The sequence below is a fragment of the Dickeya dadantii NCPPB 898 genome (assembly GCF_000406145.1).
Taxonomy (GTDB): domain Bacteria; phylum Pseudomonadota; class Gammaproteobacteria; order Enterobacterales; family Enterobacteriaceae; genus Dickeya; species Dickeya dadantii.
This window is the reverse complement of the sequence record NZ_CM001976.1, coordinates 2,884,350-2,942,020: the sequence shown is the minus strand read 5'-3', so window position 1 is coordinate 2,942,020 and position 57,671 is coordinate 2,884,350. Positions and strand designations below refer to the sequence as shown.

The following is a 57,671-nucleotide window of genomic DNA, read 5'->3' as shown; positions in this document are numbered from 1 at the left end:
TAAATCACATCCGGCCGGGTCTGGCTGTTTTTCTGTGCCTGAACGAGCTGCTGCCTGATATGTTCCAGCGGCTGGGTAATGGCCTCTTCCAACTGATTCGCGCTGACGCGGGTTGCCAGGTCGGGCGAGATGAACGACAGATGCGCCTGCGTGCTTTCCGCCTGCGACAGGGCGATTTTCTGTTCTTCCGCCAGCCGCACCAGACGGTAGCTGAGCCGCTGACGCCACACGGTCAGCAGGCGCTCCACCCGGTCGGGTTCGCGCGCATCGCGGATCAAATCGCGCAGCAGCTTACCGCAGGCGTTGCTGTAGAATTCCGCCTGTGCCGGCACGTCGTTGATGGCGACGGCGTTCCACCACGGTAGCACCGGCAGGGCGGTGCCTTTTTCGGTGATGCCGTTCATCCCCAGCAATGGGCAGAACTGCCGAAACGCCAGCATGATGTCCAGATCGTTGCCGCCTACCCGGCAGCCGCTGTGGCCCAGCAGGCTTTCCGCGCGTTCGCGACGGTTGCGCCAGTCCGGCCCCATGAGCAACATCGAGCAGTCGGTGGTGCCGCCGCCGATATCCACCACCAGCACCCGTTGTTCTTGTTGCAGCGTGGCTTCGAAATCAAGGCCGGCGGCCACCGGTTCAAACTGGAACGCCACCTGCCGGAACCCGGCGCGTCGGGCAGCCCGTTCCAGAATGCCCTGTGCCTGACGATTGGACTCTTCGCCGCCCATGCCCTGAAAGTTGATTGGCCGGCCAATCACCGCCTGTTCGATCGGCTGGTCGAGCTGTTGCTCGGCCTGCTGGCGAATGTGCAGCATCATGGTACACACCAGATCCTCAAACAGCGCCATTTGCTGTGGTTTCAGCCCGGTGGCGCCGAGAAACGACTTGGGTGATTTCACGAACCAGACGTCTTCCGGGTCATCCATGTAATGGGCCAGCGCCGCCAGCCCGAACCTGACGCTGTCCGGCTGAACCCGGATATCTTCCTCGCGGTTGTGGTTGATGGCGCGTTGCAGCAGCTGGGCGTTGTCGCCTTCCGCGGTGACCTGATGATGCCGCCACAGCCATTCGCTGACCGCTTCGCGGCTGGGCGCGCACAGCATCGACTGCAAATAGGGCGACTGTTGCTCCAGCCGCAGCAAACGTGGCGCCCCGTGTTCCATGACGGCCAGCGAGCAGTTGGCCGTACCATAATCAAAGCCGACAAACATTGTTTTTTTATCCCCATGCCAGTAGAGAAGGGGCGGGAATTTACCGCTTGTCTCCGGGCTTGTAAAGACTAAGGGGCGGATAAAACGCGTTTATCGTCAGTGCGTCGGCTACACGATACGCCGGCTCAGCGTTTGCTGAGCCAGGTTTGCGCCAGTTCGTCAAACGGCAGCGGTCGGGAGAAGAAATACCCCTGCATGAAATTGATCTGCTTGCGGGACAAAAACGCGGCCTGATATTCGGTTTCCACCCCTTCGGCGACGGTCATCAGGTTCATCTGCTGCGCCAGGTCGATAACGCAGTTCACCAGCGTGCTGGATTGCGGATCGTTCTCGTCAATCATGCTGACAAACGACTGGTCGATCTTGATGACATTCACGTGCAGTTTTCTGAGATAGTCGAAATTGGAATAGCCGGTGCCGAAATCGTCCAGCGCGATCAGCACGCCGGCGTTGCTTAGCTTTTTGAAGAAGGCGATGGTTTCCGGCGTAATGTCGATTTTTTCCCGCTCGGTAATTTCAATCATCAGGTGCACTTTTTTCTCGCCAAAGGCGGCGATGAAGTTCTGGCAGTCGGTAATAAAATCGTCGGACTGACAGTGCAATGCGCTGATATTGATGCCGATGTGCAAATGGTCCGGCAGGGTGTCCAAACGGGATGCAAAATCGCGCACCACGCTGCTCATTAACGAGCGGGTCATCGGGATAATCAGGCCGCTTTGTTCACACAACGGAATAAAAATATCGGGAGAAATAAAACCGCTCTTCGGGTGATGCCAGCGCGCCAGCACTTCCACACCATAAATTTCCTGTGATTCGGTGGAGATAACCGGCTGGTAATAAGGCAGCACTTCCTGATTTTCGATGGCGCGACGAATGCCGTCATAAGGCGAATTAAGGCGCGTCGAATATTTATAAGCCAGAAAGCCGGAGCCGAGAGCAATCAGGAAAACCACCAGCAACGTCATTTTTTCCTGATCCCAAAAGTCGACAAGAGAATATTTGTCGTCGAGAGGAAACAGGATGGAAAAATGGTAGTGGTTGGAAGGGGTAATAACAAAATGACGCAGATCTTCAGGGTTAAATGCCGACACCTTATTATCGCGGGATATCCAGGTATTGCCGACCAGCAAAAAAAGATTCCGTCGCTTGCTGAGCAGGTCCAGAACGTTGGTCAAATGCTGACCATGTATGGCGACGCCGACACTGCCGTCCGATGTGGTGCCAAGATACATAATCAGGGTTCTGTCCGGCGTGACGGAGTTGCCGGCCAGCAGCGCCAGTTCCCGCATATGAAAGCGGCCCAGCGCGGCGGGGCGATTATCCACGCCGTACAGCGACGAGCAGTACACCACATCATTTTTGATCAGGCTGACGGTGCGCAGATGGCTGGCGATCGCCGCCGTCATATTCAGTTGTCGGATGACGTCAGACGTGCAGGGTTGGGCCAGCAGCGGTTTACTCTCTTCCACCGCATCTCTGGCCTCATTGAGAATATCTTCGATATTTTTGACTGCCCTTTCCGCGTTGGCATAAGCGCCCTGACGATCAGTACGGTAGTCCTGATAGTAAATTGCCCATAAGCCCATGGCGAACATTGCTAAAAAGGTCAAAAAAGCGATCAGTTTATTCATTTGTGTATGGCCCTTGAACTGACCTTATAGTTTTTTATACCCGGCATCCTTCAAGTTGCAGGTACGCTGGTTTTATTACCCGGCCCCTCCATAGGCCTCGCCCTTTTGGTCCACGGCAAGCCGCGTTCAACACGGCTCCCGGCAGTGTTGTCGTTCCCCCGTCGCCGATTTATGCCGGTTCCGGGGGATTCACTCGGTTGCCGCCTTTATGCAACTCGAATTATTTGGGATATATATCGGCGGTTATTCTTTTGATTTTAGTCGGGCCATCACAATTTAGGGCAGAAAAATGATCAGGCGGCACACGTATGCTGCGCCATCTCCTCCAGCAGGTGGGTGATAAACGTCAGCCGTTGCGGATATCCGCTCAGATCATTGATGAATTTCAGCCGACTGGGGCCATCCAGACGATAAACTTTAGGATCGCGCTGCAGCAGGCCGATCAGATGCGTGGGATCGACGCGATTATGCTGGCTGAATTCGACAAACCCCCCTTTGTCGTTGCCTTCGATACGCTTGATGCCCAGCAGTTGCGCCTGCTGACGCAAGCCGGCCACCTGCAGCAGATGACGGGCCGCGTCCGGCAGTTTGCCGAAACGGTCGATCAGTTCCGCTTTCAGGTCATCCAGCTCGCTGTCGTTTTTAGCGCTGGCGATACGCTTGTAAAACGACAGGCGGGTATTGACGTCCGGAATGAAGTCGTCCGGCAACAGAGCCGGTAAACGCAGCTCCACGTCGGTCTGGCTGCTGATCAAGTCTTCCAGCGACGGCTCTCGTCCGGCTTTGAGCGACTCCACCGCGCTTTCCAGCAGGTCCATGTACAGTGAAAAACCGACGCTTTCCATCTGGCCGCTCTGGTCTTCGCCCAGCAGCTCGCCTGCGCCGCGAATTTCCAGATCGTGGGTGGCGAGGGCGAAACCCGCCCCGAGATCTTCCAGCGAGGCGATGGCCTCCAGCCGTTTGTGGGCGTCGCTGCTCATCGCCTTGGGATTGGGCGTCAGCAGATAGGCGTAAGCCTGATGGTGCGAGCGCCCGACGCGGCCGCGCAACTGATGCAACTGCGCCAGGCCGAAGTGGTCGGCGCGTTCGATGATGATGGTATTGGCGCTCGGAATATCGATACCCGTCTCGATGATGGTAGTGCACACCAGCACATTGAAACGCTGGTGATGGAAGTCGTTCATCACCCGCTCCAGATCGCGCTCGCGCATCTGGCCGTGGCCGATGGCAATACGCGCTTCCGGTACCAGCTCGTTCAGGCGCTGGGCGGCTTTCTCGATGTTTTCTACGTCATTGTAGAGGTAGTACACCTGCCCGCCGCGCAGGATTTCACGCAGGATGGCCTCACGCACCACCAGACTGTCGTACTCGCGCACAAAGGTTTTCACCGCCAGACGGCGGGCCGGCGGCGTGGCGATGATCGACAGATCGCGGATGCCGCTCATCGCCATGTTCAGGGTGCGCGGAATCGGCGTCGCGGTGAGCGTCAGGATATCGACGTTGGCGCGCATCGCTTTGATTCGCTCCTTGTGGCGCACGCCGAAGCGGTGTTCTTCATCGACGATCAGCAAACCCAAATCCCGCCAGCGTACGTCGCTTTGCAGTAATTTGTGGGTGCCGATCAGAATATCCACCTTGCCTTCCTGCGTCTGTTCCAGCACCTGGGTCTGCTCTTTCTGGCTACGGAAGCGGGACAGCATTTCAATGCGCACCGGCCAGTTGGCGAAACGGTCGCGGAAATTGTCGAAGTGCTGCTGAGCCAGCAGGGTGGTCGGCACCAGCACCGCGACCTGCTTGTGGTTTTCCACTGCCAGAAACGCGGCGCGCATCGCCACTTCGGTTTTGCCGAAGCCGACGTCGCCGCACACCAGCCGGTCCATCGCCAGCGGGCGGCACATGTCGCTCAGCACGGCGTTGATGGCTTGCGCCTGATCCGGCGTGGTATCAAACGGGAAACCCTGACAGAACAGCTGGTACTGCTCCCGGTCGTGTTTGAAGGCGAAACCGGTGTGGGCGGCGCGCTGGGCGTAAACATCCAGCAGTTCGGCGGCCACGTCACGCACTTTCTCCGCCGCTTTCTGCCGCGCCCGCGTCCAGGCGTCTCCGCCCAGCTTGTGCAACGGCGCGCTTTCCTCGGCGCCGCCGGCATAGCGGCTGATCAAATGCAACGACGACACCGGCACATACAGTTTGTCTTCGCCGGCGTAATGCAGAATCAGGTATTCCGCCTTGATGCCGCCGGCTTCCAGCGTGGTCAGCCCGGAGTAACGGCCGACGCCGTGTTCGAGATGCACCACCGGCTGGCCCGGGCGTAATTCCGCCAGATTGCGGATCAGAGTATCGGTGTTGATGGTTCGACGGCTGTCCTGACGGCGACGGCTGACGCGCTCGCCCAGCAGGTCGCTTTCGCAGATCAGCGTGCGCTGGCGCAGGGTATCAATAAAACCGTGCTCGCTGGCGCCGATCATCAGGTAGCAACCCGGCGACGCCGTCTGCTCCAGGCTTTTCACCGGCGTGGGGGAGAGCTTGATACGGGACAGCAACTCCTGCAACGTTTCCCGGCGCCCCTCGCTTTCCACCGAAAATACAATTTGCCCGCCGAACTGCTCCACAAAACGGCGCAACGCATCCAACGGCGATTTGTTCTGGTGCTGGACCGCCAGGTCTGGCAATGGTTGATAACCCAGATTGATATTGGCGGCTTTATCCGGCAGCGTGTCGCTGCGCAACTGTACGCGCGGCCATTGTTTGAGTTCGGCAAACAGCGTATCAACCGGCAGCCACAGCGTATCCGGCGGCAACAGCGGGCGCATCGGGTCAACCCGGCGGCTGTCGTGGCGCTGCTGGATATCCTGCCAGAAACGCTCGGCGCCTTGCTGGATGTCGCCGGTATTGACCAGCAGCGTGCCGGTTGGCAGATAGCTGAACAGCGCCGGCAGCGGCTGGCTGAAGAACAGCGGTTGCCAGTACTCGATCCCGGCGGGCAGGGTGCCTTTGCTCACCTGCTGGTAGACGTGTTCGGCGTCGCGCCGGACCTCGAATTGTTCGCGCCACTGGCTGCGAAACAGCTCGATGGCGGTCTTGTCGGTGGGAAACTCCCGCGCCGGCAACAGATGAATCTGTTCGACTTCATTCAGCGTGCGTTGGGTATCGGCGTCAAACAGCCGCAGGCTGTCGATTTCATCGTCGAAGAAATCGATACGGAACGGCTCTTCGCTGCCCATAGGGAACAGGTCGAGCAGCGCGCCGCGGGTGGCGAATTCGCCATGCTCCATCACCTGATCGACGCTGCGGTAGCCGGCCTGTTCCAACTGGTTGCGCAGCTTATCGCGCGACAGGCGCTGACCTTTTTTCAGCATCAACGCATGGCCGTGCAGGAACGCGTGCGGACACACTTTCTGCATCAGGGTATTGACCGGCAGGATCAACACGCCGCGCGTCAGCGAGGATAACTGGTACAGCGTGGATAACCGGGCGGAGATAATTTCCTGGTGGGGGGAAAAACTGTCGTACGGCAGGGTTTCCCAATCCGGCAGCGTCATTACCGGCTGAGCGGTAAACTGCTGAATTTCGTCGCGCAACCGTAGAGCATTCTGCATGTCAGGGGTAATCAGTACCACCAGTCCGGCGTGGTGTTCAACGATCTCTGCGCATTCGACGGCGCAGGCTGCGCCGGTAAGCTGGCCCAGCAGGCGTTGTTCACCCGCTTTGCCAGGCAAGGTATAGCGATATTGTTCAGGCATCATCCGATTATCAGGTCTCGATATCCACTAAGAAAAAGTCGGGAAGAGAGAGGGTTAGGGTTCCATAAAGTAGTACTACCCTTTATTATCCTTGTTCACTTTGCTTTAGCAACCTCATCCAGACGGATTTCATGTATCAACCTGTCGCACTTTTCATCGGCCTGCGCTACATGCGAGGGCGGGCCGCGGACCGCTTCGGGCGGTTTGTTTCCTGGTTGTCCGCTATTGGTATCACCCTCGGGGTGATGGCGTTGGTCACCGTGCTGTCGGTGATGAACGGCTTTGAGCGGGAGCTGGAAAACAGCATTCTGGGGCTGATGCCCCAGGCCATCATCACCACGCCGCAAGGCTCCCTTAACCCGCAGACGTTGCCGTCTTCTTCGCTGTCCAGCCTGAAAGGCATCAGCCGTATCGCGCCGCTGACCACCGGCGATGTGGTGCTGCAAAGCGCCCGCAGCGTGGCGGTGGGGGTGATGCTCGGCGTTAACCCCGACGAGCAGGAGCCGCTGGCTAACTATCTGGTCAATACCCACTTGCAGCAGTTGCAGCCGGGGCAGTATCAGGTGATTCTCGGCGAGCAGTTGGCCAGCCAGCTTGGCGTTAAACCGGGCGACCAACTGCGGCTGATGGTCACCAGCGCCAGCCAGTTGACGCCGATGGGGCGGGTTCCCAGTCAGCGGTTGTTTACCGTAGCCGGCACCTTTTCCGCCCGCAGCGAAGTGGATGGCTATCAGCTGTTGGTTAACCAGCAGGACGCCTCGCGCCTGATGCGCTACCCGCTCGGCAATATCACCGGCTGGCGGCTGTGGCTCAATCAGCCGCTGACGGTGGACACGCTCAGCCAGCAGGCATTGCCGCCGGGGACAGCGTGGAAAGACTGGCGCGAACGCAAAGGCGAGCTGTTCCAGGCGGTGAGGATGGAGAAAAACATGATGGGGCTGCTGCTAAGCCTGATTGTGGCCGTCGCCGCGTTTAATATCATTACTTCGCTGGGTTTGCTGGTGATGGAAAAACAGGGCGAGGTCGCTATTCTGCAAACGCAGGGGTTGACCCGACGCCAGATTATGGCGGTATTCATGGTTCAGGGCGGCGGCGCCGGTGTGATGGGGGCGGCTGGTCGGGGCGATACTGGGTATGGTGCTGGCCAGTCAGCTCAATACCCTGATGCCGATGCTCGGACTGCTGATCGACGGCGGCGCGCTGCCGGTGCAGATCCAGCCGGCGCAGGTCATCGCCATCGCGCTGGTGGCGATGCTGCTGGCGCTGCTTTCCACGCTTTATCCTTCCTGGCGCGCGGCCGCCACCCATCCCGCAGAGGCTTTACGTTATGAGTAATTCACCGTTATTGCAGTGCCGTCAGCTATGCAAACGCTATCAGGAAGGCAACCTGTCCACCGATGTGCTGCGTGATGTGTCATTCGATATGCAACAGGGGGAAATGATGGCGATTGTCGGCAGCTCCGGCTCCGGCAAGAGTACGCTGTTGCATTTGCTGGGCGGGCTGGATTCGCCGACCTCCGGCGACGTGGTATTTCAGGGCAAGACGCTGAATCAGTTGTCGGCCGCCGCTAAAGCGGCGCTACGCAACCGCGAGCTGGGTTTCATCTATCAGTTCCACCACCTGCTGCCGGATTTCACCGCGCTGGAAAACGTGGCGATGCCGCTGTTGATAGGCAACGTGGCGCCGAAAGAGGCGCAAGAGAAGGCGCAGACCATGCTAGCCGCCGTTGGCCTGGCGCAGCGCAGTCAGCACCGTTCTTCGGAACTGTCCGGCGGCGAACGTCAGCGCGTGGCGATTGCGCGCGCGCTGGTCAATAGCCCGTCGCTGGTGCTGGCGGACGAACCGACCGGCAACCTCGATCAACGTACTACCGACGCCATTTTCGAACTGCTGGGTGAACTGAATGTGCGCCAGGGCACCGCCTTTCTGGTGGTGACCCATGACCTGCATTTAGCCAGCCGCCTTGGCCGCCAGCTGGAAATGCGCGACGGTCAGTTGCAGCAGGAGTTGACCCTGATGGGGGCGTCGCAATGACCTTTCCTCCGCTTTCGCTGCTGATCGGGCTACGTTTCAGCCGCGGGCGCCGCCGCAGCGGCATGGTGTCGCTGATTTCGGTGATTTCCACCCTTGGTATTGCGCTCGGCGTGGCGGTGCTGATCGTCGGTCTGAGCGCGATGAATGGTTTCGAGCGCGAGCTAAACAACCGCATTCTGGCCGTGGTACCGCATGGTGAAATCGAAGCGGCCAACCAGCCGTTCCGGGACTGGCAACCGCTGTTGCCGAAGATTGAACGCGTTCCCGGCGTCGCCGCCGCGGCGCCTTACGTCAGTTTTACCGGGTTGCTGGAAAACGGCGCCAGCCTGAAGGCGATCCAGTTCAAAGGCGTGGATCCCCAACAGGAACTGAAACTTAGCGCGCTGCCGCAGTTCGTGCAGGATAACGCCTGGTCGCGTTTTCATGCCGGCGCACAGCAGGTCATTATCGGTAAGGGTGTGGCGGATGCGCTGGGCGTGAAAAACGGCGACTGGGTTACCGTGATGATCCCCAATAGCGACCCGCAGATGAAACTGCTGCAGCCGAAGCGCATTCGGTTACAGGTGGCGGGCATTTTGCAATTGAGCGGTCAGTTGGATCACAGCCTGGCGCTGGTGCCGCTGGCCGATGCCCAGCAGTATCTGGAACTGGGTGACGGCATCACCGGTATCGCCATCAAGGCACAGGATGTGTTTGCCGCCCAGAAGCTGGTGCATGACGCGGGCGAGGCGACCAATGTCTATGTTTATATTCGCAGCTGGGTCGGTACTTACGGCTATATGTACCGCGATATCCAGATGATCCGTACCATCATGTACCTTGCTATGGTGCTGGTCATCGGCGTGGCCTGCTTCAACATCGTTTCCACGCTGGTGATGGCGGTGAAGGACAAGAGCAGCGATATCGCTGTGTTAAGGACGCTGGGCGCGGGCGACGGCCTGATCCGCGCCATTTTTGTCTGGTACGGTTTGCTGGCCGGGCTGCTCGGCAGCGTGGTGGGTACCGTGGCGGGTATTGTGGTCACGCTACAGCTGACGCCGCTGATTCGCGGCCTTGAAACGCTGACCGGCCACCGTTTTCTGTCCGGCGATATTTATTTCATCGATTTTCTGCCGTCGGAACTGCATATGCTGGATGTGATTATCGTGCTGGTCACCTCGCTGGTGCTGAGCCTGATTGCCAGTTGGTATCCGGCCCGCCGCGCCAGCCGTATCGATCCGGCCCGGGTATTGAGCGGCCAGTAAACCCGCGCCGCCGTTGCGTAAGCGCTGCGGCGGCGTCATTTTGTCTGAAGCTGGGGGAGCGTCCATGTATTACGGTTTTGACATCGGAGGCACCAAGATCGAGCTGGCGGTGTTTGACGCCGATCTACAGCGCATCTGGCAAAAGCGAATTCCCACTCCCCGGGACGATTATGATCGTCTGCTGCGCGCCTTGCTAACCCTGACCGAAGAAGCCGACGCGCTGATCGGCGGGCGCGGGTGGGTCGGCGTCGGGGTGCCCGGTATGGAGAATACCGACGACGGTACTTTGTTCGCCGCGAATCTGCCCGCCGCCATGGGGCGACCGTTGCGCGCCGATCTCAGCCGGTTGCTGCAACGCGAGGTTCGGCTCAGCAACGACGCCAACTGTTTTGCGCTCTCGGAAGCCTGGAACGAGGCGTTTCGCTCCTATCCGGTGGTACTGGGGATTATTCTCGGCACCGGCATGGGCGGCGGTCTGGTGGTCAATGGGCAGGTGGTGGACGGGAAGAATGGCATCGCCGGTGAATTCGGTCATTTTCGTTTGCCGATTGACGCGCTGGATATTCTTGGCGAGACGATTCCACGCGTAAAATGTGGCTGCGGCCGTGTCGGTTGTGTGGAAAACTACCTCTCCGGGCGCGGATTTGAATGGTTGTACGCGCATTTCAGCCGGCGCACGCTGTCGGCACCGGAGATTATTGCGGCGTTCTACGCCGGCGATCCACAGGCGCAGGCGCATGTGGATCGCTATCTGGCGTTGCTGGCGGTGTGTCTCGGCAATCTGCTGACGCTGGTCGACCCGCATCTAGTGGTGCTGGGAGGCGGCTTGTCGAATTTTGACGAGATTTATCGCCAACTGCCGCATCGATTGCCGGGCAGTCTGTTGCCGGTGGCCCGCGTACCGCGTATTGAGAAAGCCCATTATGGCGATGCGGGCGGCGTACGCGGCGCGGCATTGCTACACTTGATGGGTCAGACGGCGCCGCGCCAATCTCTATGAGCGGCACCGCTGACAATCCCGCTGTCAGGGCGGACGCAGAGCGTATCCGTCGATGCGCTCTAAAGACAATCTAAGGAGCAGACATGCACTCGCGTCAGCGATTACACCGTTTTCGGCAGCGAAAGCGTCTCCGTCATCAGCGTTTGTGTGCCCGCATTTTTCATCTTGATTATCTGGTGGTCAAAAACGTGAATAAACCACGTGTTGTTGTCCTTACCGGAGCAGGGATTTCTGCCGAATCCGGTATTCGCACGTTTCGTGCCTCGGATGGACTGTGGGAAGAGCATCGGGTGGAGGATGTCGCCACTCCGGAAGGGTTTCATCGCGATCCGCAAACGGTGCAGAATTTTTATAACCAGCGTCGCCGCCAGCTACAACAGCCGGAGATTATGCCCAACGCCGCACATCTGGCGCTGGCGGAACTGGAGGCGGCGCTCGGCGATCATTTCCTGCTGGTCACCCAGAACATTGACAATCTGCATGAACGCGCCGGTGGTAAGCGCATCATCCACATGCATGGCGAACTGTTGAAAGTGCGTTGCAGCCAGAGCGGGCAGGTTTTTGAGTGGACGGGCGATGTTTCGGCGGACGAGCGTTGCCACTGCTGCCAGTTTCCGGCGCCGTTGCGCCCGCACGTGGTGTGGTTTGGCGAAATGCCGCTGGAGATGGAACACATTTATCATGCGCTGTCGGAAGCCGACCTGTTTGTTGCCATCGGCACCTCGGGCCATGTCTATCCGGCTGCCGGCTTTGTGCACGAAGCGCGAGTGCACGGCGCACATACGGTGGAACTGAACCTGGAACCCAGCCAGGTGCAGAGCCAGTTCGACGAACACATCTATGGCCCTGCCAGCAAGGTGGTGGTGGAGTTCGTTCGCACCTGGCTGGCGCGGCACTCGCTGGCGTCATCAGCCTGAGCCTGATGACTTCCCCGCCCAGCGCGGGCGTATGGCGCTGGGCATGGGCTCGGTCAGCGGAGGATGTTCCCGCATCAGCGCATCGCGGCGGGCGCGCAGGCACTCTTCAATCTGGTCGAATGGCAGGTTGGCTTCGTGGTTATAGAAACTGTATTCGCATTCGACGCAGTTGTTGGATGGTTCGCTCTGCCGACTGTCGTTTTTTCGCCGGGCGCGATACAGCGTGCGCAGAAGGGATATCAGCATAATTTACCCCGCAGGATGACTGGTTGATGATGATCTAATAGGCGTGTTGATAATCACCTATAGCTATAAAGGTAGCCGAGATTGCGGCGATTAAAAAACAATCAATCTGGATAAGATAATCACATCTCATACAATGCAGCAGGGGAATGGGGCGCAGGCTCCTTTAGCGCCATACGTTATCCCTTGCGTCATACTTTGCGAGCCACTTTCCATTCCCTGGCGAAAATTTCCGGCATCAGCTTGATATCACTGCGGATATGCGCATCATGATCGCCATTGTCCGATTTTTCATTGCAGGCGGCCCATGCAGTCAACCCCGGTGCGTTATACCCAATTGAAACAGCAACAGCGCAGGCGAGATCGTCAGCGGTTGTTGGGGTTATGGCTGTTGCTGGTGGTCGGCGTGGCGATGAGCCTGTGCGCCGGCGAGCGCTGGATTGGGCCGACGCACTGGCTGGACTCGGACGCATCGTTATTCATCTGGCAGCTCAGGTTGCCGCGCACGCTGGCGGTGATGCTGGTCGGGGCGGGGCTGGCGATGGGCGGCGCGGTAATGCAGGCGGTGTTCGATAATCCGCTGGCGGAGGCGGGGCTGCTCGGCGTATCCAGCGGCGCCGGCGTGGCGCTGGTGCTGGCGGTGTTGATCGGGCAAGGTTTGCTGCCGGTCTGGAGCCTTAGCCTGTGCGCCATCGCGGGCGCGCTGTTGGTCACACTGATGCTGCTGCGTTTTTCCCGCTCCGGGGTATCCAACGCGCGTCTGCTGCTGATCGGGGTGGCGCTGAGCATTATCTGTAATGCGCTGATGACCTGGGCGGTCTATTTCAGCACCAGCCTTGATTTGCGCCAACTGATGTACTGGATGATGGGGAGCTTCAGCGGGGTCGACTGGCGCTACGGCGGATTGATGTTACTGATGCTGCCGCTGCTGGTCTGGCTGGCGCGCTGCGGCGGGGTGCTCAATCAACTGGCGCTGGGCGAGATGGCTGCCCGGCAACTGGGGGTCGCGGTGTTTTACTGGCGTAATGTGCTGGTGCTGGCGATGGGCGTTCTGGTGGGCGTCAGCGTGGCGCTGGCTGGTGTGATCGGCTTTGTCGGGTTGGTCATCCCGCATATTTTGCGCTTGTGCGGGCTGACCGATCAGCGCTATCTATTAACCGGGTGTGGACTGGCCGGCGCCGTTGTGCTGATGTTGGCGGATACGCTGGCGCGCACGTTGCTGGCGACCGCGGAACTGCCGGTTGGCGTAGTTACCGCCACGCTGGGGGCGCCCTGGTTTATCTGGCTGCTGCTGCGCCATCAGGCGTAATTCCCGCAATGCATAATTCCCGCAATGATGAACAGGCCGGCGGACAAGCCGGTTTGACGAAAAAGGAACAGACAATGAGCAATACGCTATACGCAATTCCCCTGCAAACCATCGATGGCCGTCAGGCATCACTGGAAAACTGGCGCAATAATGTGCTGCTGGTAGTCAACGTCGCCTCGCAGTGCGGGCTGACCAAGCAGTATGAAGCGCTGGAGAATCTGTACGAAACCTATCGTGACCGCGGATTCGCGGTACTGGGCTTCCCTTCCAACGAATTCGCCGGGCAGGAACCGGGCAGCAACGAAGAGATCAACGCGTTTTGTCGCGGGACCTTCGGCGTACAGTTCCCGATGTTCGGCAAAATTAACGTCAACGGGAGCGGGCGTCACCCGTTGTATCAGGCGCTGATTCAGGCACAGCCGGAGGCGCTGCGACCACAAGGTAGCGAATTCTACGAGCGCCGCGTTAGCAAAGGGCAGGCACCGGCTCATCCGGGCGATATCCTGTGGAACTTCGAGAAATTTCTGGTTAACCGCCGTGGCGAGGTGATAGCACGTTTCTCTCCGGATATGACGCCGGATGACGGCGCGATTATCAAAGCGATTGAGCAGGCGCTGGCGCAATAACGGTGTCTGCCCAGCCGTTGCTGTACCTGCACAACGTTAGCGTCGCCGGGCGTTTGTCGTCGGTGACGTTACGCTGTCGCCCCGGCGAACTGGTGCATATTATTGGTCCCAATGGTGCGGGTAAAAGCACGCTGCTGGCGCTAATGGCTGGATTGCAGCCGGGGGACGGCGAGGCGCTGCTGTTGGGGCAGACGATCGCCGCCTGGTCGGCGCGCGATCTGGCAAGGGTACGCGCCTACCTACCGCAACAGCATAGCGCGCTGGCCTTGATGCCGGTGTTCCAGTACTTGCAATTGCACCAGCCATCGCACAGCGATGCCGAAAGCGTGGATGCTGTGGTGCAACAGTTAGCCGAGCGATTGTCGCTGGCGGATAAACTGCGTCGTCCGCTGACCCAGCTTTCCGGCGGCGAATGGCAGCGGGTCAGATTAGCGGCGGTGCTGCTGCAAGTCTGGCCGACGCTGAATCCTTCGGCCCGGCTATTGTTGCTGGATGAACCCGCCGCCAGTCTGGATATCGCCCAACGTGTGGCGCTGGATGCATTGCTGGCCGAGTTATGCCGGGCTGGGGTTGCGGTCATCGCGTCGGGTCACGACCTGAACCATACCTTGCACCATGCCGACCGGGTATGGCTGATGTCGCGTGGTGAGCTGATGGTGCAAGGGGCAACGGCCGATGTTATGCAGCCGGAAGCGCTGTCGCCGGTGTTTGGGGTGGCGTTTACACGCTATGCGCTGGACGGTCGCCACTGGATGCTGGCGCAGCAGGAATGACGGCGTCGGGACACGTCGGTATGGTTTCCGGCTGGTTATGGTGTGACGCCGGGCAAAATGTGCTGCGTAACGCGCTGTCACAACAGAAAAATTCTCTGTTTTCGGCCGATTAATGTCCGGACACGAATGATAATATGACGTAATTCGGTTTTTGTGGGGGCTCCCCGTTAACAGCGAGCATGATGCATGAAGTTCTGGAGATTCTGGCTAATACTGGTGGCGCTGTTTCTTGCTGGATGCAGCAGCCACGTTCCGCAGAGTACCCGTTTGGGCGATGCCAGCGAGGTGCGATCGCAGTTGCACGCCCAACTGGCGAAGTGGCGTGGCACGCCCTATCGCTATGGCGGGCTGGATCAGAACGGTATCGATTGCTCCGGTTTCGTTTATCTGACGTTTCGTGATCGGTTCGGCCTGACGCTGCCGCGTTCTACCGAGGAACAAACTGAAGTCGGCACTCGCGTCGACCGCGACGCGCTACTGCCGGGCGACCTAGTCTTTTTCCGTACCGGTAGCGGCGAGAATGGGCTGCATGTCGGTATTTACGACAATAATGACCAGTTTATTCATGCCTCCACCAGCCGCGGCGTTATGCGATCGTCGTTGAACAACGTTTACTGGAAACGGGCCTATTGGCAGGCCCGCCGCATCTGATTTTCCGGCCGCCCAACGGCGGTCTGCTGCTATTCGGAGTTTCGTCATGCCTGCACTGCGTTTGCTGATTTCCGATTCTGTCGACCCCTGGTTTAATCTGGCGGTGGAAGAGTGCATTTTCCGCCAAATGCCGACCACGCAGCGGGTGCTGTTTTTGTGGCGCAATGCTGAAACCGTGGTGATCGGTCGGGCGCAGAACCCGTGGAAAGAGTGTAATACCCGGCGCATGGAGCAGGACGGCATCAAACTGGCGCGGCGCAGTAGCGGCGGCGGGGCGGTATTCCATGATCTCGGCAATACCTGTTTTACCTTCATGGCGGGCAAACCCGGCTATGACAAGAGCGTTTCCACCGGCATTATCCTGCGGGCGTTGACGACGTGCGGGGTGACGGCGCAGGCATCGGGGCGCAACGATCTGGTGGTCGAAACCGCGGATGGCGTCAGAAAGATTTCCGGTTCCGCCTATCGGGAAAGCGCCGATCGCGGTTTTCATCATGGTACGTTGCTGCTGGCGGCCAATCTGTCCCGTCTGGCGGATTACCTCAATCCGGATGTTAAGAAACTGCAAGCCAAAGGTATTGCATCTGTACGCTCGCGGGTGGCTAATCTGGTGGAGCTGTTACCGGAGATTAGCCATGAGACGGTTTGCGATGCCATTACGCAGGCATTTTTCGAACATTATCAAACCCGGTGCCAGCCGGAAATTATCTCACCTGACGTTTTGCCGGATCTGCCGGGATTCGCTGAATTGTTCGCGCGCCAGAGCAGCTGGGCGTGGAATTTTGGTCAGGCGCCGGAATTTAGCCATATGCTGGATACCCGTTTTGACTGGGGCGGTGTAGAACTGCACTTCGATGTGGAGCGTGGCGTCATCAGCCGCTGTCAGCTTTTTACCGATAGCCTCAATCCCACACCGCTGGAAGCGCTGGCTGAGCGGCTGGAAGGGGTGTCATACCGCCCGGATGCGTTGCTGGTGGTCGGCGAGCGTCTGGCGGTAGATTTTCCTCAACAACATAACGAAATAAACGCGTTGATTGTCTGGTTATCGGAAGGTATTCGTTAATAATTTGAAATGGGTATTAGGGCTTTGTCTGAAAAATGAAAAACGGATTGTTTTTCGACACCGCCGAATTATAGATTAGTATCGGTTTCGTTAGTAACCAAATGGTATTCGCGTGAAAAGAATTGGGGTTATTTATTATATATTCTTACGGGTGTTTAGGCGCACGTTGTTGAATCAGCATAATATTATGCGCCCCGTCTGAATATTATTGTTAATAATCCTTAATGTTTCTGAAGTGGTAGCGGCGAATAGGACTAGGTCAGACATGTGTTGTTTGACTGCCCGTTACGGCGGGTTCAACCTTTTAATCTGGCTATAACACTATGCGTATCCAGCTTGAAGTTGACTATGTCAGTCAGTATCTTTTCTCTCCGATTTATCATCTGGACTCACGGTTGCTGGCGCTAGAGATGATCGGGCGTTTCCAGAGCGCGGCAGGAAATTTGTCCATGCCACAGGAAATCTTACTGGGCATGCTGAGCCGCCGGCAGAAGCAGACGTTGCTGAGAGAGCAACTGGCAATTCTGAAAGATAAATCAGCCTGGTTTATCAATAACCGGGTGACCGTTCTGCTGAAGATCGATCATACATTGACGGAGTTTCTGATTAACGATGAGTCACTGGGGCGTGAGTTTCGTGCGCTGCCTTTTTTGCAACTTGAAATTAATGAGAATTTCCCTGATATATCCCGTGGGCGAGATAACGCCCAATTAACTAAATTAAGCCAGTCTTTTGATTTGTGGCTGGATAATTTTGGTTCCGGGAAAATGAATCTGAAACCATTTTATGATGGCATGGTTTCCAGTGTGAAAATGGACGCCGCGTTTATCAATAAATTATTAATTCGACCCGCGTCTGTTTCTATTATTAATCCGATGTTGCAGGTGATGAAAAAACATTGTCCCTCGCTGCAAGTCGTGGCGAAAGGGATTGATAATATAGCCAGTTTTGAAAAAATCTGTGAGCTTGACGTCAACGCTGTACAGGGGCAATTATGGCCGTCCTTGTCGCCGGAAGCGCTGGATAATGCGCTGATGCCGGTAGCCTGTTACGGATGAGTGAATGCGGGCGTTCTTCGTCTGTGGTCGACGCCCGCTACTTGTTTGCCATCCGCCAGCTATCTTATTTGCACTATTAATTTTTCCATACGGCGAATATCCCTATATTTACTCCGTGTTAATTCTCCTGTCGCAGTTCTACACTGACGAGAAAAGGGGGAATTATGCCGCATCGCCTTCTATTCAATAACCATTATCACCAGCAACTTCCGGGGTTTTACACCGAGCTGACACCCACGCCATTGCAGGGCGCGCGTTTGCTATATCATAACGCCACGCTTGCTCAGGAACTGGGGTTATCGGAAGACTGGTTTGACGGTGACAACAGCCGCATCTGGGCCGGAGAACAGCTGTTACCGGGCATGGCGCCGCTGGCTCAGGTATACAGTGGTCATCAGTTCGGAGTCTGGGCCGGGCAGTTGGGTGACGGGCGCGGTATCCTGCTCGGACAACAGCAACTGGCGGATGGACGTACACAAGACTGGCATCTCAAAGGCGCGGGCTTGACCCCCTATTCACGCATGGGAGACGGCCGGGCGGTATTGCGCTCCGTAGTGCGCGAATTTCTGGCGTCGGAAGCGTTACACCATCTCGGCATCCCCACCACGCGAGCCTTGACCATCGTCAGCAGCGACCATCCGGTACGGCGCGAGCAGGAAGAACGGGGGGCGATGCTATTGCGGGTGGCGGATAGCCATGTCCGTTTCGGTCACTTCGAACATTTCTACTACCGCCGCGAACCGGAAAAAGTGCGCCAACTGGCGGAGTATGTCATCGCATGCCACTGGCCGCAGTGGCAGCAGGAAACCGATCGCTATTACCTGTGGTTCTGCGATGTCGTGGAACGCACCGCGCGGTTGATTGCTCACTGGCAGGCCGTTGGGTTTGCCCACGGTGTGATGAATACCGACAATATGTCCATTCTTGGTCTTACCATCGACTACGGCCCGTACGGTTTTATGGACGATTATCAGCCCGGCTACATCTGTAATCATTCGGATCATCAGGGGCGTTACGCATTTGATAATCAGCCGGCGGTGGCGTTGTGGAATCTGCACCGCCTGGCGCAGTCGCTATCGGGGCTGATGTCCAGCGATATCCTGCAACGGGCGCTGGACCGCTATGAACCCGCGTTGATGCAGCGTTTCGGCGAGCTGATGCGCGCTAAACTCGGCTTTGATACGCCGCAGGCGCAGGATAATAGGTTGCTGGTGGAGTTGTTGAAGCTGATGCAGCGTGAGCTGGCGGACTATACCCATATTTTTCGACTCTTGTCGGAAACAGAACGGCACAGCAGCCACTCACCTTTACAGGACGTGTTTATCGATCGTCCGGCATTTGACGGTTGGTTCAGTGCGTACCGTCAGCGGCTGGCGTTGGAAAGCGTGGAGGATGCTGAGCGCCAGCGTCGCATGAGGCAGTCCAACCCGCGTTATGTGTTACGTAATTATCTTGCTCAGCAGGCTATCGAACAGGCGGAACGAGAGGATGTCGGCTTGCTCGGGCGTTTGCATCAGGCATTACGTCAACCGTATGCGGATCAGCCGGACATGGCCGATCTGGCCGCGTTGCCTCCGACATGGGGTAAACATCTGGAGATTTCCTGTTCCAGTTAAATTTCCTGATCCAGCTAAAATGTGCGGCCCCGGTAGGCGAAGCCGGTGGGGAAAGATAAGATAACCGACTGTATGATGGTCAGAATTAGGGGAGTAACTGGCTTATTATTTCCCATGCCGCGCCGTAAAATCAGTATAAACTAGGGAGTACCCCGCCATTATTCGTGACGCGGGTTTGCCCGTCAGGGCGAACTATTCCGATGCGGTTATATTCCGATGCGCCACGGCGGTTTGTTGCAACGGATATATCGGTTGCGAAAAATAATTGGCTAACAGAAACGGCCGGTTGCGAAAAACGCGGTGTGATAAAAGCAGTGTCATTTTATGTACAGGGGATAAATGGATGTTGTTAGTCGAACGAAATACGCAAAGACTGCTTCTGGGGGTAGCCGGCTCGATTTGGCTGGGTAGTCTGTTGACTTCGTTTTCCGCTCAGGCGGTTCCGCCGACTGCATCGGGCAGTGCGGTACCATCGGTCGTGTCAAAAAGTCATACCTCTGTTACCGCTGGTTTGCCTGCCGGTATTTCACCGCATTATCTTAGCGAGTTGACCGCGCTTTATACGCGCCAGCACATGCAGCCGATGTGGATCGACAGCAGCGTCGTTAAAGCGTTTCAACAGCAGTTGGCGGAAGTCGCGCTTTCCGGTATTCAACCTCAATTCACCACCTGGGTCACCTGGTTGACCGATCCGAAATTAAACGGCTTTGCCCGCGATGTGGTGCTGTCGGATGCCATGCTGGGGTACATGCAGTTTGTTGCCGGGGTGGAGAAAAACGGCAACAGTTGGTTGTACAGCAGCGTTCCCTATAAGTTGTCCATGCCATCGGCGGCGATGATTGAACAGTGGCAGCAGGCGGTTGCATCGGGCAACGGGCTGGCGTTTATGGCGTCGTTGGCGCCGCGTCATTCCCAGTACGCAAAAATGCACGATGCGTTGAAAACCATGCTGACGGACAACCGCCCCTGGCCGAAACTGGTACTGGCGGACTCACTGCGCCCCGGCGATGAAAGCAGCGCTTTACCGGTGCTAAAAGAGATTCTGCTGCGAACCGGCATGCTGAATCAGGATGGTGCCGCGATGCCGCTGTTTAATGAGGCGTCGTCAGGTAATGTATCGCCGCTGCGTTATGAAGGAGAGGTTGTGGAGGCGGTGAAACGCTTCCAGCATTCGCAAGGGCTGCAGGATGACGGTGTGATCGGTAAACGCACCCGCGACTGGCTCAATGTCTCTTCGCAGATGCGCGCGACGCTGCTGGCGTTGAATATCCAGCGCCTGCGACTGGTGCCGGACAAAGTCAGCAGCGGCATCGTGGTCAACATTCCCAACTACTCGCTCAGTTACTACCAGAATGGCGCGGAGATTTTGTCGTCCAGGGTGATTGTCGGTCAGCCGAAACGCAAGACGCCGCTGATGAACAGCTCATTGAGCAATGTGGTGATGAACCCGCCGTGGAACGTGCCCACCACACTTACCCGCCAGGACATCATTCCTAAAGTCATTCAGGATCCGGGGTATCTGCAGCGCCACGGTTACACGGTATTGTCGGACTGGACCGAAAGCGCCCAGCCAATTGATCCTTCGATGATCGACTGGCCGATGGTTTCGGCCGGCAACTTCCCGTATCGCCTGCGTCAGGCGCCGGGAGACAGCAATTCGCTGGGGCGTTACAAGTTCAATATGCCGAATACGGACGCCATCTACCTGCACGACACGCCTAACCACAATTTGTTTCAGAAAGATATCCGGGCGTTAAGTTCGGGATGCGTGCGCGTCAACAAGGCGTCGGAGCTGGCGGCGTTGCTGTTGCAGGACGCTGGCTGGAACAATGCCCGTATTTCGTCAACGCTTGAACAGGGCAACACCACCTACGTGGCGGTGCGCCAAAGGGTGCCGGTGAATTTCTACTACCTTACCGCCTGGGTGGCTGACGATGGTAAGCCGCAGTTCCGCACAGATATTTACAATTATGACGATACGGTGAAAACCGGCGCGCTGGCTTTGTCCAGGGTCGGATTATTATTACAGTAAGTATCCGTAATGCTGGCAATTCTCGGGTTGCATCGACGGGCGTTGTCAGGCGAAAAGGGATGGGAGACCGCGCCGGGGTTGGCGTAAAGCCGGTTGACGGGTCTGCCGCAGGCAGTTAAGGTGCAAAGCGGTGCATTATAAGCACCGCTTCACCCGTTGTTCTTCGCTTCGCTTTTTTAGCCCAGGGTACTCAAGCTTTATGGAACACATTGATAATCATCGACGCAAATGGCTGGCGCTCGGCGGGGCGGCGTTAGGGATAGCGCTCCTACCGGGTCAATCGCTGGCTTCGTTATCCACTGCTCGTCCGCGCATTCTTACGCTGAACAATATCAATACCGGTGAGCGTCTCAAAGTCGAATTCTTCGATGGTCGTCGTTATAACAAAGACGAGTTATCCCGGCTGAACCATTTCTTCCGCGATTATCGGGCGAATAAGGTTAAAACTATCGACCCGGCGCTGTTTGATCAGCTATACCGGCTGCAAGTTATGTTGGGTTCTACCAAGCCGGTACAGCTGATCTCGGGTTATCGTTCTTACAGCACCAATGAAGATTTGCGGTCGCACAGTAAGGGCGTGGCAAAACAGAGCTACCATACCCAGGGAAAAGCCATGGATTTCCATATCGAAGGCGTCCAACTGGCTAATATCCGAAAAGCCGCGATGAAAATGCGTGCCGGCGGCGTTGGCTATTACCCGCAGAGCAATTTTGTGCACATCGATACCGGTGCGATTCGCACCTGGTAACCTGAGTCGCTGAGTGGGTGAAATCGGCCTGTCCCTTGAACAAGGATTGAAGTAAAACGGAGCGGTATGAAGTACCAGATTATTCCTGTCACAGCTTTTAGCCAGAATTGCACACTGTTATGGTGTGAAAAAACGTTGCAGGCCGCCATTGTGGATCCCGGCGGCGAAGCAGACAAAATCAAGCAGGTGGTGGCGCAGACCGGTGTGACGGTAACCCAGATCCTGTTGACGCATGGTCATTTGGATCATGTGGGCGCTGCTGCTGCGCTGGCCGAATATTTTCAGGTGCCGATTGTCGGCCCGCAACAGGCGGATGCCTTCTGGCTTGACGGGTTACCTGCCCAGAGCCGGATGTTCGGTTTAGATGATTGTCCGCCGCTGGTACCGACCCGTTGGCTGGAAGAAGGCGACACCGTCGCCATTGGTGAATCGGTATTATCCGTTCTGCACTGCCCGGGGCACACGCCGGGTCACGTGGTGTTCATTGATGAGCAGGCGCGTTTCGCACAGGTTGGCGATGTGATTTTTCGTGGCGGAGTGGGGCGTAGCGATTTCCCGCAGGGTAACCATCAGGCGCTGGTGGATTCTATCCGCAACAAGCTGTTCCCGCTGGGCGATGATATTGTCTTCATTCCGGGCCACGGGCCAACGTCCACGCTTGGCGAAGAGCGTAGAACTAACCCGTTTGTGCGCGATACCAACTGATTCCTGTTTTATCCGCGCAAAAAAGCCAGCAAGTATGCTGGCTTTTTTGTTTCTATTCGCCCTTTGGGAAGGGCGATGACTGTTATGCATTACATCACGGCAACGATGGCTTCGCACAGCGGCGCCATGTTTTCCGGCGTCATGCCTGCCACGTTGATTCGGCCGGAGTTCACCGCGTAAATACCAAATTCGTTGCGCAGACGCAGCACCTGATCCTTGTTCAGTCCGCTGAAAGAGAACATGCCATTCTGATTGATGATAAAGGAGAAATCCTGATTGGCACCTTTTTCCTGCAGTGTACTGACGAACAGGTGGCGCATACGCTGAATACGTTCACGCATTGCCGTCAGTTCCTGTTCCCAGATATTACGCAGTGACTCGTTGGACAGCACCGTAGCCACCACCGCCGCGCCGTGTGACGGCGGGTTGGAGTAGTTGGCGCGGATCGCCGCCTTCACCTGGCTGAATGCGGTGTCGACAGTGGCGGCATCTGCCGCCACGATAGTGCAGGCGCCGACACGCTCGTTGTACAAGCCAAAGTTTTTGGAGTAAGAGCTGGCGACGACTAACTCTTTGTGTTTGGCTGCAAAAATACGCAGCCCTGCGGCGTCTTCATCCAGACCGCGGGCAAAGCCCTGATAGGCGAAGTCGAATAACGGCAGCCAGCCTTTTTCCAGCGCCAGATCGGCCAATTGCGCCCACTGCGCTTCCGTTGGGTCGATACCGGTGGGGTTATGGCAACAGCCATGGAACAGCACAACATCGCCGGCCTGAGCCGCGTTGAGGCTGGTCAGCATACCGTCAAAATCCAGTGCGTGGTTGACAGCATCGTAGTAGGTGTAATCACAGACTTCGAGACCGACGGCTGAGAACACATTTTTGTGGTTCGGCCAGCTCGGGTTACTGACCCAGATACGTTTGGCGCTGGTTTGATTGGCGATGAAGTCTGCGGCAACACGTAGACCGCCGGTGCCGCCCGGCGTCTGTGCGGTGCGCGCGCGTTTGTTCGCAATGATCTCGCTCTGCTTACTGAACAACAACTCCTGGGTGCAACGGGCAAATTCCGGTATGCCATCGATGCTCAGGTAGTTTTTGGTGGTTTCTGTTTCCAGCAACAGCTGTTCCGCTTTTTTAACACTGGTAAGTACCGGCGTCTTACCTGTTTCATCTTTATAGACCCCAATCCCCAGATTGATTTTATGAGGACGCTCGTCAGCGCGAAACAAGTCAGCCAGCCCCAGAATCGGGTCGGCAGGTGCGGCAGAGATTTTTTCAAACATTGCGAAGTAATCCATGACAGAGAGTAAACAGAAATAGCAGGTTAACGCCAGCGTCCGGCTTTGCCAACCGTTTGCATCAAAAGAAACGGAAATAGTGATGACGGAAGGGAGCTCGGGATTTTTTCCTGATAACCGACAAAGTCGGCGCATGCGCCGACTTTGTCGTAGGTAGCGTGAATGGGGTCAGTCAGAACTGATAGACCAGACCGGTGAACACGGTATCATCGGTCTTTCGGGCAAATGGGTTATTGGCGCTGCTTATCAGATTGCGCAGGTAGGCGACATTCATGACGATGTTCTTATTGAACGTGTAATTGCCCCCTAAACTGGCATATCGGGTGGTATAGCCGCTGGAGCCTTGTCCGATACCAGTATCATCGTCAGCCTTCGCAGATACGTATGCCAAAGAAGGTGTGAATCCAAAGTCAAAGTGATATTGCGCTACAGTTTCAAATATTCTGGTTTTATCAGCAAAGGCGGTGATTGAGGTGCCTATTGGCGTCAGGTTATGGAATATGCCATACATAATCGCCAAATAGGTACTATTGGCATCATATTTTATTCCGGCTGCCCAGGCGTCTGCTTTATTGCCTTCACTTGTCGCTCGCTGTGCAGTCGTTCGGTTGACGGTTTCATAAGATGCGATAACGCCTATATCGACAGGTGTCGTATAGGCGGAAGATATTCCCCAGCCATTACCGGCTTGAAGTGCGGCATTGCTGGAGTCACTATGCCGGGATTGATATTGCAGACCAATATCCCATCCATCGACTATGCCGAAGAAATCTTTGTTGCGATACGTGGCCACACCAGAGGTGCGACCGGTAATGTTGTCGGTGTAGCCTTGATCGTTGCCAAATTCAGGCAACACGTCAGTATAGGATAAGCCGTCGTAGGCAATGCCTTTATTTCTTCCGTAATCAATACTGCCATATTTATTGAATTTCAAGCCGGCGTACGCGTAGCGTGTTTTCCCGTTAACCGCGTTGGCGTCTTCCGCCCGGCTGGCATCAAAGTGATATTCGTAATTGCCGTAACCTGTAATACCCTGGGTGAGCTGTGATTCACCTTTTACCCCCAGACGTGCATACGTTGAATCACCATTCCCTTTGAAACTATTGGTTTTATCGCCAAAGTAATAAGCTGATCGTACTTTGCCATACAGATCAAGCTTATTACCATCTTTATTATAAACCTCAGCTGCACTGACCAGACCAGTTGAAAATAACAATACTGATGTGGTTAGCGTATTTATCAAGTGCTTCATCATTCGCATTACCCTCGTTATGTGTTATTGACCATTGAGACACTTCTTTCTGGCGGCAATAGATAATCAGCAGAAATATTGCCGATGCTTTGTTGTGCCCATCAGCAGTCTCACATCGGGGGGAAGCTTTAGTCAGATTGGAAATGATACGAGAACGGCGTTGGTGAAATATTATGTTTTTATTCGAATCAAAATATTACATTTCATTTTTATTTCTTTATTTTTTAATAATAAACAATGGGTTGAAGATGGATTTGTTTGTTTTATTTTTATTAATTTTAAATGTGATTTTAAATACTGATTTAAGCACGAGTTTTATTCTTATAAATATATCAGCCATACTGCAGATTACAGGGGGACAGAATCCCGGAAGCTTAGGGTGCCAGTGGTGCCGCTGGCAAGCACCTCGCGTTCTCTGGTGCGTATCAGCGAGGCGTGTGGATATGGTCTTGGTGCTAAGCGGCAATTGAAATAATCTTAATAAGATAGGTAATGCTTGTCAGTGCCGCATCAAAGCAAACTGGGCCAACCTTAAGGGAAGGCATTCCCCTGGGAATCTTTCCCCGTGGTTTTCTGTCTGGCAGGCTTAACTGTTCGGCATCACTAACCAGATAGACTATTGCTGAGGTCAGTTCCAGAATCAGGTAAGTAGCACCGGCAGAGCTTTTTAAGTATCGCCCGGCGTTGCCAACTGTTTGCATCAAAAGAAACGGAAATAATGGTTGTTGGTGGTATAAATGTCTTATGAGGTGTCTCATCGGTGCTGAGCCTGTTTGTAGGTCATTTCGCCTTTTTCGACCTGTTCACTCAACAACGGCTAATTTAACGGATAGAGGATAATCACGCTGGGTACGTTTGAATTCTGCCATCATCACGTTCTCCGGATTTAAGTCTGGAACGTGTCAACACTATTCAGGACGGGCCAGACCCAAAAATAAAGCCGAGGCTATGCCTCGGCTTTATGCAGTATCTATTCAGAAAAGTGATACTAAGTTAGAACTGGTAAACCATACCTACAGCAACGCGGTCGTCAGTTGCCATTTTGTATGCATTGCTACTGCTCAGCAGGTTCATGTCATACTCTGTATAGGTCGAGAAGTTCTTATTGAAGGAATAGGTCAGAGCATAGCTGACATATTTCACGATGTAATCATTCTGAGTTGTTGCAGCAGTATCATCTTTCGCTTTAGCAGAAACATAAGCGATAGATGGTTTCAGGCCGAAGTCAAATGCGTACTGGGCAACAGCTTCAAAAACTTGTGTTTTGTCAAAAGCAGTACCGCCAGATCTGGTTGAGCCAGTGTTGAAGGAGCTGAAACCAACATAGGACAGGTTACGGTATTCACCGTAAGTTGCTGCCACATAGATGCTGTTGGCATCGTATTTCAGGCCAGTAGCCCACATTTCTGCATCAGTGCCGCGACCATCGTCAATTACAGAAGAACCATTGGCTTTGTTTGCACGATTAACATGGCCGTAAGACCCGGTAATGCCTACGCCCATCGCAGAAGTATAGGAGGTAGATAGGGCGTATCCAGCACCAAGGTTGTTTCTGACATTAGTGGAGTCAGTATGTGCAGACTGGTAGCTCAGGCCGAAGTTCAGGCCATCAACCAGACCGAAGAAGTTCTTGTTGCGATAGTTGGCAACACCAGAGCTACGACCAGTAAAGCTGTTGGTGTAAGCAGAATCACCGCCCCATTCCGGCAGCACGTCGGTATAAGAGATACCGTCGTAAGACACGTTGCGGTTACGACCGTAATCCAGAGAACCAAAGTTGGCAAATTTCAAACCAGCGTAAGCATAGCGGGTTTTACCGTTGGCACCGTTAGTATCTTCAGCGTTAGCGGCATTGAATTGGTATTCTAAACGGCCGTAACCAGTCAAATCGCTGTTGATTTTGGTTTCACCCAAGAAACCCAGACGGGCGTAAGTTTTGTCGCCGCTGTTGCCGTTATCTTTGGAGAAGTAGTGCAGACCATCAATTTTACCGTTCAGGTCCAGTTTGTTGCCGTCTTTGTTGTACACTTCTGCTGCGTTGGCTGCGCCTGCAGCCAACAGTGCCGGGATAACCACTGCCAGAATATTACGCTTCATCATTATCAATACCCTCGTTGTGTTATATCACCTGCATCGGTATTACAGAAAAATCTGTAAGGAACTTCTCATCTAAGCAGGTGTCTTTCTGTGTCCGCTGGCAGTGTTTCATCAGGTATTGGGTTTATCTACAATGAATATGCTACCAATGTGACAAAATGGAAACATTTTTAAAGATTTTGTGTCAAATTACTAATTAAATATTGCTTTTTATAAAAATGAAATAAAACAGTAATATATTTGACATCTAAGTGGTGAGATTTCACTCGCTGGTTATGAAAGGTTTATGGTTTTTTTAGTAATGTGTTTTTTGGTTTAATAAAAAATAAATTTTTCTGTCACGTAGCGGTAATGGTTTAGAGGGACGATAAAGTGTATTCAGACGGGGAATTTTTGTTATGTTATGCCTAGGCATAATAAATATGAAGACTATGTCAGGTGTTCAAGAAAAAAACGCCGACCAAAATACATTAGTCGGCGGTATAGGTAGCATTGATATTGCTACAATAAAATCATGCAGCAATAGCTAATCCGATTAGAACTGATAAACTATACCGACAGCAACGATGTCGTTAGTGGACAAACCGTAAGCGTTGTTGCTGTCCAGCAGGTTGATATCGTATTCTGTGTAGGTAGAGAAGTTCTTATTAAATGAGTAAGTCATACCTAAGCTAACATATTTGGTAATGTAATCATCGGTACGTGCAGCAGAGGTATTGTCTTCGCCTTTGGCTGTGACATAACCAATACTCGGTGTCAGACCGAAGTCAAAGTTGTACTGAGCAACGGCTTCAAAGATTTTTGTCTTATCAAAAGCATTGTTGCCGCGGATTGCACTAGATGTGTTGTTACTGAATGTACTGTTAGCAATATAAGTCAGGTTGTGGTATTCGCCATAGGTGGCAGCAACATAGACATTGTTTGCGTCGTATTTCAGACCGGTCGCCCAAGCTTCGGCTTTATCACCACGGCCATCGGCAATTTGAGTTTCGGAGCGATTGGCTTGAGTATATGACCCAACAACACCGACACCAAACGGTGCTGTATAGCTAGAAGAAATTGCCCAGCCAGCGCCAGTTTGCTTCTGAATTCTGCTTGAGTCGCTATGTGCTGATTGGTAGCCCAGAGCGAAATCCCAACCATCTACCAGACCGAAGAAGTTCTTGTTACGGTAAGTAGCAACACCAGAGTTACGACTAGTCAGGTTATCGGTGTATGCCTGGTCGCCACCAAATTCCGGCAGTACGTCGGTGTAAGAGATACCATCATACGCAACGCTACGGTTACGACCGTAATCAATAGAACCGAAATCACTAAATTTCAGGCCAGCATACGCATAACGAGTTTTACTAGCATTAGCGCCACCATTGGTGTCTTCAGCCTGGCTAGCGTTAAAGTTATGTTCAAAACGACCATAACCGGTCAGATCTTTCGTAATCTGTGTTTCGCCTTTGAAACCCAGACGAACATAGCTTTGATCGCCTTTGTTGTTGTCATCTTTGGAGAAGTAGTGCAGGCCAACAACTTTACCGTTCAGGTCCAGCTTGTTACCGTCTTTGTTGTACACTTCAGCCGCGTTAGCTGCGCCGGCAGCCAACAGAGCCGGGATTACCACTGCAAGAAGATTGCGCTTCATCATTATTACCCTCATTGGTGTTATTAAGACAGCTGGATCACAGTAAAAGAATTCTGACGGAACTTTAATGTGAATCCAGTTGTCTTCCTGTGTCTGAACGCAGTTTTCCATTCACCCGCCCGTTAATCTACTCTTTAAATGATACTAATTTCTAATTCGAGTAACCATTGGAAAATATGTGTTTCATATTGTAAAATTTACGGAACTTTGTGAGCAAACTCTAAAATAAAAAAAGAAGGGCACCCATAAGGTGCCCTTCTTATTACATATATCTGTTTTTCTTATGTTATTTTTTGCTTAGAAGGTGGCGCTGCGCGGTGTGCGCGGGAACGGAATGACATCGCGCACATTTTGTACACCGGTTACATAAGCAATCAAACGTTCAAAACCAAGACCGAAACCAGAGTGAGGAATGGTGCCGTAACGACGCAGATCACGGTACCACCAGTAATCTTCCTTACTGAGCCCCATTTCTTCCAGGCGGATATCCAACTGTTCCAGACGTTCTTCACGCTGGGAACCACCGATAATCTCGCCAATGCCCGGTGCCAGCACGTCCATCGCCGCCACGGTTTTGCCGTCGTTGTTCATGCGCATATAAAAGGCTTTGATGTCTTTCGGGTAATTTTTGACGACGACGGGTGCCTGGAAGTGTTTCTCCGCCAGATAGCGTTCGTGCTCGGAGGACAGGTCGATGCCCCAGGACACCGGGTTTTCAAACGTCTGCCCGCAGTTTTCCAGAATGGTGATGGCATCGGTGTAATCCACCTGGGCGAAGTCGGAGCTGACAAAACGCTCCAGCCGGCTGATCGCTTCTTTATCTACGCGTTCAGCGAAGAATTTCATGTCATCGGCACGTTCTTCGAGTACAGCCTTGAACACAAACTTCAGCAGGTTTTCCGCCAGTGCGGCGACGTCGTCCAGCGTTGCAAATGCCACTTCCGGTTCGATCATCCAGAACTCCGCCAGATGGCGGCTGGTGTTGGAGTTTTCAGCACGGAAGGTCGGCCCAAAGGTGTAGATTTTGGACAATGCACAGGCATAGGTTTCGCCGTTAAGCTGGCCGGATACGGTCAGGAACGCTTCTTTACCGAAGAAATCTTCGCTGAAATCTACTTTGCCCTGATCGTTGCGCGGCAGGTTTTCCAGGTCCAGTGTGGATACCCGGAACATCTCGCCGGCACCTTCGGTATCGGAGGCGGTAATGATCGGGGTGGATACCCAGTAGAAACCGCTCTGGTGGAAGTACCGGTGGATCGCCTGCGCCAGCGTGTGGCGCACACGGGCGACGGCACCGACCAGGTTGGTGCGTGGGCGCAAGTGCGCGACTTCACGCAGGTATTCGATGCTGTGGCGTTTGGCCGCCATCGGGTAGGTATCAGGATCTTCCACCCAGCCGACGACCTTGAGTTCGCTAGCCTGCAGCTCAAAGCTCTGGCCTTCGCCGGGGGACTCCACCACTTTGCCGGTCACTTCCACCGAGCAGCCGGTAGTCAGACGCAGGACATCGCTCTGGTAATTGGCAAGATTATTATTGACGACGGCCTGTAGCGAATCAAAGCAGGAACCGTCATAGACGGCAATAAAGGAAATACCGGCTTTAGAGTCTCTCCGGGTACGTACCCAGCCGCGCACGGTGACGTCACTGTCAACGGCGACACGGCCTTGCAGTACGTCGACTACAGGCACTACGCTCATAACATTCTCTCTATTGGTGAAATTTAATGGGTAACTGTCACTGCCCGGAAACGGGCGTTTCGTTATGTTACTTGTCGTTAGGCAGGACACAAGCAGAAATCACCGGAACGCGCCAAGTTTTACGCGATTCCGGTGCTGCTGGCTTAAAGAGTAGTCAGTCGTGCGGAAGGCGCGACGTTCAGGAGGCTTTTTTTACTCGCGGCAGATCAAACGCTTTACGCAGCTCGCTGACGAACGCCTGATCCTGGCAAATGGTTTTTCCCGGGCTGTCTGACAGCTTGGCCACCGGTTTGCCGTTACACTCCACCAGTTTGATGACGATATTCAACGGCTTGACACCGGGGATATCGCAGGTCAGGCGAGTGCCGATACCGAAGACCACGTTGATGCGTTGCCCGAAGTGGCGATAAAGGTGCAGCGCTTTTTCCAGATTGAGGTTATCGGAGAACACCAGCGTTTTACTCATTGGATCGATATCCAGCGCATGATAATGGGCGATGGCTTTTTCACCCCATTCGATCGGGTCGCCGGAATCATGCCGTAATCCCTGATAACGACGGGCGAATTGTAGGTCAAAGTCGCGCAGGAAGGCGTCCATGGTGATGCAGTCGGTCAGCGCGATACCGAGCTGCTCCGGGTATTCCAGCAGCCAGGCATCCAGCGCGGCGCGTTGGCTGCTGGCCAGCGTTGGGCTGATCTGCTGATGGGCCTGGAACCATTCGTGCGCCTGGGTTCCGACCGGCGTCAGTTGCAGCCGCCGTGCCAGGTCGTAGTTGCTGGTGCCGATCAGGTAAGGGAACTCCGCCTTGAGGGTGCGCACGATCTGGTGCTGAACTTCATGAGAGAAACGACGACGGGTGCCGAAATCCATCAGTCTGAAGCGGCTGAGGTCGGTATCGGCGCTGTGCTGGTGAAACCGCGCCAGCGTGTCGTGCAACTGGTTGAGTGCAACCGCGACGTGCTCGCCGGGCGTGCGGGCGCGGTGCACCACTTCACTGATGACCGCAAGCAGCGGCACTTCCCACAGAATCACTTCGCGCCACGGCCCGGTGATACGAATATCCAGCTTGCCCTGATGATTGCTGACGCGGATTTGCGCCGGATTAAAGCGGAAGGTTTTCAGCCAGTCGAGATAGTCGGTTTTGAAAAACGGCAGCGAGGCGAGGTAGGCGTACTCATCGTCATGCAGCGACAGTTGGCTCATGGCCTCTACCTGCGCCCGGATCTCATCGGCATAGCTTCCTAACAATTCATCGCCGCGGCAGCGAAATTCGGCGGCTACATGCACATCATGGTAGTGATGGTACACCGCCTGTTGCATGTGCAGTTTATAGGCGTCGGTATCCAGCAATGAGGTCAGTATCGGGGCAGTGTGTAAAGTCATAATGCGTTACCGCATCCTCGTTTAATGCAATTTACAAGCTAATGCAAGTGACTGTCATCGTCATCGACAGCGGGAGCCAGCTGTCTGTTCAATGAGGCTTATCACATCATATTGGGCGGATGAAGGCGAGATTCAATCGTGCGATTGTGACAAAAAAGTATCTGTTTTTACCGTCTATTTAACATGAGTGGTTGAATTATAATGTTTTTTATACTAAACAAAATTACCGGGAAATCCGGTTCGCCATGACGACCACGCATGAAAAGCAGGAAAGTTTGCATTCCGGCAGTCACTCCCCTTTAATAGACGTAACAGCCTGTTGAATAACGGAACTGCGTACAAAGTAGACGGGAACAGTCGCGTAAGCAGGCGATAATACCGTTTCCCACGCACCGGCAAAGAGAGGTCGGCGCAGGAGGGCGGTTTACCCTTGTTTACTGTGTGAATAAATAACTGTGTGAATACATAAAGGACGGCGATCATTGCCTGGCCACGCGAGTTCGTCGTAGCCGGCAGCATTCGGCGTGTTAACCGCGCTTTTTTTGCTCTTCTCTATTAAGGAAGAGTGGATGCGCAGCCAGAGCATCCTGCGCCGTCATCATTACTGCTGTCATTAAGGTAATCAGTCATGAGTCAACAACCACAAGTCAAATACCGGCACGATTACCGCGCGCCGGATTATACCATTACCGACATCGCGCTGGATTTTGACCTGCACCCGGAACAGACCCGGGTGATAGCCGTCAGCCAGGTCGTGCTGCAAGGGGAACCGGGCGCAGCGCTGAAACTGGATGGCGAAGGACTGAAATTACTGAGCGTTCAGGTCGATGGTCAGGACTGGCAGGCGCACCGTGTGCTGGAAGGCGGTCTGGAACTGACCGGATTGCCGGAGAAATTCACGCTACGGATTGAAACGGAAATCAGCCCGGCGGCCAACAGCGCGCTGGAAGGGTTGTATCAGTCAGGCGACGCGCTGTGCACCCAATGCGAAGCGGAAGGATTCCGCCACATCACCTATTATCTGGACCGCCCGGACGTTCTGGCGCGTTTCACCACCCGCATTACCGCCGATAAAGCGCGCTACCCATATCTGCTCTCCAACGGTAACCGCGTGGCGCAGGGGGAACTGGATGAAGGCCGCCACTGGGTGGAATGGCAGGACCCGTTCCCGAAACCCTGCTACCTGTTTGCGCTGGTGGCCGGTGATTTTGATGTGCTGCGCGACAGTTTCATCACTCGTTCCGGCCGAGAAGTGGCGCTGGAGCTGTTCGTGGATCGCGGCAATCTCGATCGTGCCGACTGGGCGATGACCTCGCTGAAGAACGCCATGAAGTGGGATGAAACCCGTTTTGGTCTGGAATATGACCTCGACATTTATATGATCGTGGCGGTGGATTTCTTCAACATGGGGGCGATGGAAAACAAGGGGCTGAACATTTTCAACTCCAAGTATGTGCTGGCCAAAGCCGAAACCGCCACCGACAAGGATTATCTCGGTATCGAAGCGGTGATCGCCCACGAGTATTTCCATAACTGGACCGGTAACCGCGTGACCTGCCGCGACTGGTTCCAGCTTAGCCTGAAAGAAGGGCTGACGGTGTTCCGTGATCAGGAGTTCAGCTCCGACGTCGGTTCGCGCCCGGCCAATCGTATCGATAACGTGCGCGTCATGCGCGGCGCGCAGTTCGCTGAAGACGCCAGTCCGATGTCCCACCCGATTCGTCCGGATCAGGTCATCGAGATGAATAACTTCTATACCCTGACGGTGTATGAAAAAGGGTCGGAAGTGATTCGTATGATGCACACGCTGCTGGGTGAAGAGAAATTCCAGGCCGGGATGCGGTTGTATTTTGACCGTCATGACGGCAGCGCCGCCACCTGCGATGACTTTGTGCAGGCGATGGAGGATGCCTCCAGCGTCGATCTGTCTCAGTTCCGCCGCTGGTACAGCCAGTCCGGCACGCCGGTGGTGACGGTGCGCGACGATTACGACGCCGCGACCCGTCAGTACCGTCTGCACGTCAGCCAGATGACGCCTGTCGGCGCCGATAAGCAGCCCAAGCTGCCGCTGCATATCCCGCTGGATGTGGAGTTGTACGATACCGAAGGGCAGGTGATCCCGCTGCGCCAGAAAGGGCAGAAACTGGGCTCGGTGCTGAACGTGACCGAAGCGGAGCAAACGTTCGTATTTGACGATGTTCCCTGCCAGCCGGTGCCGTCGCTGTTGCGTGAGTTCTCCGCGCCGGTAAAACTGAACTACTCCTGGAGCGATGAGCAACTGACGTTCCTGATGCGTTATGCCAGCAATGCGTTTTCCCGCTGGGACGCGGCCCAGAGCCTGCTGGCCAACTACATTCGCCTGAATGTGGCGCGTTACCAGCAAAAACAGCCGCTGTCATTGCCGATGCACGTGGTGGACGCCTTCCGCGGCGTGCTGCTGGATGACAAACTGGACCCGATGCTGGCGTCTCAGATCCTGTCGCTGCCGGGCGAAAATGAAATGGCCGAGCTGTTTGAGATCATCGACCCGGACGCCATCACCGCGGTGCGCCAGTCGCTGACGCAGACGCTGGCGCAGGAAATGGCGGACGAGCTGCTGGCGGTCTATCGCGCCAACAAACTGGCGTCCTACCGTGTCGATCAGCAGGATATGGGGAAACGTGCGCTGCGCAATCTGTGCCTGAGCTATCTGGCGTTTGCCGATCGCGAGCAGGCGGACGCGCTGGCGGCGGCGCAGTTTACCGATGCCGACAACATGACCGATTCGCTGGCGGCGATGGCGGCGTCCGTTGCCGCGCAACTGCCGTGCCGGGATACGCTGCTGGCGGCGTTTGACGAGCGCTGGCATCAGGATGGTCTGGTGATGGACAAATGGTTCGCCTTGCAGGCCAGCAGCCCGGCCAGCGATGTGTTGAGCCGGGTGCGTGAATTGCTCAACCACCGTTCCTTCAGCCTGAACAACCCTAATCGCCTGCGCTCGCTGGTCGGTTCGTTCTGTGCGGGCAACCCGTCGGCATTCCACGCGGTAGACGGCAGCGGCTATCAGTTCCTGACCGAGATGCTCAGCGATCTGAACACCCGCAACCCGCAGGTGGCTTCCCGCCTGATTGAACCGCTGATTCGCCTCAAACGTTACGACAGCGGCCGTCAGGCGCTGATGCGTCAGGCGCTGGAAACGCTGAAAGGGCTGGAAAACCTGTCGGGCGATCTGTTCGAGAAGATCACCAAGGCGCTGGGGGCGTAGGCACAATTCAATAATATCAATATGATATTGATATGATAGAAGTAAAAAACCACCGCTGTCAGCAGTCGGTGGTTTTTTTATACCCTGAGCGGGGAGCCTGTATCAGGCGTGTGCCTGCGTCCGGTGCGGTGTGTCACCGGACGGCGTCAGAATTCGCTCCAGCACCTGTGCTTCCAGCTCCGCCAGCCGGGCGGAGCCGCGGCGGCGCGGTCGTGGCAGGTCAATCGCCACATCCAGCCCGACCCGGCCTTCTTCGATCAAGATCACCCGGTCGGCGAGTGCAACAGCTTCGCTGACGTCATGCGTCACCAGCAGAACGGTAAATCCCTGTTGCAGCCACAGTGATTCAATCAGCCCCTGCATCTCGATACGGGTCAACGCATCCAACGCGCCCAGCGGCTCATCCAGCAATAACAGACCGGGGCGATGGATCAGCGCACGTGCCAGCGCCACCCGCTGTTTTTGTCCGCCGGACAGCGCGGCCGGCCAGTCGGCGGCCCGTGATGACAACCCGACCGCGTCCAGCGCCTGATACGCGGCCGTACGCCACTCGCCGCGCAACCCCAACCCGACGTTGTCGAGCACTCGCTTCCACGGTAGTAAGCGCGCTTCCTGAAACATCAGCCGGATATCGCCGCGCGCCTGACGCAGCGGGGCGCGGCCGGCCAGCAACTCTCCGTGGCTTGCCTGCTCCAGACCGGCCAGCAGACGCAGCAGGGTGCTCTTGCCGCAGCCGCTGCGGCCGACCACGGCGACGAACTGGCCGGCCGGAATGTGCAGGTGCACGTCATTCAGAATAGTACGCTGACCATAGCGCTTGGTGACGCCGTTGATCAGCAACGGGGTGCCGGCGTTAAGGCGGGCCGGTGCAGCGGTGTTGGGCGCAGCGTGATTAAAAGTCATGCATGTTCCTCCGTTAATTGCCAACTGGGGTGCCAACGCAGCCAGATGCGCTCCAGCGTCAGGGCGATGACGTCAGCCAGTTTGCCCAGCAGGGCATACAGAATGATCGCCACCACCACCACGTCGGTTTGCAGAAATTCGCGGGCGTTCATCGCCAGATAGCCGATGCCGGAGCTGGCGGAGATGGTTTCCGCCACGATCAGCGTCAACCACATCAAGCCGAGCGAGAAACGCACGCCGACCATGATCGAGGGCAGCGCGCCGGGCAGCAGCACCTCGCGGAACAGTCGGAAGCCGGACAGTCCATAACTGCGCGACATTTCCAGCAGACCGCTGTCGATGTTGCGGATGCCGTGATAAGTGTTGAGGTAGACCGGGAACAGGGTGCCGAGCGCCACCAGAAAGATCTTGGCGCTCTCTTCAATGCCGAACCACAGGATCACCAGCGGGATCAGAGCCAGATGCGGCACGTTGCGCAGCATTTGCACCGAGGTGTCCAGCAAGCGCTCGCCGGTGCGAGACAGCCCGGTGATAAAACCGAGCGCCAGCCCCAGCGCGCCGCCGATGGCAAACCCGGTCAGCGCACGCCAGGTACTGATACTGAGGTGTTGCCACAGTTCACCGCTGCGGGTCAGCCGCCAGAAGGTCACGGCAATCGCTTCCGGCGAAGGCAGGATCCGGGTGGAGAGCCAGCCGACGCTGGACGCAAGTTGCCAGACTATCACCAGCAGCAGCGGCAGCAGCCAGGGTGTCAGGCGTTCGACAAGTGGCGTCAGTCTCTTGCGCATGCGGCAGCCCTCAACTTTGCGCCGCTTTCAGCAGCGGGACAAACTCGTTGCCGACGATTTCGCCTTGCGAACGCAGGGGCTGCGGCTGCGGCACGTCCGGCACCGCCACGTCCAGATGCGGAAACAGCAGTTCGCCCACTTTGTAGGCTTCCTCCAGATGCGGGTAGCCGGACAGAACAAAGGTATCGATACCCAGTGAGGCGTATTCCTGGATGCGTTGCGCCACGGTTTGCGGGTCGCCCACCAGCGCGGTGCCGGCGCCGCCGCGTACCAGACCGATACCGGCCCACAGGTTGGGGCTGATCTCCAGTTTGTCGCGGCGACCGCCGTGCAGCGCCACCATGCGTTGCTGACCCACCGAGTCAAAACGTTTCAACGATGCCTGCGCCTGGGCGATGGTGTCGTCGTCCAGCCGGGAAATCAGGCGGTTGGCGGCCTGCCAGGCCTCTTCATTGGTTTCGCGCACAATCACGTGCAGGCGGATGCCGAAACGTACGCTGCGCCCCTGTGCGGCGGCTTTGGCCCGCACGCGATCCAGCTTTTCTTTCACCTGCGCCGGTGGCTCGCCCCAGGTGAGGTAAAGTTCTACCTGTTCGGCGGCCAGATCCAGCGCTGCGTCGGACGAGCCGCCGAAGTAGAGCGGCGGGCGCGGCTGTTGCACCGGCGGGTAGTGCAGTTTGGCGCCTTTCACCTGAATATGCTTGCCGTCGTAATCGACGGTTTCGCCCTCCAGCACCCGCCGCCAGATGCGGGTAAATTCGGCGGACGCTTCATAGCGTTCCGCATGATCGAGGAACAGCCCTTCGGCGGCCAGCTCGTCCGGGTCGCCGCCGGTAACCAGATTGAACAACGCCCGGCCGTTGGACAGCCGGTCCAGCGTGGCGGCCTGACGGGCGGCCAGCGTCGGCGAAATGATGCCGGGGCGCAGCGCCACCAGAAAACGCAGGCGCTGGGTGACCGGGATCAACGACGAGGCCACCAGCCAGGAATCTTCGCAGGAGCGGCCGGTAGGGATCAGCACGCCGCCGAAACCCAGTCGGTCCGCCGCCTGGGCGATCTGTTGCAGGTAACCGTAATCAACCGGGCGGGCGTTTTCGCCTTTGCCAAAGTAGTGTCCGTCGCCGTGAGTAGGCAGGAACCAGAAAATATTCAGACTCATTGTCATCGTCTCCGTGAAATCAGGCAGGATTAGTGTGCTGCCGGGGCGCGCCAGATACGGCTGGCGATGTCCAGCCTGGTAGGAATCAGGCGGTTTTCGTAAAACAGGTCGGCGGTGTGCTGCTGCGCCTGTAGCGTGCGTTCATCCACCGGTTTGATCACCGTCAGCGGACGATGGTCGAAATAGGTGCTGATAACGGCTTCCGGCAACCCCATCGCGTTGGCCAGCAGCGTAACGCTCTGCGAACGCTGGTTGATGGTCAGGGCGTCGGCCTGGGTTAGGGTGTTGAGTAACTGTTGTAGAAAAACGCCGTGTTGCTCGGCGTAACGGCGGGAGGCCAGATAAAACGAACCGGTCAGGTTCAGATCGGTGCCGTCGGCCAGTACCCGCACGCCGCCTTGCAGCAGCGCGGCGGAGTAGTAAGGATCCCAGATGGTCCAGGCGTCGACGTTACCCTGCTGGAACGCGGCGCGGGCATCGGCCGGCGTCAGGTAGGCCGGCTGGATATCGGCGAAGGTCAGCCCCGCTTTTTGCAGGTTGCGCAGCAGCAGATTGTGAGAGCTGGAGCCTTTCTGGAACGCTACCTTGCGGCCTTTCAGGTCGGCGACGGTTTTGATCGGGCTATCGTCCCGAACCAGAATCACCTCGGCTTTAGGCTTGGGTGGTTCAACGCCGATGTAGACCAGATCGGCGCCGGCGGCCTGTGCGAAGAGCGGCGGGATATCGCCGGTACTGCCGACATCAATGCTGCCGATGTTGAGCGCTTCCAGCATTTGCGGCCCGGCCGGGAATTCAATCCAGCTGATTTTGGTATGCGGGAACTGCTTTTCCAGCAGTTGGTGGGTTTTAGCCAGCACCAGACTGACCGAGCCTTTCTGAAAACCGATGCGCAACTGTTCTGGGTCGCTGGCCGCATGGGCGAGGGCGGATACGCCGAGTGCGCCAGAGAACAGCAGTGTCAGGGCGGCTTGTTTAATCCGGGACAGCATAAGCATTCTTTCCTTATATGAAAAAGAGGGTCAGGCGCTGTGGCGAAAGGGTTCGGGTTGACGGCGAATCAACGCCTGAAAGAAGATATTCAAGGCGTCTTGCAGACGGGCTTCCAGCGCATCGGTAAAGATCGGGGTACGGTCGTAGTGGCTGATCTGGCTGTCATCCGCGAATACGCCCTGCAGGATTTCCTGTGCTTTCAGGGCGTTCAGCACCGGTTTAAGGCTGTAATCCACCGCCAGCATGTGGGCGACGGAACCGGCGGTGGACAGCGGCAGCACCACTTTGTGTTCCAGCGCCCGTTCCGGCAGCACGTCCAGCAGGGCTTTCAGACCGCCGGAAAACGACGCTTTGTAAATCGGGGTGGCGACCAGTAGGCCGTCGGCGCTGGCGAGTTGCTCGTTCAGGGTTTGCAGCGCCGGGCTGTCGAAGCGGGCATTGAGCAGGTCTTCCGGCGGAAAGTTGTGCAGGTGCCACGGCAACACCTCGGCGCCTTTGGCTTCCAGCCATTTTCCGGCGTGATGCAATAAAGCGGTTGAACGGGAAGGGTAACGTGGGCTGCCTGCCAGCGTTATAACGCGCATAGTGACTCCTTATATACCCGTCATACTTCAAGTTGCAGATGCGTTGGCTTTCTTACTCGGCCCATCCCTGGGCCTCGCCCTTTTAGGGTCGCAGCGAGCTGCGTTCAACTCTGCTCCCGGCAGATTTGTCACTCACCCCAGTCACTTACTGATGTAAGCTCCTGGGGATTCGCTGCGTCGCCGCGTTACAAGACTCATTATGAGTCTTGCCCTTAAGGGCCAACGCGTTGCGTTGTTCAAAACGCCACGCGTTTTGTCCTGCAACTCGAATTATTTTGGGTATAACCAAATGGTATCGTTTTTCACAATTTAATAACCGTTTGGTTAGTCTGGCAGAGCCGGCGGAGGTTAGAAAAATGATTTATTGTGGAATGGAAAGCGAAAAAACGAATAAAAAATCCGCAATGGCCGGCGTATAAAGGAAAACGATTGCGTCGTCGCGGCGTTTTTTGGCCCAGGTCAATTCCCTTTCGCCTGACGATGGACGATAATACGCCCCCGGTTTGTAACCGGGAATCCAGGAGAAGTCATGTATCCCCTCATCCGTAAAGCGTTATTCCAGCTCGACCCTGAACAGGCGCACGAGTTTACCCTGCATCAGTTGCGCCGCATTACCCACACCCCGTTTGAATGGCTGGTTCGTCAGTCGGTTCCCACCAAGCCGGTGACCTGCATGGGGCTGTCGTTCCGCAATCCGCTGGGGCTGGCCGCCGGGCTGGATAAGGACGGCGAGTGTATCGATGCGCTCGGCGCCATGGGGTTCGGCTTTATTGAAGTGGGCACCGTCACGCCGCGTCCGCAGCCGGGCAATGACAAGCCGCGTTTGTTCCGGGTGGTGGAGGCCGAAGGGCTGATCAACCGTATGGGCTTCAACAATCGCGGGGTGGATAATCTGGTGGAGAATGTCAAACAGTCGCGTTTTGGCGGCGTGCTCGGCATCAATATCGGTAAAAATAAAGACACGCCGGTGGAACAGGGAAAAGACGATTATCTGATTTGTATGGATAAGGTCTATTCCCACGCCGGTTATATTGCCATCAATATTTCTTCTCCCAATACGCCGGGATTACGGACGCTGCAATATGGCGATGCGCTGGATGATTTGTTACAGGCTGTAAAAAATAAACAGACTGAGCTGCATACCCGCTATCAAAAATATGTACCGGTCGCGGTAAAAATTGCGCCGGATCTTTCTGAAGAAGAATTGATCCAAATTGCCGACAGTCTGGTGCGCCATAATATCGACGGCGTGATCGCTACCAATACCACGTTGGATCGTCAATTGATCCAGGGGTTGAATCATTGCGGGCAAACCGGCGGATTAAGCGGGCGTCCGTTGCAGTCGCGCAGCACCGAAGTCATTCGTCGTCTGTCGCAGGAATTGCAGGGGCGGTTACCGATTATCGGCGTAGGCGGAATTGATTCGGTAGTCGCCGCCAGAGAAAAATTAGCCGCCGGGGCGACGCTGGTTCAGATTTACAGCGGATTTATTTATCGCGGACCGCGTCTGATTAAAGATATCGTTACCCATATTTGATTTTTTCATTCCTGTTATACCCTAAATAATTCGAGTTGCAGGAAGGCGGCAAGAGAGTGACAAATTCGTTGGGAACGAATTTGACCAGCCAACGGCTGGCCTCCGGTGAGAGACAGGATGTCTCTCATTTAATCCCGATGAGCTTACTCAGGTAAGTGATTCGGGTGAACGAACGCAGCCAACACACCTGCAACTTGAAGTATGACGGGTATATCCAGCGTGGGGGTTTATTTCTCCGCCGCGCTGGTCTATATTTTCATCGTTTGTGTAAAAATACGTCAGAGTCGTGCCTGATGGCTTATTTTAAAAGCGGTATTGCCCGGCGAATACGCTAAGGATATATACCCGCCATCTTTTTTCAGGTCACGGCGTGTTGGTTGCTCTTATTCATCCAGCCGCTTATTGATGTTAGTCGCTGGTGATTCATCCGGTCGCGCCAGCCGGTGCGTTGTAATTTGTAGGGCATACATAAAGGTAATGCGATGAAATTAATCCCTGACGATAGCTGGCGTTGGTATTTCGATACCGAACAGGCGCGCCTGATGCTCGATCTGGCCAACGGCGTGGTATTCCGTTCCCGTTTCTCTTCCGCCATGCTGACGCCGGATGCCTTTATGCCGAGCGTGTTCTGTGTGGAGGATGCCGCGCTGTTTTTCACCTATCAGGAGAAATGTCAGGCGCTGGCGCTGCCCGCCGAAGCCCGGGCCGAGCTGGTGCTGAACGCGCTGGTGGCTAACCGTTTCCTGAAACCGATGATGCCGAAAAGTTGGCACTTTGCGGCTCAGGGTGCGGCGCATTCATCACCGCAAACCGGCGATCAGGTTAGCGTGCAACTGAATGAGCGCCAGGAAGCGGCGAATTTCATGGTGGTGGAAGCCGGGGATAAAGCCAGTTTGTGCGTGCTGGCACAGGGGCAACTGGCGCTTAGCGGCAAGACCATGCAACTGGGCGACGCCATCAAAATCATGCATGACCGCCTGCGTCCCATTGCGGACAAGAACGGCGAAACATCGCCGCATTACGCTTTCGCCGGCTGAACCCCGGCGGAGCGATATATTCAGTTCATTACGTCACTATTCCACCATACCGCTATTCCATCATACCGCTATTCCATCACACCACTATTCCATCACACCACTATTCCATCACACCACTATTTCACCGCGTCACAGGCGGTTATCAGGCCAGTTGAATATCCCCCGCCGGAATGCAGCTGCACGCCAGAATCGTCCCGTCTTCGCCCCGCGCGCTGGTTTTCAACGGCGACACATCGCCAGCGGTCAGCGTCAGTCGACAGCAACCGCATAACCCGGCCCGGCAGGAGTAGGGAACGCGGATCCCCTGTTGTTCCAGCTGTTCCAGCAGGATTTGCTGATTGTTGCCGGTAAAACGCTGGCCCTGATAGGCGATCTGCACCGCTTTGACGGCGCTGGCTTGCGGCGTCAAACTTTCAGTAGTAGCACCCGCGCCATAAGGCCGCGGCGGTTTGGTGGACAAAATCTCGACGCTGTCGCCGGCGCGAATGATGCCGCTGTTGCGGGCGATCAGGTTCATGCCGAAATCCACATCGCCGTTTTCCGCCGTGCGGTATCGCTGCAATGTCGCCAGCGGCTCACCGGACGGATGGCGACGTCCGCGCTCTACGCTCACCGTGGTCAGGACGCAGCGGCTACAGGGCTTCGCCACATCGAACACCACCTCGCCGACCCGCACGGTCTGCCAGCTGTCTTCGGCGTAAGCTTCGGCGCCGCTGACGGTAAGGTTAGGACGAAACTGCTCGATGCGGATGCCTGCGCTGCAACGGCGGCGCAGATCGTCGAATGAGGTGTCGTTGATCAGCAGGAAAGGGTAGCCGTCGGCAAACCCCAGCGGGATGTCCGGGCGGCGTTTAACGCGGCGCGACGGCTCCGGACCCTGCCAGCGCAGCTGCACCGGGCGTTGCAGGTAATCGCTCAGCCAGCGGTTGAGCGCTTCCGGCGCGATCCGGGCTTGAAAATGGTTGCCCCAGACTTCGGTTGGCGCGGTGGCGGGGGCGAAATCGTCGACGCGCACCAGGTATGTCTGGCCGTCGGGCGCGGACAGGAACACGCCATCGTGGGTCAGCGCCGGCGTGAACAGCACCAGTTGCGGAAACTGGCGGGCGGTAATGAAGGTGCCATCGGGTTCAGTGATCATGAACATGCGGTCAAACGCCAGTCCGCTGGCGCTGACCATCGCCTGCGACAGCTGGATACCGCGCATGGATTTGACCGGGTGAACAAAAAGCCGACTTAGCACGATCACGGTGAGGATTTCCTTGCTGACGTAAAGCGGCAACTTTATGACAAGCCGCCGGGATTAGCTATAATGCGCCTCAATTTTCTTTAAGGCTGCCGGTTTTCCTTAAGGCTTCCCGGTTTTCCTTAAAATACGTTTTTTCCAGAGCGTCTTCTTTCTTGAAGGGACGTTCTTTATTAGGTCGTTCTTCATTAAGGTAATAGTCGCGATATGAACTCTCTGTTTGCCAGCACGGCGCGTGGTCTGGAAGAATTGTTAAAAAGTGAACTTGAAGCGCTGGGCGCGCAGCAGTGCACGGTGGTGCAGGGCGGAGTGCACTTTCAGGGAGACGATCGGCTGCTATACCAGAGCCTGATGTGGAGCCGACTGGCGTCGCGCATTCTGCTGCCGCTCAACGAGTTTAACGTCTACAGCGATCTGGACCTGTATCTGGGCGTGCAGGCGGTGGACTGGAGCGCGGTGTTTGACGTCAACCACACCTTTGCGGTGCATTTTACCGGCACCAATGACGAGATTCGCAACAGCCAGTATGGCGCGCTTAAGGTCAAGGATGCCATTGTGGACAGCTTTAGCCGCAAAACCGGTCAGCGTCCGGACGTCGCCCGCCAGCAGCCCGACATCCGCATCAATGTCTTTCTGCAACGCGAGAAAGCCAGCGTGGCGCTGGACCTGAGCGGCGAGAGCCTGCACCTGCGCGGTTACCGCGAAATGGCCGGGCAGGCGCCGCTGAAGGAGAATCTGGCGGCGGCGATCGTGTTGCGATCCGGCTGGGAAGCCGGCACGCCGATGGTAGATCCGATGTGCGGTTCCGGCACGCTGCTGATTGAAGCGGCGATGATGGCGGCGGATCGCGCGCCCGGTTTGCATCGTCAGTACTGGGGTTTTCTGGCCTGGCAGAACCATAATCCGACGCTGTGGAAAAGCGTCACCACCGAGGCGCAGGAACGCGCCCGGGCCGGTCTGCAAGCCACATCTTCCCGGTTCTTTGGTTCCGACGTCGACCGCCGCATGGTGGAGATTGCCAGCAGCAACGCGCGTCGCGCCGGGGTCAGTTCCCTGATTCGGTTTGAATCCGCCGACGCCACTCAACTGAAAAATCCGCTGCCGCAGGGGCCGACGGGCACGGTGGTCAGCAACCCGCCTTACGGCGAGCGACTGGAGAGCGAGCCGGCGCTGATTGCGTTGCATAACCTGCTCGGACGCAAAATGAAAAGCGAATTCGGCGGCTGGAAGCTGTCGCTGTTTAGCGCCTCGCCGGAACTGCTCAGTTGCCTGCAACTGCGTGCCGATCGCCAGTTCAAGGCCAAGAACGGCCCGCTGGAGTGCGTGCAGAAGAATTATCAGCTGGCGGAAAAGGAAAACGGCGCGGAGAGCGCGGCGACGTTCGCCGAGGATTTCGCCAATCGTCTGCGCAAAAACCTGCGCAAGCTGGATAAATGGGCCGCGCAGCAGGGTATCGAATGCTATCGCCTGTATGACGCCGACCTGCCGGAATATAACGTGGCGGTAGACCGTTACGGCGAGCGGGTGGTGATTCAGGAGTATGCGCCGCCGAAAAGCATCGACGCCCAGAAGGCCCGCCAGCGGTTGTTTGATGTGATCAACGCCACCCTGAGCGTGCTGGAGCTGCCCGCCAGCCATCTGGTGCTGAAGACCCGTGAACGCCAAAAAGGCAAGAACCAGTACGAAAAGCTGGCCGAGAAAGGCGAGTTTCTGCAGGTATCGGAGTTCAACGCCAAACTGTGGGTCAACCTGACCGACTATCTGGACACCGGGCTGTTTCTTGATCACCGCATCGCCCGCCGCATGTTAGGCGAGATGAGCAACGGCAAGGATTTCCTCAACCTGTTCGCCTACACCGGCAGCGCCAGCGTGCACGCCGGGCTGGGCGGCGCGCGCTCCACCACCACGGTGGATATGTCGCGCACCTATCTGGAATGGGCGGAAAAGAACCTGCGCCTCAACGGCCTGACCGGTCGTCAGCACCGGCTGATTCACGCCGATTGTCTGGCGTGGATGCGGGAAACCCACGAACAGTTTGACCTGATTTTTATCGACCCGCCGACCTTCTCCAACTCCAAGCGGATGGACGAGTCGTTCGATGTGCAGCGTGATCACCTGATGCTGATGACCCAGCTCAAACGTATACTGCGCCCTGGCGGCATCATCATGTTTTCCAACAACAAACGCGGATTCCAGATGGATCAGGCCGGGCTGGCCGCGCTGGGACTGGAGGCGAAGGAGATTACCGCACAGACGCTGTCGCAGGATTTCGCCCGTAACCGTCAGATTCACAACTGCTGGCTGCTGAAACACGCCGGCGAGGAAAAATAACTACCATGTCATTGATTAGCTTATCCGGCGCCTGGCTATCGTTCAGCGATGCGCCGTTGTTGGACAACACCGAACTGCATATTGAAGACAACGAGCGCGTGTGTCTGGTTGGGCGTAACGGCGCCGGCAAATCCACGTTGCTGAAAATTCTGGCGAAGGAAATACCGCTGGATGACGGCCGGCTGGTGTACGAGCAGGACCTGATTGTGGCGCGCTTGCAGCAGGACCCGCCGCGCGATGTGGCCGGCACGGTGTTCGATTTCGTCGCCGAAGGCGTGGCGGCGCAGGCCGAGTACCTGAAGGCCTACCATGTCGCGTTGCGGCTGGTGGGGGAAGACCCCAGCGAGAAAAACCTGAACCAACTGGCGAAGGTTCAGGAAGTGCTGGACCATCAGGGGCTGTGGAAGCTGGAGGACCGCATCAACGAGGTGCTGGAACAGTTGGGATTGTCGGCGGACACGCCGCTGTCGGCGCTGTCCGGCGGCTGGCTGCGTAAAGCGGCGCTGGGGCGCGCGCTGGTCAGCGCGCCGCGAGTGTTGTTGCTGGATGAACCCACCAACCATCTGGATATCGATACCATCGACTGGCTGGAAGGTTTCCTCAAGACGTTTTCCGGCAGCATCGTGTTTATTTCCCACGACCGTTCATTTATCCGCAATATGGCGACCCGCATTGTCGATCTGGATCGCGGCAAGATGGTGTCCTGGCCTGGCGATTACGACAAATATCTGCTGGGTAAAGAAGAGGCGCTGCGGGTGGAAGAACTGCAGAATGCCGAATTCGACCGCAAGCTGGCGCAGGAAGAGGTGTGGATCCGTCAGGGCATCAAGGCCCGTCGCACCCGTAATGAAGGCCGCGTGCGGGCGCTCAAGACGATGCGTCAGGAACGCGCCGAACGCCGCGAAGTAATGGGTAACGCCAAAATGCAGGTGGAAGAGGCGTCCCGTTCCGGCAAGATCGTATTTGAACTGGAAGACGTTGATTATCAGGTGGACGGCAAAACGCTGGTGTCCGGTTTTTCCGCCCAGGTGCAGCGCGGCGATAAAATCGCGCTGGTTGGGCCGAACGGCTGCGGCAAGACCACGCTGCTGAAACTGATGCTGGGGCAACTGGCGCCGACGTCCGGACGTATCCACTGCGGCACCAAACTGGAAGTGGCGTACTTCGATCAACATCGCGCCGAGTTGGATCCGGAACGAACGGTGATGGACAACCTCGCCGAAGGCAAGCAAGAGGTGATGGTTAACGGCCGTCCGCGCCATGTGCTGGGTTATCTGCAGGACTTCCTGTTTCACCCGAAGCGCGCCATGACGCCGGTCAAAGCGCTGTCCGGCGGGGAGCGCAACCGCCTGCTGCTGGCCCGGTTGTTCCTGAAACCCAGCAACCTGCTGATTCTCGATGAACCCACCAACGATCTGGACGTGGAAACGTTGGAACTGCTGGAAGAGTTGCTGGAAAGTTATCAGGGCACGGTGCTGCTGGTGAGCCATGACCGTCAGTTCGTCGATAACTCGGTGACCGAGTGCTGGATTTTTGAAGGGAATGGTCTGATTGGCCGCTATGTCGGCGGCTATTATGATGCTCAGCAACAGCGCGCGTACGCCGCGCCGTTGCGCACGTCCTTACCGGTAAAAAGCGCACCGGCGAAAGAAAACCGCGACAGTGAGAACGCGCAGAGCGCGCCGGCCGCACAGCCAGCTAAACGCGGCGGCGGCAAGCTCAGTTATAACCAGCAGCGTGAACTGGAACAGTTGCCGCAACGTATTGAAGTGCTGGAGAACGAGATTGAAAATCTGCAACAGCAGATGAACGACCCGGCGTTCTTTTCCCTGCCGCATGATGAAACCCAGCCGGTGCTGACGGCGCTGGCGCAAGCGGAGCAGCAGTTGGAAGACTGTTTCGAACGTTGGGAAACGCTCGAAGCCCAAAAGAATGGCTAAGGCATCGCCGGCGTTGACGGGGAGCGGTTGCTTTCTGGCGTAAACGCGCTGCTGAGGCGAACGCCTTCGCCGGATGAACCACACCGCGGCGGCACAAGCCGGTGCCGTGGCAGGTCAGCCGGGTGAACCGTCACGCGGGCATCGTTTAGCCGCGGGCCTGACGCCAGAGAAGGGCGATGTTTGAGCTTCTCTCTGGCGCGCGGGCATCGTGTTGTAAAAAACGATGATTACAAAGAAACCGTGGTTGCAACGAAACGATAGTTGCAAATAAACGGTGGTCGCAGGCAAGCTGACTTATCTCGCATGTCATCTTGCCGGTGCCGCCATCAATCCAGTCTCAATAACGTCACGATTTTTCTTATCCGTCAGGCCACGGGAGGCGGCGAATGTGTGTCCATCACCACCACTATGACCGGCACATGCTGTGTCCGCACTGTGACTTGCTGGTAGAACTGCCGACATTGCAGGATGGGCAACGGGCGGTGTGTCCGCGTTGTAAAACCGCGTTGTCCAGCCGTCGGCGTGAGCCGCGCTGGCGGCCAGCCAGCTTCGCGTTTAGCGCGCTGATCATGCTGCTGCTGTCCATGCTGTTTCCCTTTGTTTCGATGAGCGTCGCCGGTATTCGCAGCGAAATCACCCTGCTGGAAATCCCGCGGGTGATGGTGGCGGAAAACTATGCCAGCATGGCGACGCTGTTTCTGCTGTTTTCTCAACTGGTGCCGGCCTGCTCAATGGCGATGATTCTGCTGCTGTGCCTGCGCGCGCCGTTGCCTGACGCGGTGCGGCGTTTGTTCACCAGGACGCTATTCCAGTTGAAAAGCTGGGGCATGGCGGAGATCTTTCTGGCGGGCGTGCTGGTCAGTTTTGTAAAGCTAATGTCGTATGGCGATATCGGTATCGGCGCCAGTTTTGTCCCTTATATCGTTTTTTGCCTGTTGCAACTGCTGGCGTTCCAGAGCCTCGATCGCCGCTGGCTGTGGGACGACGTCGCGCCGCCGCCGCCGATGCCGGCGGGGCTGGAAACCGGCCGCAGCGGGTTGGATCAAGGCGTACGCGCCTGCACCTGTTGTAGCGCTATCCTGCCCGCCGATGAGCTCCGTTGCCCGCGATGTCACACCCACGGCCATGCCCGACGGCGCCACAGCCTGCAATGGACGCTGGCGCTGTTGCTGACGTCGGTGCTGCTGTATGTGCCCGCCAACGTGATGCCGATTATGGTCACCGAAGCGCTCGGTCATAGCATCACCTCGACGATCATGTCCGGCGTGATCTTACTATGGGATTCCGGTTCGTGGCCGGTGGCGCTGGTAATTTTCATCGCCAGTATCATGGTGCCGACGCTGAAAATGCTGGCGATGGGCTGGTTGTGCTGGTGTGCGCACGGCTCGCGTCGTTACGATACTGAGCGGCTGCATCTGGTGTATGAAGTCGTGGAATTTGTCGGCCGCTGGTCGATGATCGATGTCTTTGTCATCGCCGTATTGTCGGCGATGGTGCGTATGGGCCGACTGATGAGCATTTATCCGGCCATCGGCGCGGTGTTGTTTGCCACCGTGGTCATATTGACCATGATTGCCGCAATGACCTTTGATCCCCGCCTGCTGTGGGATCGGCATCACGTGCAAGGAGAGGAGCGTTCCGTTGACGAAAACTAATCAAGGCATGGCGCAGATCGAAAGCATCAAACGCTGGTCGCCGGTATGGATTGTACCGATTGTGACCGTGCTGATTGGCGCCTGGATTCTGTTTTATCACGTGAGTCATCAGGGGCCGGAAATCACGCTGACCACCAGCAACGCCGAGGGGATCGAGGCGGGAAAAACGGCGATCAAGAGCCGCAGCGTGAATGTGGGGGTGGTGGAAAGCGTGATGCTGAGCGAAGACCTGCAGCAGGTGGAAATCAAGGCGCGTCTTAACGACGGCATGGATAAGCTGCTGAGCAAGGATTCGGTGTTCTGGGTGGTGAAACCGCAGATAGGCCGCGAAGGCGTCTCCGGGCTTGGGACGCTGTTGTCCGGCTCTTTCATCGAGCTTCAGCCGGGGTCCAACAAGGAAGACAGCCGCGCTTTCAAACTGCTGGATTCGCCGCCGCTGGCGTCGCCGGACGCCAAAGGGATCCGCATTATTCTCAACAGCGAGCAGTCCGGGCAGTTGACCGCCGGCGATCCGGTGCTGTTCCGCGGCTACCGGGTCGGATCGGTGGAAACCAGCCACTTTGATCCTGCGGCCAGAAAGATGCAGTATCAGCTGTTTGTCGCCGCGCCCTATGACCAACTGGTCACGGCGAATGTTCGTTTCTGGAAAGACAGCGGCGTGGCGCTGAATCTGTCCGCGCAGGGGATGCGGGTGGAAATGGGGTCGCTCAGCACGTTGCTAAGCGGCGGCGTCAGCTTTGATGTGCCTGCCGGTTGGGAAGTGGGCAACCCGGCTCATGAGCGCGACGAATTCCAGCTGTTTGACAATCAGAACAGCATTCAGGATTCGCTCTATACCGAGTACAAAGAATACCTGCTGTTTTTCGATGAGTCGGTACGCGGCCTGCAGGCGGGGGCGCCGGTCGAATTCCGCGGCATCCGGCTGGGAACCGTCGCGGAAGTGCCGTTCTTCCCGCACAATCTGCCGCAGAGTTTCGACAGCGATTACCGCATCCCGGTACTGGTACGTATCGAACCGGGCCGGCTGAAGCAAGGGCTGCGCGACCAGATCAATCTGGAACAGGAACTGAGTAAGGGCGCGGTCTCTGGTATGCGGGCGTCGATGAAGACCGCCAATCTGCTGACCGGCGCGCTGTACGTGGATCTGGATTTTTATCCGCAGCAGAAAGGCCGCGTGACGTCGCTGACGTCGATGGATGGCTACCCGGTGTTGCCGACGGTTAACGGCGGCCTGACGCAGATCCAGCAGAAACTGATGTCGGTGCTGGATAAAATCAATAGCCTGCCGCTCAACCCGATGGTGGAACAGGCGACGAAGACGCTGGCGGAAAGCCAGTCCACCCTGCGCGAACTGCAAAAAACGTTGGTATCGCTCAACACGTTGACTAACAGCGAGGCGATGCAGCAGTTGCCGGAGGATATGCAGCGTACGCTGCGCGAACTGAACCACAGCCTGCAGGGCGTGCAGCCCGGTTCGCCGGCGTATAACCGTATGGTGGGCGACATGCAGCGTTTGGATCAGACGCTGCGTGAATTGCAGCCGTTGCTGCGTACCCTGAACGACAAGAGTAATGCCCTGATCTTCGAGGCACCGGGTGCCCGAGATCCACAACCGAAGAAGGCGAAACCATGATAAAGCGATGGCCGTTGTGGCTGGTGTTGTTGCTGGGCGCCTGTAGCAGCCCGCAGAAAGTCTATTATCAACTGCCTGCCGCCACGCAGAACACCAGTGTGTCGGTGGCGTCGACCGAAGGGCGTCAGCTGTGGGTGGCTCCGGTCACTCTGGTGGATTCGCTGGCAGGGAACGGCATCGTGTTCCAGACTTCGGCGGTACGTTACACCATCGCGACCAATAATCTGTGGGCCAGCCCGCTGGACCAGCAGTTGCAGCAGGCGCTGGTGGCGTCGCTGCGCAACGGCCTGCCGGGCTGGCATGTCGCCGCGACCGGCGCTGCCAGCGATAACGCTTCCAGCTTGCAGGTCAATGTGACGGCGTTTCAGGGGCGGTTTGACGGCAAAGCGGTGATTCGCGGCGAATGGGTGCTGCAAGGCGGTAAACGCGTGATCACCCAGCCGTTCAATATCGAGGTGCCGCAGGCCGAAGACGGCTACGACGCACTGATAGGCGCGCTCGGCAAAGGCTGGCAGCAGGTGGCGGAGCAGGTACGCCAGCGCCTGCAGGCCGGCGCCTGATCGCCGTTCGACGTAGAAAACGGGGCGCTTTTATACCAATACGAATTGAGTTATAGCAAATACCTCTGGATCTCGTTTTTGTGATCACGATCGGTTTCCAGGGGTTTTGTTTTTGTCTCAGCCTGTTAGCCCAAAATGTGGCTTTGTCTCACAGAAAATTCTTTATTCTGGTTCACAAATATGACAATGGCGTGAATTTTGCGCCTTGATCTTCGCCTCCCAAATGGCTATTCATAGGGTGTGGTTGCGTGAAAAGTAACCACTGTTTTCTTTCCACCAGAGTCGAAATGAGGGAAACAAGGCATGAAGAGACAGAAAAGAGATCGTCTGGCACGGGCGCATTCACGGGGCTACCAGGCTGGTATCGTTGGCCGGTCCAAGGAGCTCTGTCCTTATCAATCGATCGATGCCCGGTCTAACTGGTTGGGAGGTTGGCGAGAGGCCATGGAGGACAGGGCGGCGATTGCCTGATCGCGCCTTGTCAATCGAAAAGGGAACGACCTCCGCCACGGCGGAGGTTTTCTTTTTCAGGGGGAGAACGATTTTAGGGAAGAACGATGCCCGGAAACGATGCGTCGAACGGCCTTCCGTCAGTCAGTGAAACGGCTGTCCACCGCATCCGCCAGCATGGCCAGCAGGCGTTCGCTGTCCTGCCAGCCGAGGCAGGCGTCGGTAATCGACTGGCCGTAGGTCAGTTGATCCGGATGGTGCAGCGGCTGGGTGCCTTCCACCAGAAAACTCTCCGCCATTACGCCGGCGATGGCGCTGGCGCCGCCGCGAATCTGGTCGCATACCGCCTGCGCCACGGTCAACTGGCGCTGAAATTGCTTCTGACTGTTGCCGTGGCTGAAATCCACCACCAGCCGTTCCGGCAGCGCAAATTCCCGCAGCGCGGCACAGGCCTCGGCAATGTGTTGCTCTTCGTAGTTGGGCGTTTTGCCGCCACGCAGAATGATATGGCCGAACGGGTTGCCGTGGGTCTGGTACACCGTCATGCGGCCGTGTTTATCCGGCGATAAAAACATGTGGCGCGCCCGGGCGGCGCGGATGGCGTCAACCGCGATGCGGACGTTGCCGTCGGTGCCGTTCTTGAATCCCACCGGACAGGAGAGGGCGGAGGCCATTTCCCGATGGATCTGGCTTTCGGTGGTGCGTGCGCCGATCGCCCCCCAACTGATGGTGTCGGCGATATACTGCCCGGTGACAATATCCAAAAATTCGGTGGCGGTCGGCAGGCCGAGCGCGTTGATATCCAGTAGCAACTGGCGCGCCTGCGTCAATCCCTCGTTGATCAGGAAGCTGCCGTTGAGCTGCGGGTCGGCAATCAGCCCTTTCCAGCCCACCACGGTGCGCGGTTTTTCGAAGTAGGTTCGCATCACGATTTCCAGCCGGTGCTGGTATCTCGTCCGCAATGCGGCCAGCCGCTGGGCGTATTCTCTGGCGCTATCAATATGGTGAATGGAGCACGGGCCAATGATCACCAGCAAACGGCGGTCCTGCCCGGAAAGAATGTGTTCTATGCGTGCGCGCGAGGCGATGACGGTGTCGGCGACATCCGGCGTGAGGGGAAGTGCGGTCAACAGCTCATGGGGCGTCATCAGACTGGCAAGTCGCTCACTGCGCAGCTCATCAGTTGGTTGCATGTGTAGTCTCTGAATGTACGTGACGCCTATCCCGTTAGGTATAGGCTTTTTTATGAATAACCATCAGGTCTGGCAGAAAGCGCGGGGAGGTGGCCGTGGGGCCACCGATGTTTTTCCGGGTCCGCCTGGCCGCGATGGCGATAGTCTATCACAGCCAACCCCTTACTCCGATGAGTGAAAACAGCTAATACATACGCCGATTTATGCCCATCAGGTCGATAATGCGGGCGGAAATCTCCTCCACCGAATAATTAGTGGTGTTGATGTAACGGATCTGATTACGGCGGAATAGCGACTCCACCTCGCTCAGTTCCATACGGCATTGCCGCAGCGAGGCATAACGGCTGTTGCCACGCCGTTCTTCACGGATGGCCGCCAGTCGCTCGGCGTCGATGGTCAGGCCGAACAGCTTTTGCTGATAAGGCTTGAGCGCCTCCGGCAGCAGCAGGTTGTCCATATCGTCGGCGGTGAAGGGATAGTTGGCGGCCCGGATGCCGAACTGCATCGCCAGATAAAGGCTGGTCGGGGTTTTGCCGCAGCGGGAAACCCCCAGCAAGATCACCTGCGCCTGATCGAGGTTGCGCAACGAGATGCCGTCGTCGTGGGCCAGCGTGTAATCGATCGCGGCGATACGCGCGTCGTATTTGGTCAGGTTGTTGGCGGTCAGTCCGTGGGTACGATTGGCCACCGGCATCGGCGACACGTTCAGTTCCTGCTGCAGCGGCGCCACCAGGGCCTGCACGATGTCCTGACAGAATCCTTCGCTGCCGACGATGATATCGCGGATAGCCGGCGTGACAATGGAGTAGAACACCAGCGGGCGAATGCCGCTCTGGTGGTACAAGGTATCGATCTGTTCGCGGACGGCTGCCGCCCGGGCTTCATTATCGACGAACGGCAGGGTATAACTGACGGTGCTAACCGGAAACTGGGACATGACGGCATGACCCAGCACTTCCGCCGTAATGGCGGTGCCGTCGGACACATAAAATACGCTTCTTTCCATACCAACTCCTCCAATGCCTTCGCTGGCTATCATAAGACTTTTGTGCCAAAAATCAGGTGTTTCCTGACATTTTTATTAAAACACTATTTCATTATCTTCATGATTAAGATGGTATTATTCTACAATATTGGGATTTTTCTGACTTTTAGCAATCCAAAACTCTGAATTCCTCTTTTTTTCACCAGGTTGATCGATTCACCTTTCCGTCCTTTTTGAAACCCTGTGCTACGCTCATAGAGCCAAAACTCATTCATGGCGCAATATTTCACACCCTAATTCTTCACATCCTAACTGTATGCAAAAAGGATTATTTTCGATGTCTAACAACGGCCCTGATATGCGTAATGTCCTGTGGTATAACCAGCTTGGTATGCACGACGTTGAGCGGGTGGGAGGCAAAAATGCCTCTCTGGGGGAAATGATCACCAATCTGTCGGAACTTGGGGTGTCGGTTCCGAATGGTTTTGCGACAACCGCCCAGGCGTTTAATGACTTTCTCAACCAAAGCGGCATCAACCAGCGTATCTATGAACTGCTGGACCATACCGATGCCGACGATGTCGGCCAACTGGCCAAGGCCGGCGCGCAGATCCGTCAGTGGGTCATCGATACACCGTTCCAGCCGGAGCTGGAGCAGGCAATCCGCGACGCCTACCAGCAACTGGCGGACGGTGAGCCGGATGCGTCGTTCGCCGTGCGTTCTTCCGCCACCGCGGAAGACATGCCGGACGCCTCATTCGCCGGCCAGCAGGAAACCTTTCTTAACGTACAGGGCATTGATGCCGTGATGGTGGCGGTGAAGCATGTGTTTGCTTCGCTGTTCAACGATCGCGCCATTTCCTATCGCGTGCATCAGGGCTACGACCACCGCGGCGTGGCGCTGTCCGCCGGGGTGCAGCGCATGGTGCGTTCCGATCTGGCGTCTTCCGGCGTGCTGTTTACGCTGGATACCGAGTCGGGCTTCGATCAGGTGGTGTTTATTACCGCTTCCTGGGGGCTGGGTGAGATGGTGGTGCAGGGCGCGGTCAACCCGGATGAGTTTTATGTGCACAAACCGACGCTGCTCAATGGCAAGCCGTCGATTGTGCGCCGCAATATGGGATCGAAAAAAATCCGTATGGTGTACGCCGCCACGCAGGAGCACGGTAAGCAGGTGCGGGTGGAGGATGTGGAAGAGGCGCAGCGCACCCGTTTTTGCCTGAGCGATGATGAAGTACAGGCGCTGGCGCATCAGGCGCTGCTGATTGAAAAACACTACGGCCGTCCGATGGACATCGAATGGGCCAAAGACGGCCACACCGGCAAGCTGTATATCGTGCAGGCGCGTCCGGAGACGGTGCGTTCCAACGGTCAGGTGATGGAGCGCTATCATTTGCCGGCCGGCGGCAAGGTGCTGGTGGAAGGGCGTGCCATCGGCCATCGCATCGGCGCGGGCGAAGTGAAGATCGTCCATGACATTAGTGAAATGCATCGGGTGAATGCCGGCGACGTGCTGGTGACCGATATGACCGACCCGGACTGGGAACCGATCATGAAAAAGGCGGCGGCGATCGTCACCAACCGCGGCGGGCGGACCTGTCATGCGGCGATCATCGCCCGTGAACTGGGTATCCCGGCGGTGGTGGGCTGCGGCGACGCCACCGAGCGGCTGCAAAGCGGCCAAAAAGTGACGGTATCCTGCGCCGAGGGCGACACCGGTTACGTCTATCACGACCTGCTGGACTTCACCGTGAAAAGCTCGCAGGTGGATGCTATGCCGTCGCTGCCGCTGAAAATTATGATGAACGTCGGCAACCCGGATCGGGCGTTCGATTTCGCCTGCCTGCCCAACGAAGGGGTAGGGCTGGCGCGGCTGGAGTTCATCATCAACCGCATGATCGGGGTGCATCCGCGCGCCTTGCTGGAGTTTGCACAGCAAACGCCGGAACTGCAGCGTGAAATCCGTACCCTGATGCAGGGATACGACGACCCGGTCGAGTTCTACATCGAACGGCTGAAGGAAGGCATCGCGACGCTGGCGGCGGCATTCTGGCCGAAGCGCGTAATCGTGCGTTTGTCCGACTTCAAGTCCAACGAGTACGCCAACCTGCTGGGCGGCGCTCGCTATGAGCCGGAAGAAGAAAACCCGATGCTGGGTTTCCGTGGTGCCGGCCGTTACGTGTCGCCGGACTTCCGTGCTTGCTTTGCGCTGGAGTGCGAGGCGGTGAAGCGGGTGCGCAACGGCATGGGGCTGACCAATGTTGAAGTGATGATCCCGTTTGTGCGCACCGTGGCGCAGGCGGAAGCCGTGGTGGCCGAGTTGGCCAGTCAGGGGCTGAAACGTGGCGAGAACGGTCTGAAAATCATCATGATGTGCGAAATTCCGTCCAACGCGCTGCTGGCGGAGGAGTTCCTGCAACATTTCGACGGTTTCTCTATCGGCTCGAATGACATGACGCAGCTGGCGTTGGGGCTGGACCGCGACTCCGGCGTGGTGTCCGAACTGTTTGACGAGCGTAATGACGCGGTGAAAGCGCTGCTGGCGATGGCGATTCGCGCGGCGAAAAAGCAGGGTAAATACGTCGGGATCTGTGGTCAGGGGCCGTCCGACCATGAGGATTTCGCCGCCTGGCTGATGGATGAAGGCATCGATAGCCTGTCGCTGAACCCGGATACCGTGGTGCAGACCTGGCTGAGTCTGGCGGAGAAGCGCTAAGCCGTTTATTTGACGTTGATTGAATCATACCCACCGCCCGCCGCACTGCGCCGGGCGGTTTTTTTATGCCCTGGCGATACGAGATAGCGTGAGCGAAGAAGCCGGTGAGAGAAAAAAATGCAGCATGTGCAACAGCACGGAGAAGGGATAAAGCGGCAGATAAAAAAAGGCCCACCTCAGGGGATGGGCAAAGACTACACACAGCAATTCGTTACTAGCTCTGACGAGGAGAAACCTCACTGACAAACATTACGTTAACAATAGCTCCGGGTATGAATACTAGGTTTTGGGGCGATCGGAGTCATTAGGAATCATCCTAATGGTTAATTATTTTTGAATAATAGATTTGTCATGCAAGAATTTTTGTCATGAAAATTGATCTAATGGCAGATTAACTGCCATAAATGATGAGTATTGGCTGAGAAGTTTCCTAAAAATATAAAATTATCTTACATATTAGGAATGTTCCCGGTGCGTCGTACACCGGGAGATGAAAGTGGAAATCAGAGCTTTTTGTGGTGATGGGGAATGGCGCGGATCGGCGGCGGTTCCGGCGACTCTTTCATCCAGGCCGATAACAGGCGATAAGATACCGCCAGCACCACCGGGCCGATAAACAGCCCAATCATGCCGAATGCCAGCAGGCCGCCGATCACGCCGGACAGGATCAGCAACATCGGCAAATCCGCGCCCATACGGATCAGCAACGGACGGATGATGTTGTCCAGCGTGCCAACCACACAGCTCCAGATCAGCAGG

At 56.4% G+C, this 57,671-nt stretch carries 43 protein-coding genes, 1 other RNA gene and 1 pseudogene (2 of these 45 cut by a window edge); 25 read left to right on the top strand and 20 right to left on the bottom strand.

Features of this window, described 5'->3' with window-relative positions:
• The 3 genes from yegD to mfd form a co-directional block, all read right to left on the bottom strand.
• Positions 1–1,208: the 5' portion of a molecular chaperone gene (yegD, locus tag DDA898_RS13355; RefSeq protein ID WP_013318414.1), read on the bottom strand. The gene continues 142 nt to the left of window position 1, outside the view; the window shows 1,208 of its 1,350 coding nt (coding positions 1–1,208); its start codon is at positions 1,206–1,208; its stop codon lies beyond the left edge, outside the window.
• A gap of 125 nt (positions 1,209–1,333) precedes the next feature.
• Entirely contained in the window at positions 1,334–2,839 is a 1,506-nt protein-coding gene (locus DDA898_RS13350) for an EAL domain-containing protein (RefSeq protein ID WP_038911448.1), read from the bottom strand.
• Positions 2,840–3,132: 293 nt separating this feature from the next.
• Complete coding sequence (gene mfd, locus DDA898_RS13345; RefSeq protein WP_201765864.1) at positions 3,133–6,585, bottom strand: transcription-repair coupling factor; 3,453 nt, start codon at positions 6,583–6,585, stop codon at positions 3,133–3,135.
• A gap of 128 nt (positions 6,586–6,713) precedes the next feature.
• Here mfd and lolC point away from each other — a divergent pair.
• From lolC to cobB, 5 genes and pseudogenes are all read left to right on the top strand, one after another.
• Positions 6,714–7,917: pseudogene (lolC, locus tag DDA898_RS13340) on the top strand (lipoprotein-releasing ABC transporter permease subunit LolC).
• Positions 7,910–8,617 carry a lipoprotein-releasing ABC transporter ATP-binding protein LolD gene (gene lolD, locus DDA898_RS13335; protein WP_013318410.1) on the top strand — a complete coding sequence of 236 codons (708 nt, stop codon included), beginning with the start codon at positions 7,910–7,912 and terminating at the stop codon, positions 8,615–8,617. Before lolC ends, lolD begins: the two are co-directional and overlap by 8 nt.
• A complete protein-coding gene (lolE, locus tag DDA898_RS13330; RefSeq protein WP_038901503.1) occupies positions 8,614–9,861 on the top strand; it encodes a lipoprotein-releasing ABC transporter permease subunit LolE in 1,248 nt (415 codons plus the stop codon). Before lolD ends, lolE begins: the two co-directional genes overlap by 4 nt.
• A 64-nt stretch (positions 9,862–9,925) precedes the next feature.
• Positions 9,926–10,861: an N-acetylglucosamine kinase gene (nagK, locus tag DDA898_RS13325; protein ID WP_038911447.1), complete on the top strand. Its 936-nt coding sequence runs from the start codon at positions 9,926–9,928 to the stop codon at positions 10,859–10,861.
• Between the two features lie 83 nt (positions 10,862–10,944).
• Positions 10,945–11,778, top strand: a complete 834-nt coding sequence (gene cobB, locus DDA898_RS13320) for a Sir2 family NAD+-dependent deacetylase (protein ID WP_038911446.1) — start codon at positions 10,945–10,947, stop codon at positions 11,776–11,778.
• On the opposite strand, the gene DDA898_RS13315 is transcribed toward cobB, so the two are convergent.
• Positions 11,770–12,024 (bottom strand): hypothetical protein, encoded by a 255-nt coding sequence (locus DDA898_RS13315; RefSeq protein WP_038901500.1) that lies wholly within the window; start codon positions 12,022–12,024, stop codon positions 11,770–11,772. The genes cobB and DDA898_RS13315 overlap by 9 nt on opposite strands.
• A 304-nt stretch (positions 12,025–12,328) precedes the next feature.
• On the opposite strand from DDA898_RS13315, the gene btuC reads away from it, so the two are divergent.
• The 10 genes from btuC (at position 12,329) to DDA898_RS13265 (ending at position 22,602) form a co-directional block, all read left to right on the top strand.
• Complete coding sequence (btuC, locus tag DDA898_RS13310) at positions 12,329–13,330, top strand: vitamin B12 ABC transporter permease BtuC (protein ID WP_038911445.1); 1,002 nt, start codon at positions 12,329–12,331, stop codon at positions 13,328–13,330.
• 74 nt (positions 13,331–13,404) lie between these two features.
• Entirely contained in the window at positions 13,405–13,956 is a 552-nt protein-coding gene (locus DDA898_RS13305) for a glutathione peroxidase (protein ID WP_038902705.1), read from the top strand.
• A gap of 2 nt (positions 13,957–13,958) precedes the next feature.
• The gene (gene btuD / locus DDA898_RS13300; RefSeq protein ID WP_038911444.1) at positions 13,959–14,729 is read left to right on the top strand and encodes a vitamin B12 ABC transporter ATP-binding protein BtuD; all 771 of its coding nucleotides are present in this window, start codon (positions 13,959–13,961) and stop codon (positions 14,727–14,729) included.
• Between the two features lie 186 nt (positions 14,730–14,915).
• On the top strand, positions 14,916–15,380 hold the full coding sequence (locus DDA898_RS13295; protein ID WP_013318402.1) for an NlpC/P60 family protein: 465 nt from the start codon (positions 14,916–14,918) through the stop codon (positions 15,378–15,380).
• Positions 15,381–15,426: 46 nt separating this feature from the next.
• Positions 15,427–16,443 (top strand): lipoate--protein ligase, encoded by a 1,017-nt coding sequence (gene lplA / locus DDA898_RS13290; RefSeq protein ID WP_038911443.1) that lies wholly within the window; start codon positions 15,427–15,429, stop codon positions 16,441–16,443.
• A 323-nt stretch (positions 16,444–16,766) separates the two neighbouring features.
• A complete protein-coding gene (locus DDA898_RS13285) occupies positions 16,767–17,501 on the top strand; it encodes an EAL domain-containing protein (RefSeq protein ID WP_038911442.1) in 735 nt (244 codons plus the stop codon).
• A 164-nt stretch (positions 17,502–17,665) separates the two neighbouring features.
• On the top strand, positions 17,666–19,117 hold the full coding sequence (locus tag DDA898_RS13280) for a protein adenylyltransferase SelO (RefSeq protein WP_038911441.1): 1,452 nt from the start codon (positions 17,666–17,668) through the stop codon (positions 19,115–19,117).
• Positions 19,118–19,460: 343 nt separating this feature from the next.
• Positions 19,461–21,149 (top strand): L,D-transpeptidase, encoded by a 1,689-nt coding sequence (ldtD, locus tag DDA898_RS13275; protein WP_038911439.1) that lies wholly within the window; start codon positions 19,461–19,463, stop codon positions 21,147–21,149.
• Positions 21,150–21,348: 199 nt separating this feature from the next.
• Complete coding sequence (gene mepK / locus DDA898_RS13270; RefSeq protein WP_038901494.1) at positions 21,349–21,897, top strand: peptidoglycan L,D-endopeptidase MepK; 549 nt, start codon at positions 21,349–21,351, stop codon at positions 21,895–21,897.
• A gap of 66 nt (positions 21,898–21,963) precedes the next feature.
• The gene (locus DDA898_RS13265) at positions 21,964–22,602 is read left to right on the top strand and encodes an MBL fold metallo-hydrolase (protein WP_013318396.1); all 639 of its coding nucleotides are present in this window, start codon (positions 21,964–21,966) and stop codon (positions 22,600–22,602) included.
• 89 nt (positions 22,603–22,691) lie between these two features.
• Here DDA898_RS13265 and DDA898_RS13260 read toward each other — a convergent pair whose 3' ends face one another.
• The 6 genes from DDA898_RS13260 to pncB all read right to left on the bottom strand — a co-directional run bounded on the left by DDA898_RS13260 (position 22,692) and on the right by pncB (position 31,964).
• Entirely contained in the window at positions 22,692–23,882 is a 1,191-nt protein-coding gene (locus DDA898_RS13260) for an amino acid aminotransferase (RefSeq protein WP_038901492.1), read from the bottom strand.
• 187 nt (positions 23,883–24,069) lie between these two features.
• On the bottom strand, positions 24,070–25,152 hold the full coding sequence (locus DDA898_RS13255) for a porin (protein WP_038911438.1): 1,083 nt from the start codon (positions 25,150–25,152) through the stop codon (positions 24,070–24,072).
• Between the two features lie 990 nt (positions 25,153–26,142).
• A complete protein-coding gene (locus DDA898_RS13250) occupies positions 26,143–27,249 on the bottom strand; it encodes a porin (protein WP_038911437.1) in 1,107 nt (368 codons plus the stop codon).
• Positions 27,250–27,781: 532 nt separating this feature from the next.
• Positions 27,782–28,885: a porin gene (locus tag DDA898_RS13245; protein WP_013318389.1), complete on the bottom strand. Its 1,104-nt coding sequence runs from the start codon at positions 28,883–28,885 to the stop codon at positions 27,782–27,784.
• A 294-nt stretch (positions 28,886–29,179) separates the two neighbouring features.
• Entirely contained in the window at positions 29,180–30,580 is a 1,401-nt protein-coding gene (gene asnS, locus DDA898_RS13240) for an asparagine--tRNA ligase (protein WP_038911436.1), read from the bottom strand.
• A 178-nt stretch (positions 30,581–30,758) separates the two neighbouring features.
• Entirely contained in the window at positions 30,759–31,964 is a 1,206-nt protein-coding gene (gene pncB, locus DDA898_RS13235) for a nicotinate phosphoribosyltransferase (protein ID WP_038911435.1), read from the bottom strand.
• Positions 31,965–32,592: 628 nt separating this feature from the next.
• On the opposite strand from pncB, the gene pepN reads away from it, so the two are divergent.
• Positions 32,593–35,208, top strand: a complete 2,616-nt coding sequence (pepN, locus tag DDA898_RS13230; RefSeq protein WP_038911434.1) for an aminopeptidase N — start codon at positions 32,593–32,595, stop codon at positions 35,206–35,208.
• 102 nt (positions 35,209–35,310) lie between these two features.
• On the opposite strand, the gene ssuB is transcribed toward pepN, so the two are convergent.
• From ssuB to ssuE, 5 genes are read right to left on the bottom strand one after another with little or no spacing between them, the layout of a single operon-like run.
• Entirely contained in the window at positions 35,311–36,111 is an 801-nt protein-coding gene (ssuB, locus tag DDA898_RS13225; RefSeq protein WP_038911433.1) for an aliphatic sulfonates ABC transporter ATP-binding protein, read from the bottom strand.
• Positions 36,108–36,899, bottom strand: coding sequence for an aliphatic sulfonate ABC transporter permease SsuC (gene ssuC / locus DDA898_RS13220; RefSeq protein WP_013318383.1), 792 nt, complete (start codon positions 36,897–36,899; stop codon positions 36,108–36,110). The genes ssuB and ssuC overlap by 4 nt, the downstream gene beginning before the upstream one ends.
• 10 nt (positions 36,900–36,909) lie before the next feature.
• On the bottom strand, positions 36,910–38,058 hold the full coding sequence (gene ssuD, locus DDA898_RS13215; protein WP_038911432.1) for an FMNH2-dependent alkanesulfonate monooxygenase: 1,149 nt from the start codon (positions 38,056–38,058) through the stop codon (positions 36,910–36,912).
• A gap of 29 nt (positions 38,059–38,087) precedes the next feature.
• On the bottom strand, positions 38,088–39,047 hold the full coding sequence (locus DDA898_RS13210) for a sulfonate ABC transporter substrate-binding protein (protein WP_038901484.1): 960 nt from the start codon (positions 39,045–39,047) through the stop codon (positions 38,088–38,090).
• Between the two features lie 30 nt (positions 39,048–39,077).
• On the bottom strand, positions 39,078–39,632 hold the full coding sequence (gene ssuE, locus DDA898_RS13205) for an NADPH-dependent FMN reductase (protein WP_038911431.1): 555 nt from the start codon (positions 39,630–39,632) through the stop codon (positions 39,078–39,080).
• A gap of 529 nt (positions 39,633–40,161) precedes the next feature.
• Between ssuE and pyrD the strand changes: the two genes are divergently transcribed.
• Positions 40,162–41,169 (top strand): quinone-dependent dihydroorotate dehydrogenase, encoded by a 1,008-nt coding sequence (gene pyrD / locus DDA898_RS13200; RefSeq protein WP_013318378.1) that lies wholly within the window; start codon positions 40,162–40,164, stop codon positions 41,167–41,169.
• A 482-nt stretch (positions 41,170–41,651) separates the two neighbouring features.
• Positions 41,652–42,206: a cell division protein ZapC gene (locus tag DDA898_RS13195; protein ID WP_013318377.1), complete on the top strand. Its 555-nt coding sequence runs from the start codon at positions 41,652–41,654 to the stop codon at positions 42,204–42,206.
• 142 nt (positions 42,207–42,348) lie between these two features.
• Here DDA898_RS13195 and DDA898_RS13190 read toward each other — a convergent pair whose 3' ends face one another.
• Positions 42,349–43,452 (bottom strand): YcbX family protein, encoded by a 1,104-nt coding sequence (locus DDA898_RS13190; RefSeq protein WP_038911430.1) that lies wholly within the window; start codon positions 43,450–43,452, stop codon positions 42,349–42,351.
• A gap of 204 nt (positions 43,453–43,656) precedes the next feature.
• Between DDA898_RS13190 and rlmKL the strand changes: the two genes are divergently transcribed.
• The 6 genes from rlmKL (at position 43,657) to rmf (ending at position 52,039) form a co-directional block, all read left to right on the top strand.
• On the top strand, positions 43,657–45,780 hold the full coding sequence (gene rlmKL / locus DDA898_RS13185) for a bifunctional 23S rRNA (guanine(2069)-N(7))-methyltransferase RlmK/23S rRNA (guanine(2445)-N(2))-methyltransferase RlmL (RefSeq protein ID WP_038911429.1): 2,124 nt from the start codon (positions 43,657–43,659) through the stop codon (positions 45,778–45,780).
• A gap of 5 nt (positions 45,781–45,785) precedes the next feature.
• A complete protein-coding gene (locus DDA898_RS13180; RefSeq protein ID WP_038911428.1) occupies positions 45,786–47,720 on the top strand; it encodes an ABC transporter ATP-binding protein in 1,935 nt (644 codons plus the stop codon).
• A 386-nt stretch (positions 47,721–48,106) separates the two neighbouring features.
• Positions 48,107–49,375 (top strand): membrane integrity-associated transporter subunit PqiA, encoded by a 1,269-nt coding sequence (gene pqiA / locus DDA898_RS13175; protein ID WP_013318373.1) that lies wholly within the window; start codon positions 48,107–48,109, stop codon positions 49,373–49,375.
• Entirely contained in the window at positions 49,362–51,008 is a 1,647-nt protein-coding gene (gene pqiB, locus DDA898_RS13170; protein ID WP_038911427.1) for an intermembrane transport protein PqiB, read from the top strand. Before pqiA ends, pqiB begins: the two co-directional genes overlap by 14 nt.
• Complete coding sequence (pqiC, locus tag DDA898_RS13165; protein WP_038911425.1) at positions 51,005–51,568, top strand: membrane integrity-associated transporter subunit PqiC; 564 nt, start codon at positions 51,005–51,007, stop codon at positions 51,566–51,568. The genes pqiB and pqiC overlap by 4 nt, the downstream gene beginning before the upstream one ends.
• Positions 51,569–51,871: 303 nt before the next feature.
• Entirely contained in the window at positions 51,872–52,039 is a 168-nt protein-coding gene (gene rmf / locus DDA898_RS22395; protein ID WP_012769408.1) for a ribosome modulation factor, read from the top strand.
• Positions 52,040–52,158: 119 nt separating this feature from the next.
• Here rmf and DDA898_RS13160 read toward each other — a convergent pair whose 3' ends face one another.
• Both DDA898_RS13160 and ppsR read right to left on the bottom strand, forming a co-directional pair.
• On the bottom strand, positions 52,159–53,211 hold the full coding sequence (locus tag DDA898_RS13160) for a 3-deoxy-7-phosphoheptulonate synthase (protein ID WP_038901475.1): 1,053 nt from the start codon (positions 53,209–53,211) through the stop codon (positions 52,159–52,161).
• A 184-nt stretch (positions 53,212–53,395) separates the two neighbouring features.
• Complete coding sequence (gene ppsR / locus DDA898_RS13155; RefSeq protein WP_038911424.1) at positions 53,396–54,217, bottom strand: posphoenolpyruvate synthetase regulatory kinase/phosphorylase PpsR; 822 nt, start codon at positions 54,215–54,217, stop codon at positions 53,396–53,398.
• Positions 54,218–54,533: 316 nt separating this feature from the next.
• Between ppsR and ppsA the strand changes: the two genes are divergently transcribed.
• Positions 54,534–56,912, top strand: a complete 2,379-nt coding sequence (gene ppsA, locus DDA898_RS13150; protein WP_038911423.1) for a phosphoenolpyruvate synthase — start codon at positions 54,534–54,536, stop codon at positions 56,910–56,912.
• A 159-nt stretch (positions 56,913–57,071) separates the two neighbouring features.
• Here ppsA and rprA read toward each other — a convergent pair.
• Positions 57,072–57,182: antisense sRNA RprA (gene rprA, locus DDA898_RS22390), an RNA gene on the bottom strand.
• A 233-nt stretch (positions 57,183–57,415) separates the two neighbouring features.
• Positions 57,416–57,671, bottom strand: partial view of an AI-2E family transporter YdiK gene (gene ydiK / locus DDA898_RS13145; RefSeq protein ID WP_038901472.1) — the 3' end only. 848 nt of this gene lie beyond the right edge of the window; only the last 256 of its 1,104 coding nucleotides appear in the window; its start codon lies off the right edge, out of view — the gene reads right to left on this strand; the stop codon is at positions 57,416–57,418.

What these genes read in the sequence shown, in the direction of transcription:
- DDA898_RS13350 (WP_038911448.1), bottom strand. Translation starts at nt 2,839, where the DNA reads ATGAATAAACTGATCGCTTTTTTGACCTTTTTAGCAATGTTCGCCATG.
- mfd (WP_201765864.1), bottom strand. Translation starts at nt 6,585, where the DNA reads ATGATGCCTGAACAATATCGCTATACCTTGCCTGGCAAAGCGGGTGAA.
- lolD (WP_013318410.1), top strand. Translation starts at nt 7,910, where the DNA reads ATGAGTAATTCACCGTTATTGCAGTGCCGTCAGCTATGCAAACGCTAT.
- lolE (WP_038901503.1), top strand. Translation starts at nt 8,614, where the DNA reads ATGACCTTTCCTCCGCTTTCGCTGCTGATCGGGCTACGTTTCAGCCGC.
- nagK (WP_038911447.1), top strand. Translation starts at nt 9,926, where the DNA reads ATGTATTACGGTTTTGACATCGGAGGCACCAAGATCGAGCTGGCGGTG.
- cobB (WP_038911446.1), top strand. Translation starts at nt 10,945, where the DNA reads ATGCACTCGCGTCAGCGATTACACCGTTTTCGGCAGCGAAAGCGTCTC.
- DDA898_RS13315 (WP_038901500.1), bottom strand. Translation starts at nt 12,024, where the DNA reads ATGCTGATATCCCTTCTGCGCACGCTGTATCGCGCCCGGCGAAAAAAC.
- btuC (WP_038911445.1), top strand. Translation starts at nt 12,329, where the DNA reads ATGCAGTCAACCCCGGTGCGTTATACCCAATTGAAACAGCAACAGCGC.
- DDA898_RS13305 (WP_038902705.1), top strand. Translation starts at nt 13,405, where the DNA reads ATGAGCAATACGCTATACGCAATTCCCCTGCAAACCATCGATGGCCGT.
- DDA898_RS13295 (WP_013318402.1), top strand. Translation starts at nt 14,916, where the DNA reads ATGAAGTTCTGGAGATTCTGGCTAATACTGGTGGCGCTGTTTCTTGCT.
- lplA (WP_038911443.1), top strand. Translation starts at nt 15,427, where the DNA reads ATGCCTGCACTGCGTTTGCTGATTTCCGATTCTGTCGACCCCTGGTTT.
- DDA898_RS13285 (WP_038911442.1), top strand. Translation starts at nt 16,767, where the DNA reads ATGCGTATCCAGCTTGAAGTTGACTATGTCAGTCAGTATCTTTTCTCT.
- DDA898_RS13280 (WP_038911441.1), top strand. Translation starts at nt 17,666, where the DNA reads ATGCCGCATCGCCTTCTATTCAATAACCATTATCACCAGCAACTTCCG.
- ldtD (WP_038911439.1), top strand. Translation starts at nt 19,461, where the DNA reads ATGTTGTTAGTCGAACGAAATACGCAAAGACTGCTTCTGGGGGTAGCC.
- mepK (WP_038901494.1), top strand. Translation starts at nt 21,349, where the DNA reads ATGGAACACATTGATAATCATCGACGCAAATGGCTGGCGCTCGGCGGG.
- DDA898_RS13265 (WP_013318396.1), top strand. Translation starts at nt 21,964, where the DNA reads ATGAAGTACCAGATTATTCCTGTCACAGCTTTTAGCCAGAATTGCACA.
- DDA898_RS13260 (WP_038901492.1), bottom strand. Translation starts at nt 23,882, where the DNA reads ATGTTTGAAAAAATCTCTGCCGCACCTGCCGACCCGATTCTGGGGCTG.
- DDA898_RS13255 (WP_038911438.1), bottom strand. Translation starts at nt 25,152, where the DNA reads ATGATGAAGCACTTGATAAATACGCTAACCACATCAGTATTGTTATTT.
- DDA898_RS13250 (WP_038911437.1), bottom strand. Translation starts at nt 27,249, where the DNA reads ATGATGAAGCGTAATATTCTGGCAGTGGTTATCCCGGCACTGTTGGCT.
- DDA898_RS13245 (WP_013318389.1), bottom strand. Translation starts at nt 28,885, where the DNA reads ATGATGAAGCGCAATCTTCTTGCAGTGGTAATCCCGGCTCTGTTGGCT.
- asnS (WP_038911436.1), bottom strand. Translation starts at nt 30,580, where the DNA reads ATGAGCGTAGTGCCTGTAGTCGACGTACTGCAAGGCCGTGTCGCCGTT.
- pncB (WP_038911435.1), bottom strand. Translation starts at nt 31,964, where the DNA reads ATGACTTTACACACTGCCCCGATACTGACCTCATTGCTGGATACCGAC.
- pepN (WP_038911434.1), top strand. Translation starts at nt 32,593, where the DNA reads ATGAGTCAACAACCACAAGTCAAATACCGGCACGATTACCGCGCGCCG.
- ssuB (WP_038911433.1), bottom strand. Translation starts at nt 36,111, where the DNA reads ATGACTTTTAATCACGCTGCGCCCAACACCGCTGCACCGGCCCGCCTT.
- ssuC (WP_013318383.1), bottom strand. Translation starts at nt 36,899, where the DNA reads ATGCGCAAGAGACTGACGCCACTTGTCGAACGCCTGACACCCTGGCTG.
- ssuD (WP_038911432.1), bottom strand. Translation starts at nt 38,058, where the DNA reads ATGAGTCTGAATATTTTCTGGTTCCTGCCTACTCACGGCGACGGACAC.
- DDA898_RS13210 (WP_038901484.1), bottom strand. Translation starts at nt 39,047, where the DNA reads ATGCTGTCCCGGATTAAACAAGCCGCCCTGACACTGCTGTTCTCTGGC.
- ssuE (WP_038911431.1), bottom strand. Translation starts at nt 39,632, where the DNA reads ATGCGCGTTATAACGCTGGCAGGCAGCCCACGTTACCCTTCCCGTTCA.
- pyrD (WP_013318378.1), top strand. Translation starts at nt 40,162, where the DNA reads ATGTATCCCCTCATCCGTAAAGCGTTATTCCAGCTCGACCCTGAACAG.
- DDA898_RS13195 (WP_013318377.1), top strand. Translation starts at nt 41,652, where the DNA reads ATGAAATTAATCCCTGACGATAGCTGGCGTTGGTATTTCGATACCGAA.
- rlmKL (WP_038911429.1), top strand. Translation starts at nt 43,657, where the DNA reads ATGAACTCTCTGTTTGCCAGCACGGCGCGTGGTCTGGAAGAATTGTTA.
- DDA898_RS13180 (WP_038911428.1), top strand. Translation starts at nt 45,786, where the DNA reads ATGTCATTGATTAGCTTATCCGGCGCCTGGCTATCGTTCAGCGATGCG.
- pqiA (WP_013318373.1), top strand. Translation starts at nt 48,107, where the DNA reads ATGTGTGTCCATCACCACCACTATGACCGGCACATGCTGTGTCCGCAC.
- pqiC (WP_038911425.1), top strand. Translation starts at nt 51,005, where the DNA reads ATGATAAAGCGATGGCCGTTGTGGCTGGTGTTGTTGCTGGGCGCCTGT.
- rmf (WP_012769408.1), top strand. Translation starts at nt 51,872, where the DNA reads ATGAAGAGACAGAAAAGAGATCGTCTGGCACGGGCGCATTCACGGGGC.
- DDA898_RS13160 (WP_038901475.1), bottom strand. Translation starts at nt 53,211, where the DNA reads ATGCAACCAACTGATGAGCTGCGCAGTGAGCGACTTGCCAGTCTGATG.
- ppsR (WP_038911424.1), bottom strand. Translation starts at nt 54,217, where the DNA reads ATGGAAAGAAGCGTATTTTATGTGTCCGACGGCACCGCCATTACGGCG.
- ppsA (WP_038911423.1), top strand. Translation starts at nt 54,534, where the DNA reads ATGTCTAACAACGGCCCTGATATGCGTAATGTCCTGTGGTATAACCAG.